Genomic DNA, 56757 nt, shown 5'->3' on the forward strand with positions numbered 1-56757 from the left:
GGGGAGAGGGGTGGCCCCGGGCGAGATAGTTGATGGAGATGCCGCTTCTGCAATCTCGGCCGCTTGTCGTGGAGAGATAGACGGAGAGACCGCGCCGTGTGGCACCCCTCTCCCTGACCCTCCCCCGCAAGGGGGGAGGGGACGGAGAGGCTGGCGCTCAGCGTTGAGACGTGATGCGCGCTCATGCCGCGCCTCCCATCCGCAGATCGCGCGCGTCGATGCCGAGCGGAAGGTGCGTCGCCGCGATGATCAGCCCGCCGCCGGCGAGATGGTCGCGCATCAGCCCGACGAACAGCGCCTGTCCGGCCGCATCGAGCGCCGATGTCGGCTCGTCCAGCAGCCACACCGGCCGCCGCACCGAGAGCAGGCGCGCGATCGACAGGCGGCGGCGCTGGCCGGCGGAGAGGTAGGCCGCCGGCAGATGCGCGGCGTGGTCGAGCGCCACCGCGGCAAGGCACTGGCCGGCATCCTTTGTCTCGCCGCCGAGGAATTCCCGCCAGAAGGACAGATTCTCCGCAACGCTCAGGGCCGGCTTCAGGGCGTCGCGATGGCCGAGATAGTGGGCCTGCTCCGGCAGGCTGAGCTCGGCGTCGCCGCCTTCGAGCGCGACCGAGCCCTCGGCGGGAACCAATAGCCCGGCGAGGACGCGCAGCAGCGAGGTCTTGCCGGCGCCGTTGGGGCCCGTAATGGCCAGCGCCTCGCCGGCTGCGGCCGACAGGTCGAGGCCGGAAAACACCTCGCGTCCGCCGCGCACGCATTTCAGATTTCGTCCCGAGAGCCGCATGGTTCGTCTTGTCACAGCCCTCTGAAATCTTTCGCTACCGCGTGAGAATTTTTGGGTCGCGCAACGCTGTCGCACGCTTGTCGGTGTGGCGGTGCTTCTAGAAAGGTTCTATAAGCCCGGAACTTGATGCAGCACACACAATCGGCGGCCGCAACCCACCCCAGGCCATCCCTTGGCCAGTGCCGATCGCCGGTGTTTAGTTACCCTTGCCGGGTATAACTGAGAATTGGGATTCCTCGCATGACCTCGCTCGACAGCTTCAAATGCCGCAAGACCCTGAAGGTCGGCGGCAAGTCCTACGTCTATTACAGCCTGCCCCAGGCAGAGAAGAACGGACTGAAGGGAATTTCGAAGCTGCCGTATTCGATGAAGGTTCTGCTGGAGAACCTGCTGCGCAACGAGGACGGCCGCACCGTCAAGAAGGAAGACATCGTTGCGGTGTCGAAGTGGCTGAAGAAGCGCCAGCTCGAGCACGAAATCGCATTCCGCCCGGCACGCGTGCTGATGCAGGATTTCACCGGCGTCCCGGCCGTGGTCGACCTCGCCGCGATGCGCAACGCGATGCAGAACCTCGGCGGCGATGCCGAGAAGATCAACCCGCTGGTGCCGGTCGATCTCGTCATCGACCACTCGGTGATCGTCAACTTCTTCGGCGACAACAAGGCGTTCGCGAAGAACGTCACCGAGGAATACAAGCAGAACCAGGAGCGCTACGAGTTCCTGAAGTGGGGCCAGAAGGCGTTCTCGAACTTCTCGGTGGTGCCGCCCGGCACCGGCATCTGCCACCAGGTCAATCTGGAATATCTCGCCCAGACGGTGTGGACCAAGAAGGAGAAGATGACGGTCGGCCGGAAGACCGGCACCTTCGAGGTCGCCTATCCCGACTCGCTGGTCGGCACCGACTCGCACACCACGATGGTCAACGGCCTCGCCGTGCTCGGCTGGGGCGTCGGCGGCATCGAGGCGGAGGCCTGCATGCTCGGCCAGCCGCTGTCGATGCTGCTGCCTGAGGTGGTCGGCTTCAAGCTCAAGGGCCAGCTCAAGGAAGGCGTCACCGCGACCGACCTCGTGCTGACGGTCACCCAGATGCTGCGCAAGCTCGGCGTCGTCGGCAAGTTCGTCGAGTTCTTCGGCCCGGGCCTCGACTATCTCTCGGTCGCGGACAAGGCGACCATCGGCAACATGGCGCCCGAATACGGCGCGACCTGCGGCTTCTTCCCGGTCGATGCAGCGACCATCGATTACCTGAAGACCTCGGGCCGCAAGGCCGATCGCGTCAAGCTGGTGCAGGCCTATGCCAAGGCGCAGGGCCTGTTCCGCACCGCCAAGTCGGCCGATCCGGTGTTCACCACCACGCTGACGCTCGACCTCGGCGACGTCGTGCCGTCGATGGCCGGACCGAAGCGCCCCGAAGGCCGCATCGCGCTGCCGGCGGTGTCGACCGGTTTCGCGACCGCGCTGGTTGGCGAATACAAGAAGCCCGAGGGCGAGCAGAAGCGTCATGCGGTCGAGGGCCGTGACTTCGATCTCGGCCATGGCGACGTCGTGATCGCGGCGATCACCTCCTGCACCAACACCTCCAATCCGAGCGTGCTGATCGGCGCCGGCCTCTTGGCGCGCAAGGCCGCCGCCAAGGGCCTCAAGGCCAAGCCGTGGGTGAAGACCTCGCTCGCGCCGGGCAGCCAGGTGGTGGCGGAGTATCTCGCCAATTCCGGCCTGCAGGCCGATCTCGACAAGGTCGGCTTCAACCTCGTCGGCTTCGGCTGCACCACTTGCATCGGCAATTCCGGCCCGCTGCCGGAAGATATCTCGAAGTCGATCAACGACAACGGCATCGTCGCCGCCGCCGTGCTGTCGGGCAACCGCAACTTCGAAGGCCGCGTCTCGCCGGACGTGCAGGCGAACTACCTCGCCTCGCCGCCGCTCGTCGTCGCGCATGCGCTCGCCGGCACCGTGACCAAGGATCTCGCGGTCGAGCCGCTCGGTATCGGCAAGGACGGCAAGCCGGTGTTCCTCAAGGACATCTGGCCGACCGCCAAGGAGATCAATGCCTTCATGAAGAAGTACGTCACCGCGACGATCTTCAAGAAGAAGTACGCCGACGTGTTCAAGGGCGATACCAACTGGCGCAAGATCAAGACCACGGAAAGCGAGACCTATCGCTGGAACATGAGCTCGACCTATGTGCAGAACCCGCCCTATTTCGAAGGCATGAAGAAGCAGCCGGATCCGGTCACCGACGTGGTCGATGCACGGATCCTCGCGATGTTCGGCGACAAGATCACCACCGACCACATCTCGCCGGCCGGTTCGATCAAGCTGACCTCGCCCGCCGGCAAGTTCCTCAGCGAGCACCAGGTGCGCCCCGCCGACTTCAACCAATACGGCACGCGGCGCGGCAACCATGAAGTGATGATGCGTGGCACCTTCGCCAACATCCGCATCAAGAACTTCATGCTGAAGGGCGCCGACGGCAATATTCCGGAAGGCGGTTTGACCAAGCACTGGCCCGACGGCGAGCAGATGTCGATCTACGACGCCGCGATGAAGTACCAGGCGGAAGGCGTGCCGCTGGTGGTGTTCGCCGGCGCCGAATACGGCAACGGCTCGTCGCGCGACTGGGCCGCGAAGGGCACCCGTCTGCTCGGCGTGCGCGCGGTGATCTGCCAGAGCTTCGAGCGCATCCATCGCTCCAACCTGGTCGGCATGGGTGTGCTTCCGCTCACCTTCCAGGACGGCACGTCGTGGTCCTCGCTCGGCCTCAAGGGCGACGAAAAGGTCACGATCCGCGGGTTGCAGGGCGATTTGAAGCCCCGCCAGACGCTGACGGCCGAAATCGTCTCCGCCGACGGCGGCAAGAAGGATGTGCCACTGCTCTGCCGCATCGATACGCTGGACGAGCTCGACTACTATCGCAACGGCGGCATCCTGCATTATGTGCTGCGCAAACTCGCGGCCTAACGCGGATTTGTGATCGGTGCCTCACCGCTTAGTGAGTAGCGACTAAAAAGAAGGCGGCCTATGAAAAGGCCGCTTTCTCGCGTTTTGGGGCACGCAAGTTCAGGGACAGACTTCATGCTCCGTACAATTACGGATGGAAATCATCACGACTGGTTCGCAGTATGACAGCGATGATGGCCTATAATTCTATCTCGCGATGGTCGAGCGCCCTTGGTATCTGCGCAATCGTCGCGATCATCCGCCCCGCCCACGCCGATCCGCGTGCCGTCGTCGAACTCTTCACCTCGCAGGGATGCTCGTCCTGTCCGCCCGCGGACAAGATCATCGGTGACCTCGCGAAGGACCCCAACGTCATCGCGCTGAGCATGCCGATCGACTATTGGGACTATCTCGGCTGGAAGGACACGCTGGCCGACTCCCGTTTCAGCGCGCGCCAGAAGGCCTATTCGCATGTGCGCGGCGATCGCGACGTCTACACGCCGCAGGCCGTGATCAACGGCTCCGCGCATGTGATCGGCAGCGACCGCGCCAGTATCGAGGACGCCATCAAGAGCACCGAAAGGAGCGGCAGCGTGATGTCGGTGCCGGTGACGATGACGCTGACCGGCAAGCAGATCAACGTGTCGGTGGCCGCGTCGAAGTCACCCGCAGTGTCGCGCGGCGAGGTCTGGATCTGCTCGATCTCGAAGTCGGTGCCGATCTCGATCGCGCGCGGCGAGAACCGCGGCCGCGAGATCACCTACCACAACGTGGTGCGCAATCTCCTCAAGGTCGGTGACTGGAACGGTTCGTCAGGGAGCTGGACCGTGCCGCTGGAGAACATCACGCGTGACGGTGTCGATGCTGCGGCGGTGTACGTCCAGGACGGCAACCGCGACAAGCCGGGCCCGATGCTCGGCGCTGCCTTCACCTCGCTTCACTAGAGCCTTGCTGCGGTACGGCGCGATGCGCCGGCTTCCGCCCGTGGCGCGCCGTTGGACCGCACGCATGTTGTGGTGCAGCCGCGCATGGCGACGAACCTGCATTCAGTGATTTGCCGAAAGGAAAGCGCCGGGGTTTTGCGCGCGTCCAGCTTGCGCAAGTCCCAAAAACAAAAAGGACCAACTTTCGTTGGCCCAGTGTTGGGATTTAACTCCCCTGCGAACAGGCCCGATCCCGACGGCCCCGGGGGGCTGGGGGCTGAGGAATCCGGAACCGAAAGGACCGGGCCAACGCAGGATTTCCTTTTCGCAGGACAGCGGGGCGGGCGATGGGCGGAAGTGGGGCAGCAATATGATTCCGCTAACGTTCCCGTGACTCTGCGGTTTTCCGGACAATCCGCCGCGCGCGGCCGTGGTTAAGGGCCGGTTGCATTGCGATTGGCCCCTTGCGGGCCCGCTCGCTTAGCGCGATCATGTCACTCTCGTGACGATCCCGAAGAGGGGCCTTCGGAACCCGATCGTCGCCGAGGTGACAGGAGGCGCTCGATGAGTTTGATCTCGGAGGACACCGATCCGAGCGGGAGTCGTGCCGCGGCGCGCACCGCCGCCGCGACCCCTCAGCCCAACCGCGTGACTTTCAATCGACTTGAACTCAACCGCATTCTCAATCTCTACGGCCGCATGGTCGCCGACGGCGAGTGGCGCGACTATGCGATCGACTTCCTGAAGGACCGTGCCGTGTTCTCGGTGTTCCGGCGCGCGTCGGAAGTGCCGATCTACCGGATCGAGAAGGACCCCCGGCTTGCGCGCAAGCAGGGCATGTACAGCGTGATTTCCGCGACCGGCCTGATCCTGCGCCGCGGCCATGAACTCGAACGCGTGCTGCTTGTGATCGACCGCAAGCTGTCGCTGGTGTAGGGATTTCTCGTAGCCCGGATGAGCGAAGCGACATCCGGGAGGGTCTCACCACCCGGGTACAACTTCCCCGGATATCGCTTCGCTCATCCGGGCTACAAATCCGCTAATCCGCCGGCGCAGTTGTGCGGCCCTCGCGCGGCCTCGCCATTATTTTTGCCTCGCGCAAACGAAAAGCTTGTAGCCCGGATGGAGCCAACGGGTCGCGCGAACGCGCGCCCGATGACAGGCTTCGCGAAATCCGGGACTGCCGAAGCCATGGATGAACTTGCCCCGGATTTCGCTGCGCTTCATCCGGGCTACGCCACTACGCCACATTTGCTCCGCGCAAAAGAAAAGCCCCGGCCGGATGGCCGGGGCTTGGACTCGATCGGCTTCGCTGGAGGCGCTTAGTCGCGCTGGCCGAGCAGCTGCAGGAGCAGCGTGAACAGGTTGATGAAGTTCAGGTAGAGCGACAGCGCACCAGTGATTGCCGCACGCTCTGCCATCACGCCACCCTGCGAGGCGTAGCCGTAGATGTAGTCGTTCTTCAGCCGCTGGGTGTCCCAGGCGGTGAGGCCCGCGAACACCAGCACGCCGACCACCGAGACGATGAACTGCAACGCCGAGCTCGCCAGGAACAGGTTGACCAGGCTTGCGATGATGATGCCGATCAGACCCATGAACAGGAACGAGCCCATGCCGCTCATGTCACGCTTGGTGGTGTAGCCGTAGAGGCTCAGCGCACCGAACGTCGCCGCGGTGATGAAGAACACGCGCACGATCGAGGTGTGCGTGTACACCAGGAAGATCGACGACAGCGACAGACCCATCAGCGCCGAGAACACCCAGAACAGGAGTTGGGCGGTCGCGGGCTGCAGGCGGTTGATGCCGGCCGAGATGACGAACACCATCGCCAGAGGGGCGAGGATGAACAGCCACTTCAGCGGGCTCACGAACATCGCGTAGCCGAACTGCGTCAGATAGGCGTTGCCGAACTTGGCGACGGCGGCCGACTGGTCGGTGGTCACCGCACCCATGTAGACGCCGAGCGCGGCGAGGCCGGTGATGGCCAGGCCGATGCTCATGTAGTTGTAGATGCGCAGCATGTAGGCGCGCAGACCGGCGTCGACGGCCGCAGCGTCAATGCGCCCGGCGGCCCGGCCGAAAGGAGAAGCGTAGTTGCGGTCTAGGTCCGACATGGTCGAATTCCCGTGGTTGGTCCCGGTGGAGCGCAAGGGATTTGCGGCGCCGGTCGTAAATCTATCTCAGATGGCTCGGTTTGCGGAACATTAATTCCGTGTCATTCAAACCGACTATCCGACCCGATTGGTATGTGGGAAATTAACACATCCGACGCAAGCTTCCACGCGCGGCCGAATGTCGCTCTACCCTAGCGTTACAGGCAAAAACGGCGCTCGCGCCGCTACATTTTGTCACAAATTCCGCAACACTGAGGCCGGCTTCTGGTTTAGCGCGAGCAGCGTCCCGGCGAGCCCCAGTCCGACCGTGACGACCAGCGCGGCGACCACGACCAGCGCGGCGCTGCCGGCCTGCCAGATAAAACTCAGCGTCATCAGCCGCGTCACGATCAGCCAGGCCGCGATCGAGCCGGCGATCACCCCGAACACGGCGGTTGCAAAACCGATCATCAGATACTCCAGCGCGTAGGCGCCGAGCAATCGCACCCGCGTGGCGCCGAGCGTCTTGAGAATCACGGCGTCATAGACGCGGTGGCGGTGTCCGGCGGCGAGCGCGCCGCCGAGCACCAGGATCGCCGAGATCAGCGTCACGGCGCTGGCGCCGCGGATGGCCAGCACCAGATTGCTGACGACGCTGCCGACCGTCTCCAGCGCCTCGCGGACCCGCACGCTGGTCACCATCGGGAACGCGTCGGCGACCTGCTTGATGATGCGCGCGTCGTCGGCGGAATCGGCGTGCGGTTCCGTCAGGGTCGCGACATGGCTGTGCGGCGCACCCTTGAAGGCATTCGGCGAGAACACCAGCACGAAGTTGATGCCGAGGCCCTGCCAGTCGATGTTGCGCAGGTTGGCGATCTTCGCCGGCACGTCGCGGCCGAGCACGTTGACGACGATCTCGTCGCCGATCTTCAGGGACAGGCCGTCGGCGATCTTCTTCTCCATCGAGACCAGCGGAGGCCCGCTGTAGTCCGGCCCCCACCATTCGCCCTCGACGATCTTCGAGCCCTTGGGAATTTCGCCGGTATAGGTCAGGCCGCGGTCGCTCTGCAGCACCCATTCCGAATCGACTGACGGCTTGAGCTGGTCGGCCTTGACGCCGCGCGCGGCCACGATGCGCCCGCGCAGCATCGGCACGTCCTCGACGGTCGAGCCGGCGGCAATCTTGGCCAGGAAGGCATTGAAGCGGTCGGCTTCGGTGGAGGGGATGTCGATGAAGAAGAACGACGGCGCCCGCTCCGGCAGGGCGGCCAGGAATTGCCGGCGCAGATTGCCGTCGATCTGGGTGATGGTGACGAGCACCGCGAGCCCGAGCCCCAGCGACAGCACCACCGACGGCGTCAGCGCGCCCGGCCGGTGGATGTTGGCGATCGCGAGCCGCAGCATGGTCATGCGGCTGCGCGGCAGCCGCCGCGCCACCGTCATCAGGAGCTCGGCGATTCCGCGCAGCAGCAGGAACACCGCGATCGACGAGGCGACGAACACGGCGGCGACCCGCTTGTCATAGGCAAGCCCGATCGCGACTCCGATCAGGAGCGCGATCACCACGGCCATCAGCGCCAGATAGCTCCAGCGCGGGCGATGCCACTCGCTCGTGACGGTCTCGCGGAACAGCGCGGCGACCGGCACGTCATGCACCCGGCCGAGCGGCCACAGCCCGAACGCCAGCGCGGTGAGCTGGCCGTAGATGAAGGACAGCGCCAGCTCGTCGGGATGCAGCGCGGGCATCACCGGCAGCGGCAGCAGCTTGCCGAACAGGCCGACGATGACGAAGGGCAGCGCGGCGCCGAGCACGAGCCCGATCACCGAGCCGATCCCGGCCAGCACCACCACCTGCGTGCAGTAGATCGTGAAGACGTCGCGGCCGGTGGCGCCGAGCGCCTTGAACGAAGCGATGACGTCGCGGCGCCGGTCGATATGGCTCTTCACCGCGTTGGCGACGCCGACACCGCCGACCAGCAGCGCCGCGAGGCCGACCAGGGTCAGGAACTGGGTGAAGCGGCTGATGGTGCGCTCGAGCTGCGGTGACGCATTGCTGCGGCTGCGGACCTCCCAGCCGGCCTCCGGCGCGGCGCTGCGTGCGCCGTCGATCAGCCCGGTGGTGGCGCGATCGTCGTTGGCGCCGTCAGGCAGTTTCACCCGGTAGATCCAGCGCACCAGGCTGCCCGGTTGTAGCAGGTCGGTGGCGTGCAGGCTGGCTTCGCTGATCAGGAAGCGCGGCCCGAGGCCGACGCCGCCGGCGAGCTTGTCGGGCTCGGCCACCACCGCGCTGCGGATCTGGTAGGTCGCACTGCCGATGGTGACGCGGTCGCCGAGCTTCAGGTCGAGCCGCGCCAGCAACGTCGAATCGGCGGCCGCGCCATAGGCGCCGTCGCGTTCGGCGAGCAGATCGGCGACCGGCATGTTCGGCTCGAGCGTCAGCTCGCCGAGCATCGGATATTTGTCGTCGACCGCCTTGAGCTCGACCAGGGCCAGCTTGCCGTCATTGCTGCGCGCCATCGCGCGGAGCGTGGCCGCGATCGAAACTTCGCCCCGCGTGCGCAGATAGGCGACCTCGTTGGGCTTGGCCTCGCGCGAGATCAGCGAGAACGCGGCGTCGCCGCCGAGCAGCGTGCGTCCTTCGCGCGAGAGGCCGTCGCCGAGGCTCGCGGCGACCGAGCCGACGCCGGCGATCGCCATCACGCCGAGCGCGATGCAGGCGATGAACACGTAGAAGCCGCGCAGGCCGCCGCGCAGTTCGCGCAGCGCATAACGGAAGGCAAGCGACGACGCGCGGCCCTGCAGCGCGACTTCGGACGCGATGCTCATGTGGTGGCAAAGCTCATGTAGTTGATTGTCCGTCGATGCGGCCGGAGCGCAGCCGCACGACGCGGTCGCAGCGCTGCGCGAGCGCGAGATCGTGCGTCACCAGCACCAGCGTCATGCCGCGCTCGGCGTGCTTGGTGAACAGCAGGTCGACGATCTGCTTGCCCGTCGTCTCGTCGAGATTCCCGGTCGGCTCGTCGGCAACGAGGATCGCGGGATCGGGCGCGAGCGCGCGCGCGATCGCGACGCGCTGCTGCTCGCCGCCGGAGAGTTGCGTCGGATAGTGATGCAGGCGCTCGCCGAGCCCGACCGATTGCAGCTCCTGCGCGGCGCGCGCGGCCGCATCGGGATTGCCGGCGAGTTCGAGCGGCACCGCGACATTCTCCAGCGCCGTCATGGTCGGGATCAGGTGGAACGACTGGAAGACGATGCCGACCTGGCGGCCGCGGAAGCGCGCCAGCGCATCTTCGTCGAGGGCATTGAACGAGGTGCCGTTGACGACCACTTCTCCACTGTCAGGACGTTCGAGCCCCGCCATTACCATCAGCAAGGTCGACTTGCCCGAGCCCGACGGGCCGATCAGGCCGATGGCCTCACCCGCCGCCACACGAAGGCTGATATCTTTGAGGATATGGACCCGTGCCGCGCCGGTGCCGAGCGAGAGATTGACGTTCCTGACGGCAATGGTGTCCGGCTCGACGTCGGTCAGTGAAGAGGATTCGATGAGACTGTCCATGGTTCGGTCATATGGCACTTCCGCGGCTGCGGTCGAGGGCCGGTTGAGAATCTTCGTGCACATACTCGTGTTGCTTATGGGCTTGATGACGGCGGCCAGCGCGCAGACGCCAGGACTGGAGAATGGCCCGGAGAAAGGCCTGGCGAAGCCGATCAAGATGGTGGTTCTGGGCGATTCCCTGAGCGCCGGGTACGGCCTCCCGGGTCCGGCGGCGTTCCCGATCCGGCTGCAAAAGGCGTTGGAAGCCAAGGGGATAAAGGTCGAGATGAGCAATGCCGGGGTGTCCGGCGACACCGCCTCAGGCGGCCGCGAGCGGCTCGACTGGTCGGTGCCTGATGGAACCGATGCCGTGATCGTCGAGCTCGGCGCCAACGATGCCTTGCGCGGCATCGATCCCGCCGTCACGCGTGCCGCGCTCTCCGACATCATCACAAAGTTGCAGGCGCGCAAGATCGCCGTGCTCTTGTGCGGCATGCTCGCGCCACCGAACTATGGCAGTGAGTATGCAGCGAAGTTCAACGCAATCTATCCGGATCTCTCGAAGTCCCTTGGCGTGCGGCTCTATCCGTTCTTCCTCGATGGCGTTGCTGCCGATGCCAAGCTCAACCAGGCTGACGGCATGCATCCGAAGGCGGAAGGTGTGGACATCATCGTGAAGAATATCCTGCCCACGGTGGAGGCATTTCTCGGCGCAATATCAGGGCAACGCAGCTGAAACGCAGGCAGCGAGCCGGGTTGTGTCCGTAGGTTTACGAGCTGTTAACGGGTCATGCTTCGCAGAGTCACATATCTCGGGTACAAATAGGCATCGGTGATTCGTCACCGGGCTGTTACAGGGTGCGGGCTCCCAAAACCCGCGCCAAGCATCGAGGATTAATGCGATGCCGCGTCTGTTCACTGGACTGGAAATTCCGGCCGAGATCGGCCAGACACTTTCCAATTTGCGTGGCGGCCTTCCCGGCGCACGCTGGATCGATCCCGAAAATTATCACGTCACTCTGCGCTTCATCGGCGACATCGATGGCCTCTGGGCCAACGAGATCGCGACGATGCTGTTTCGGGTGAACCGAAAACCGTTCGAGGTCAAATTGCAGGGCCTGTCGAGCTTCGGTGGACGCAAGCCGCGCGCGGTGGTTGCCGCCGTCGAGCCCAGCCGGCCGTTGATCGAACTGCAGGCCGAGCTCGAACGGATGATGCAGCGGATGGGGCTCGATCCCGAGGGCAGAAAATTCACGCCACATATCACGCTCGCGCGTTTGCATGACGCTTCGAGCCAGGACGTCGCGGATTATCTGTCCGTGCGCGGCTACTTCCCGAGCCGGAGCTTCATGGCGGACCGCTTCGTGCTGTTCTCGTCGCGCGCGTCGACGGGCGGCGGCCCCTATGTGGTCGAGGATTCCTACGCGCTCTGCGCGTGAGGTGCCCTGAGATCGCGGCTTGAGGCACCCGACGCGGCTCATGCGGCCGGCCGTGGTATGCAAGGCCTCGCGCTTGCATACCTGCCTGCATAGCCACTGGCACAATTCACGGCTTGCAATTTGCCGCGCACTCGGGCCGTAAGGTGGGCTCATGCTGTCCGCCTCGCCCAGTTCCTTTCTCGAGCTCTACAAATCCCTGGTCGCCTCCGGCGCGATCGAGGCCGATCCCGCGCAGGCCCGCGCCGCCGAGGCGTTCGGCGCGCTGGATGAGCGGCTCGCGAGCTACAAGCCGCAGCGCAAGCAAGGCCTGTTCGGGCGGCTGTTCGGCGGCGACAAGGACGACAAACCGCCGCGCGGGCTCTACGTCCACGGCGAGGTCGGTCGCGGCAAGACCATGCTGATGGATCTGTTCTTCCAGCAGAGCCCGGTCGAGCACAAGCGCCGCGCGCACTTCCACGAATTCATGGCCGAGGCGCATGAGCGCATCTACGGCTATCGCCAGCAGATCGCGCGCGGCGAGATCGCGGACGGCGACGTGATCGCGCTCACCGCACAGGCGATCTTCGACGAAGCCTGGCTGCTCTGCTTCGACGAATTTCACGTCACCGACATTGCCGATGCGATGATCCTCGGCCGGCTGTTCGCAAAGCTGTTCGATCTCGGCACCGTGGTGGTCGCGACCTCGAACGTTGCGCCTGACGATCTCTACAAGGGCGGTCTCAATCGCGCGCTGTTCCTGCCGTTCATCGCGCAGATCTCCGACCACATGGACGTGCTGCGGCTCGATGCGCGCACCGACTTCCGGCTGGAGAAACTCGTCGGCGTCAAGATGTGGCTGGTGCCCGCGGATGACGCGGCCGATGCCGCGCTCAACGCGGCCTGGCGCAAGATGACCGGCAATGCGCCGTGCAAGGCGCGCCTCATTCCGATCAAGGGACGCATCCTGAACGTGCCCTGCTCGGCGCACGGCGTCGCGCGCTTCAGCTTCATGGACATCTGCGAGAAGCCGCTGGCCGCGTCCGACTATCTCAGGCTCGCGCACGACTACCATACGATCCTGATCGACCACATTCCGGTGATGGACTACGCCGAGCGCAATGCCGCCAAGCGCTTCATCTCGCTGATCGACACGCTCTATGACAATGCCGTGAAGCTGATGGCCTCGGCCGAGGCCGATCCGGTGTCGCTGTACCTTGCGACCGACGGCGTCGAGGCGATGGAGTTCAAACGCACGTCCTCGCGCCTGATCGAGATGAGCTCGGAATCCTACCTGGCGCTGCCGCACGGGCGGAAGGACTCCTCGGCGAGCGGCGCGTCGACCGGCCTGGTCGAGACCTGAAATTCTGCCTCGAAATTTCGTCTTGAAATTTCGTCTTGCGCGCGGTCCGGTTCGGAGCAACTTTTCGTGTCTCCGGGGCGGACGTGCTGGCATGCCTGATCGAATTCCAGGCAGGGCCGGCAATCGGGCAGGCCGCGACTTGAATGGATCATTCGAAAGGGATAACCACCCTTGCAACCGACTTCCCTCCCTCCCGTACACAGTTCAAAGGACTGATTTCCCATGGCACGCGACAAGATTGCTCTGATTGGCTCCGGACAGATCGGCGGAACGCTGGCGCACCTCGTCGGCCTCAAGGAACTCGGAGACGTCGTGCTGTTCGATATTGCCGAGGGCGTGCCGCAGGGCAAAGCGCTCGACATCGCGCAGTCGTCGCCGGTCGACGGTTTCGATTCCAATCTGGTCGGCGCCAATTCCTATGAAGCGCTCGACGGCGCCAAGGTCTGCATCGTCACCGCCGGAGTGCCGCGCAAGCCCGGCATGAGCCGCGACGATCTCCTCTCCATCAACCTCAAGGTCATGGAGCAGGTCGGCGCCGGCATCAAGAAGTACGCGCCCGACGCTTTCGTCATCTGCATCACCAACCCGCTCGACGCCATGGTGTGGGCGCTGCAGAAGGCCTCGGGCCTGCCGCACAAGAAGGTGGTCGGCATGGCCGGCGTGCTCGACTCCGCGCGTTTCCGCTATTTCCTGGCCGACGAATTCAACGTCTCGGTCGAGGACGTCACCGCTTTCGTGCTCGGCGGCCATGGCGACACCATGGTGCCGCTGACCCGCTACTCGACTGTCGCCGGCATCCCGCTGCCCGACCTCGTCAAGATGGGCTGGACCTCGCAGACGCGCATCGATGAGATCGTCGATCGCACCCGCAACGGCGGCGCCGAGATCGTCAACCTGCTCAAGACCGGCTCCGCGTTCTACGCGCCGGCCGCGTCCGCGATCGCGATGGCCGAGAGCTATTTGAAGGACAAGAAGCGCGTGCTGCCCTGCGCCGCCTATCTCAACGGCGAGTACGGCGTGAAGGACATGTATGTCGGCGTGCCGGTCGTGGTCGGCGCCAAGGGTGTCGAGCGCATCGTCGAGATCGAACTGGCGGGCAAGGACCGCGAGGCTTTCGACAAGTCGGTCGGTGCCGTGCAGGGCCTGGTCGACGCCTGCAAGAAGATCGCGCCCGATCTGCTCGGCAAGTAATCTCGAATGGCAATGACCCGATAGGCGGTTTCAATCGTCTATCGGGTGCAAGGCGATGAAATTCCGGCGGATTTTTTAGTTGCGCGAGCTTTGGTATATGGTATGCCAGTCGCAAGGCTGACGTAAAAGGTCGCCGCACGAGGGTTTGGGAGCGTCTTTCCATGAATATCCACGAATACCAGGCCAAGGCTTTGCTGCACGAATTCGGCGTGCCGATCTCGCGCGGCGTGCCCGTGCTGAAGCCGGAAGAGGCCGACGCGGCGGCCAAGCAGCTGCCCGGCCCGATCTGGGTGGTGAAGAGCCAGATCCATGCCGGCGGCCGCGGCAAGGGCAAGTTCAAGGAAGCATCGGCCGGCGACAAGGGCGGCGTCCGCATCGCCAAGTCGGCCGCCGAGGTCGGCGAATTCGCCAAGCAGATGCTCGGCGCGACGCTGGTCACGGTGCAGACCGGTCCGCACGGCAAGCAGGTCAATCGCCTCTACATCGAGGAAGGCTCCGACATCGACAAGGAGTTCTACCTCTCGATCCTGGTCAATCGCGAGACCTCCGAAATCTCCTTCGTGGTGTCGACCGAAGGCGGCGTGAATATCGAAGAGGTCGCGCATTCGACCCCGGAAAAGATCGTCTCGTTCTCGGTCGATCCCGCGACCGGCATCATGCCGCATCACGGCCGCACGGTTGCCAAGGCGCTGAAGCTGACCGGCGATCTCGCCAAGCAGGCCGAGAAGCTGACCGGCCAGCTCTATGCCGCCTTCGCCGCCAAGGACATGGCGATGCTCGAGATCAATCCGCTCGTCGTCACCAAGCAGGGCCAGCTGCGCGTGCTCGACGCCAAGGTGTCGTTCGACAGCAACGCGCTCTATCGTCATCCGGACGTGGTCGCGCTGCGCGACGAGACCGAGGAAGACGCCAAGGAGATCGAGGCGTCGAAATACGACCTCAACTACGTCGCGCTCGACGGCACGATCGGCTGCATGGTCAACGGCGCCGGCCTCGCCATGGCGACCATGGACATCATCAAGCTGTACGGCATGGAGCCGGCGAACTTCCTCGACGTCGGCGGCGGCGCCAGCGTGGAGAAGGTCGCGGCCGCGTTCAAGATCATCACCGCCGATCCGAACGTGAAGGGCATTCTGGTCAACATCTTCGGCGGCATCATGAAGTGCGACGTGATCGCCGAGGGCGTGGTCGCCGCGGTGAAGCAGGTCGGCCTCAAGGTGCCGCTGGTGGTGCGCCTCGAAGGCACCAATGTCGAGCAGGGCAAGAAGATCATCCGCGAGAGCGGCCTCAACGTCCTGCCCGCCGACAACCTCGATGACGCTGCACAGAAGATCGTGAAAGCCGTCAAGGGAGGCTAACGATGGCCGATCATCTCGACGCTCCGACACCGCTGGACGAACACCGCAAGCTCGCGGCGTTTGCGGGCGAGTGGAGCGGCGAAGAGATGGTCTATCCATCGCGCTGGACCGCGGGCGGTCCGGCCACCTCGCACGTCGTTGCGCGCATCGCGCTCAACGGCTTCTACCTGATCCAGGACAGCGTGCAGACTCGCGACGGCAAGGAGAGCTTCGCCACCCACGGCGTGTTCACCTACGACCGCGACGATCGGGCCTACAAATTGTTCTGGCACGACTCGCTCGGCTACTACCCGCCGTCACCGGCGTCCGGTGGCTGGGCGGGCAAGTCGCTGATTCTGGTGCGCGGCTCGCTGCGCGGCAATGCCCGTCACGTCTACGAGGTCGTCGACGACGACACCTACAACATGAAAATCCAGTTCTCGCCTGACGCGGAAGGGTGGGCCGACGTGCTCACCGGCGTGTACCGGCGTGTTCACTGAAACCCTTCACTGATCGTCTCGCGAAAGCATCTCGAACCATGTCCATTCTGATCGACAAGAACACCAAGGTCATCTGCCAGGGCTTCACCGGCAAGAACGGCACGTTCCATTCGGAAGCGGCGATCGCTTACGGCACCAAGATGGTCGGCGGCGTGGCGCCCGGCAAAGGCGGCTCGACCCATCTCAACCTGCCGGTATTCGACACCGTCGCCGAAGCGCGCGAGAAGACCGGCGCCGACGCCAGCGTGGTCTATGTTCCGCCGCCGGGTGCGGCGGACGCGATCTGCGAGGCGATCGACGCGGAGATCCCGCTGATCGTCTGCATCACCGAGGGCATCCCGGTGCTCGACATGGTGCGCGTGAAGCGCTCGCTGTCGGGTTCGAAGTCGCGGCTGATCGGGCCGAACTGCCCCGGCGTGATGACCGCCGGCGAATGCAAGATCGGCATCATGCCGGCCAACATCTTCAAGCCCGGCTCGGTCGGCATCGTCTCCCGCTCCGGCACCCTGACCTATGAGGCGGTGTTCCAGACCACCCAGGAGGGCCTCGGCCAGACCACCGCGGTCGGCATCGGCGGCGACCCGGTCAAGGGCACCGAGTTCATCGACATGCTGGAGATGTTCCTGGCCGACGAGAAGACCAAGTCGATCGTGATGATCGGCGAAATCGGCGGCTCCGCCGAGGAAGACGCCGCCCAGTTCCTCAAGGACGAGGCCAAGCGCGGCCGCAAGAAACCGATGGTCGGCTTCATTGCCGGTGTCACCGCACCTCCCGGCCGCCGCATGGGCCATGCCGGCGCGATCATCTCGGGCGGCAAGGGCGACGCCGGTTCCAAGACCGCGGCGATGGAAGCCGCCGGCATCAGGGTGTCGCCGTCGCCGGCGCGCCTCGGGCACACGCTCGCGGAGATGCTGAAGTAACCGCCGTCCGGCGAAGTTCCCTTCCAGATTTGGCGTGTTTCGGGCGGGTTCCCTTGGGGAACCCGCTTTTTTATTGCGTTTTGTCGCCAAAATGCCGATCAATAAAAAATGAAAATAAATTCATTTATTAGTTCTTTTAGGCAGGAATATCTGTCCTAGATGGGGTAAAGGGTATCAATCCAGCCGGCGCACTTCCAGACCGGCATCAGCGCCGTCTCCTACGCGCGAACCGAAAAAATCACCAGGACTGCCCATGTCTCGCCAAGACGCGAACGCCGCTTTTGCACTCTCATCATTCCTGCAGGGCACCAACGCCGCCTACATCGACGACCTCTACGCCCGCTACGAGCAGGACCCGTCGTCGGTCGACGCCGAATGGCAGGATTTCTTCAAAAGCCTGAAGGACGCCCCGACCGACGTCCAGAAGAACGCCGAGGGCGCCTCGTGGGGCCGCGACAACTGGCCGGTGACGCCGCGCGATGAGCTGACCTCCGCGCTCGACGGCAACTGGGCCCAGGTCGAGAAGGCGGTCGGCACCAAGCTTGCGGCCAGGGCGCAGGCCAAGGGCGCCGAGCTGTCCGATGCCGACGTCCATCAGGCCACCCGCGATTCGGTTCGCGCGCTGATGCTGATCCGCGCCTACCGCATGCGCGGCCATTTCCACGCCAAGCTCGATCCGCTCGGCATCGAGGCGCCGCGCGACCGCGAGGAGCTCGATCCGCGCTCCTACGGCTTCACCGAGGCGGACTTCGATCGCAAGATCTTCCTCGACCACGTGCTCGGCCTCGAATACGGCACGCTGCGCGAGATCGTGCAGATCTGCGAACGCACCTACTGCCAGACGCTCGGCGTCGAGTTCATGCATATCTCCAACGCCGCGCAGAAGGCGTGGATCCAGGAGCGCATCGAGGGGCCGGACAAGGAGATCTCGTTCACGCCCGAGGGACGCCGCGCGATCCTCAACAAGCTGATCGAGGCGGACGGCTTCGAGAAGTTCTGCGACACCAAGTTCACCGGCACCAAACGGTTCGGCCTCGACGGCGGTGAATCGCTGATCCCGGCGCTCGAGCAGATCATCAAGCGCGGCGGCAATCTCGGCGTGAAGGAGATCGTGGTCGGCATGCCGCATCGCGGCCGCCTCAACGTGCTGACCCAGGTGATGGGCAAGTCGCACCGCGCGCTGTTCCATGAGTTCAAGGGCGGCTCCGCCAATCCCGACGATGTCGAGGGCTCCGGCGACGTCAAGTATCACCTCGGCGCCTCCTCGGACCGCGAGTTCGACGGCAACAACATCCATCTGTCGCTGACGGCAAATCCGTCGCATCTGGAAATCGTCGATCCGGTCGTGATGGGCAAGGTGCGCGCCAAGCAGGACCAGCACGGCGATCCGCCGGATATGCGCATCTCCGTCCTGCCGCTGCTGATGCATGGCGACGCGGCGTTCGCGGGCCAGGGCGTGGTGGCGGAATGCTTCAGCCTGTCGGATCTGAAGGGCTACCGCACCGGCGGCTCGCTGCACTTCATCGTCAACAACCAGATCGGCTTCACCACCTATCCGCGCTACTCGCGCTCGTCGCCCTATCCGTCCGACGTGGCGAAGATGATCGATGCGCCGATCTTCCACGTGAATGGCGACGATCCGGAGGCCGTGGTGTTCGCGGCCAAGGTCGCGATCGAATTCCGGCAGAAATTCCACAAGCCGGTCGTCATCGACATGTTCTGCTACCGGCGCCACGGCCACAACGAGGGCGACGAGCCGGCGTTCACCCAGCCGGTGATGTACAAGAAGATCGCTTCTCACCCGTCAACGCTGGAGATCTACGCCAAGCGGCTGGTCGCTGACGGCGTGTTGACCGAGGGCGAGGTCGAGAAGGCCAAGGCCGACTGGCGCGCGCGGCTCGACGCCGAGCTCGAAGCCGGCGCCGGCTACAAGCCGAACAAGGCCGACTGGCTCGACGGCAAGTGGGCGGGCTTCAAGATCGCCGACCAGGAAGAAGACGCCCGCCGCGGCGTCACCGGCGTCGACCTTACGGTGCTCAAGGACATCGGCCGCAAGATCACCAAGGTGCCGGACGGTTTCCGCGTCCACCGCACCATCCAGCGCTTCCTCGACAATCGCGCCAAGGCGATCGACAGCGGTGTCGGGATCGACTGGGCCACCGGTGAGGCGCTGGCGTTCTGCACGCTGCTGCAGGAAGGCCATCATGTGCGCCTGTCCGGGCAGGATTCCGAGCGCGGCACCTTCTCGCAGCGCCATTCGGTGCTGATCGACCAGGAGGACGAGAGCCGCTACACGCCGTTCAACCATCTCGGCGGCGAAGACACCGGCCACTACGAGGTCATCAACTCGCTGCTATCGGAAGAGGCGGTGCTCGGCTTCGAATACGGTTACTCGCTGGCCGAGCCGAACGCGCTGGCGCTCTGGGAAGCGCAGTTCGGCGACTTCGCCAACGGCGCGCAGGTGGTGTTCGACCAGTTCATCTCGTCGGGCGAACGCAAGTGGCTGCGCATGTCGGGCCTCGTCTGCCTGCTGCCGCACGGCTACGAAGGGCAGGGACCGGAGCATTCCTCCGCGCGCCTCGAACGTTACCTGCAGATGTGCGCCGAAGACAACATGCAGGTGGTCAATCCGACCACGCCGGCGAACTACTTCCACGTGCTGCGGCGCCAGCTGCATCGCGAAATCCGCAAGCCGCTGATCCTGATGACGCCGAAGTCGCTGCTGCGCCACAAGCGCGCCGTGTCGCAGCTCGAGGAACTCGGCAAGAACGCCACGTTCCACCGCATCCTGTACGATGACGCGCAGATGTTGCCGGACGAGAAGATCAAGCTGGTGCCGGACGACAAGATCCGCCGCGTCGTGCTGTGCTCCGGCAAGGTCTACTACGATCTCTATGAGGAGCGTGAGAAGCGCGACATCGACGACATCTATCTGATGCGCGTCGAGCAGCTCTATCCGGTGCCGCTGAAGGCGCTGGTGCAGGAGCTCGGCCGCTTCAAGAACGCCGAAGTGGTCTGGTGCCAGGAGGAGCCGCGCAATATGGGCTCCTGGCACTTCATCGAGCCCTATCTGGAATGGGTGCTCAACCAGATCCACGCACCCAACAAGCGTCCGCGCTATGCCGGCCGTCCGGCATCGGCGGCAACCGCGACTGGCTTGATGTCGAAACATCTGGCGCAGCTCAAGGCGCTGCTCGACGACGCACTGAACTAACGACCTTCATTGACCATGCCCCGCGAAAGCGGGGCATCCGGTATCCCGCGTCATCCAGCAGAAGTGCTGTCGTCACGGAGTACCGGATCGCTCGCTTTGGCGGGCGGTGGTGGACAGTTTCACGACCGCAAATTTTGCGACCGCAAGGTTATCGAGGAAAAGACCATGACTGAAATTCGCGTTCCAACGCTCGGCGAATCCGTGACCGAGGCCACGATCGGCCGCTGGTTCAAGAAGGCCGGTGAAGCCGTCGCGGTGGACGAGCCGTTGGTGGAGCTGGAGACCGACAAGGTCACGATCGAGGTGCCCGCGCCGGTCGCCGGCACGCTCGGCGAGATCATCGCCAACGATGGCGAGACCGTCGCCGTCGGCGCGCTGCTTGGCCAGATCAATGACGGCGCGGCCGCGGCCAAGCCCGCTGCCGCTGCTGCTGCTGCTCCTGCTCCCGCCAAGGCCGCCGCGCCAGCGCCCGCTGCTGCGCCGGCTGCTGCCGCCGCGCCGAAGGCGCCGCCGGCGGATGCGCCGCTGGCACCCTCGGTCCGCAAGCTGTCCGCCGAAAGCGGCATCGATGCGTCCACCGTTCCCGGTTCGGGCAAGGATGGCCGCGTGACCAAGGGCGACATGCTGGCCGCGATCGAGAAGGCCGCCTCGGCGCCGACCCCGGTCAACCAGCCGGCCGCCGCCGTGCAGGTTCGTGCGCCCTCGCCGGCGGACGATGCCGCGCGCGAGGAGCGCGTGAAGATGACGCGGCTGCGCCAGACCATCGCGCGCCGCCTCAAGGACGTGCAGAACACCGCCGCGATGCTGACCACCTTCAACGAGGTCGACATGACCGAGGTGATGAAGCTGCGGGCCCTCTACAAGGACACGTTCGAGAAGAAGCACGGCTCGAAGCTCGGCTTCATGGGCTTCTTCACCAAGGCGGTCGTGCAGGGGCTGAAGGACATTCCGGCGGTCAACGCCGAAATCGACGGCTCTGATCTGATCTACAAGAACTACTATCACATCGGCGTTGCGGTCGGCACCGACCGCGGCCTCGTGGTGCCTGTGGTGCGCGACTGCGACCACAAGTCGATCGCCGAGATCGAGAAGTCGATCGCCGACTACGGCCGCCGCGCCCGCGACGGCCAGCTCAAGATCGACGAGATGCAGGGCGGCACCTTCACCATCACCAATGGCGGCATCTACGGCTCGCTGATGTCGACGCCGATCCTGAATGCGCCGCAGTCCGGCATCCTCGGCATGCACAAGATCCAGGAGCGGCCGATGGTCGTCGGCGGCAAGATCGAGGTGCGCCCGATGATGTATCTGGCGCTGTCCTACGACCATCGCGTCATCGACGGCAAGGAAGCGGTCACCTTCCTGGTGCGCGTCAAGGAGAGCCTGGAGGATCCGGCCCGCTTGGTGCTGGACCTCTAAGGTCGTATCGCGCGTGGCGTCCGATCGGCTCGGGCGCCGCGATCTGTTGGGTGCTCACATTTGGGGATCAAAGTGACGGATAAGGTCGTTGTCATCACCGGCGGCAGCCGCGGCATCGGCCGCGCCACCGCGCTCGCTGCCGCCGCGCGCGGCTATCGCATCGTGGTCGGCTATGCATCCAACAAGACCGCGGCGGACGAGGTCGTCGCCGCGATCGAGGCCAAAAACGGCAAGGCGATCGCGGTGAAATGCGATGTCGGCAGCGAGCAGGACATCCTGGCGCTGTTCAAGGCGGCCGACGGCTTCGGCACGCTCGGCGCTCTCGTCAACAATGCCGGCATCGTCGGCAAGAGCGGCGTGCGCGTCGACGAGATGTCGGCCGAGCGTATCCAGCAGATGATGGCAGTGAACGTCACCGGCAGCATCCTGTGCGCGCGCGAGGCGGTGAAGCGCATGTCGACCAAGCACGGCGGCAAGGGCGGCGTCATCGTCAACCTCTCCTCGGTCGCGGCGAAGCTCGGCGCCCCCAACACCTATGTCGACTATGCCGCGTCCAAGGGCGCGATCGATTCCTTCACGATCGGCCTCGGCTATGAAGTCGCGAATGAGGGCATCCGCGTCGCCGGCATCCGGCCGGGACTGATCGACACCGACATCCACGCCGCGGGCGGCGAGCCCGATCGCGCGCACCGGCTTGCCCATATGGTGCCGATGAAGCGTGTCGGCACGGCCGATGAAATCGCCAACGCCATCGTCTGGCTGATCTCGGACGAGGCTTCCTATGTCACCAGCGCGATCCTCGACGTGTCGGGCGGTCGCTAGCACACGATCAAGAGCGGGCGGCGGTCCGCGGACACGATCGCGCCCGCGTAATTGTCACAGAGCTTAGCTACAGGACCTTCCATCATGGCTTCTTATGATCTCGTCGTCATCGGCACCGGCCCGGGCGGATATGTCTGCGCGATCCGCGCGGCGCAACTCGGCATGAAGGTCGCCGTCGTCGAGAAGGACGCGACGCTGGGCGGCACCTGCCTCAATGTCGGCTGCATGCCGTCGAAGGCGCTGCTGCACGCCTCCGAGATGTTCGAGGAAGCCGCGCACTCCTTCGCCAAGATGGGCGTCAGCGTCCCGGCGCCGAAGCTCGATCTGCCCGCGATGATGAACTTCAAGCAGCAGGGCATCGACGGCAACGTCAAGGGCGTCGAGTTCTTGATGAAGAAGAACAAGATCGACGTGCTCAAGGGGACCGGCAAGATCCTCGGTGCCGGCAAGGTCGAGGTCTCCGGGGACGGCAAGTCCGAGACCGTCGAGACCAGGAACATCGTGATCGCCACCGGCTCCGATATCGCCCGCCTGAAGGGCATCGACATCGACGAGAAGCGCATCGTGTCGTCGACCGGCGCGCTGTCGCTGGAGAAGGTGCCGGAGAAATTGTTGATCATCGGCGCGGGGGTGATCGGCCTCGAGCTTGGCTCGGTCTGGCGGCGTCTCGGTGCGGACGTCATGGTCGTGGAATTCCTCGACCGCATCCTGCCCGGCATGGATGGCGAGGTGGCAAAGCAATTTCAGCGCATGCTCGAGAAGCAGGGCTTCGTCTTCAAGCTCGGCGCCAAGGTCACCGCGGTCGATACCTCCGGCAAGACCCTGCAGGTCAAGGTCGAGCCGGCCGCCGGCGGCGCTGCGGAGACCATCGAAGCCGACGTCGTGCTCGTCTGCATCGGCCGGGTACCCTACACCGAGGGCCTCGGGTTGAAGGAGGCCGGCGTCGCGCTCGACAATCGCGGCCGCGTCGAGATCGACGCGCACTTCTCGACCAACGTGAAGGGTATCTACGCGATCGGCGACGTCGTGGCCGGGCCGATGCTCGCGCACAAGGCGGAAGACGAAGGCGTTGCCTGCGCGGAGATCATCGCGGGCCAGGCCGGCCATGTGAACTACGACGTCATTCCAGGTGTTGTGTATACCACGCCGGAAGTGTCGTCGGTCGGCAAGACCGAGGAAGAGCTCAAACAGGCCGGCGTCGCGTACACCGTCGGCAAATTCCCGTTCACGGCGAACGGCCGGTCCAAGGTCAATCAGACCACCGACGGCTTCGTGAAAATTCTCGCAGATGCGAAGACGGATCGGGTGCTTGGCGTCCACATCGTCGGCCGCGAAGCCGGCGAAATGATCCATGAAGCCTGCGTCCTGATGGAATTCGGCGGATCGGCCGAGGATCTGGCACGCACCTGCCACGCGCATCCGACCCGTTCGGAAGCGATCAAGGAAGCCGCGCTTGCGGTGGGCAAGCGCGCCATCCATATGTGATGATCGAACGTCCGGCGTCAGCCGGGTTGAGATCATAGCGATGCTGCGCCGCCTGCTTCAGCCGTTCTGGGTCCTGCTTGCGATCGTCTTCCTGGTCGAGGCCTGGCTATGGGACCACCTCGAGCCGATCGTGGCGCGGGTGGTCGCGTGGATTCCGCTCCGCGCGCTCAAGCAATGGTTTGCCGACCGGGTCGATTCGCTGTCGCCGGCGATGACGCTGATCGTCTTCGTCGTGCCGGTCATCCCGCTGTTTCCGCTCAAGCTGATCGGGCTCTGGCTGCTCGCGAACCAATACTGGTTCAGTGCGGTCTCGCTGATCCTGTTCGCCAAGTTCGTCGGTGTCGGCGTGACGGCCTTCCTGTTCGACGTGACGCGGCCGAAACTGCTGGAGATGCCCTGGTTCGAGGCGCTCTATAATTTCGTGATGGCACTGCGGGCCAAGGCCACGGCGCTGGTCGAGCCGATCAAGCGACGCATTCGCGAGATGATCAGCGGCGACGGCGAGGGCTGGGCGGCCCGCACGCTGCGCGTGATCGCGCGCTTCCGCAAAAGCGTGCATCAGACCAGCAAGCCTCTTTGATCAAGATCTTGAGCTCCGTCATCCTGAGGAGCGCGTAGCGCGTCTCGAAGGATGAACGGCCCGGCCGGTGGCCGTCGATCCTTCGAGACGCGCGCAAGGGCGCGCTCCTCAGGATGACGGTCACAAAGCGGAGTCTTGCCTCCTCAATGCAGATGCAGCAAGTGCGGCTGGAACAGGCCGAGCGCCGTCATCACGATGCCGGCGAGCGTCACCAGGCCGGACACCCAGGCGAGCGCGAGGATACCCGTGATGATGGTCGCCGATGCCAGCACGATGGCGATCTGGAAGGCGGCCGAGGCAAGCTCGAAATGATGATATTTCGCGGTGGCCTCGTCGCGCTCATGCTCGGCGTGCTTGGCGCGTTCGGAGAGCTGCTCTGAACCCTCGCCGGTTTCCGGCTCCGAGCGATAGCGCGCCGCGGTCTTCTGCCAGTCGTCGATCTGCTTCTGCAGCGCGGCCCTGGCCGCCTCGTCGGTGGTGGTCGCGAGGTTCAGCTTGCCCTGTTCGGCCGCGGTCTGCACCGCGGTTCGGCGGATGCTCTTGGCCTGGAAGAAGGCCCACAGGTTGGAGGCCTCGACATTCTTGCTGATCGATTCGGTCTGGGCGCCCTTGCCGAGCGTTTCCGACAGCGCCAGGCACAGGGCGATCACGGCGATCAGGAGCGCGATCTTCTTGTTCTCGCCCGAAGCATGCTCGGCATGCTCCGCGTGCTCCATACTTTCATGTGCGCTCATGATTCCCCTCCGGATGCGACCGCGCCACGATTGCCGAATGCGGCGCACAAGGCAAGGGTCGGGCGGTTTGGAGTAGCCGTCCGAAGATGAACGGCGCATGACGGCGGGCCAAAGCCCGCGCTTTATTTTGAATCCAGGCCCGGGTGCTTAGCCGCGCGGATGCGCGGAGCGATAGACTTCGAGCAGGCGCTCGCTGTCGATGCCGGTGTAGATCTGCGTGGTCGACAGCGATGCGTGGCCGAGCAATTCCTGGATCGCGCGCAGATCGCCGCCACGGCTGAGCAGATGCGTGGCGAAGGAGTGCCGCAGCGCATGCGGCGTTGCGCTGTCGGGCAGGCCGAGCGCGCCGCGCAGCCGTTCCATGGTGAGCTGGATGATGCGCGGGCTCAAGGGGCCGCCGCGCGCGCCGACGAACATCGGCCCCGCGGGGCTGAGCTGATGCGGGCAGATCGCGGCATAGTCCGCGATCAATTGCAGCACGTTCTGCAGCACCGGCACCATGCGGGTCTTGTTGCCCTTGCCGGTCACCACGAGCACGTCGCCTTCGCCGGGGTTCGGCACATCGCGGCGCTTCAGCCCCAGTGCCTCGGAGATGCGCAGGCCCGAACCATAGAGCAGCGCCATGACGGCGGCGTCACGCACCAGGATCCAGGTCTCGCGGGTCTCGTCCGCGCGCTCGTCGGCATCGGCAAAGCGCTTCGCTGCTTCCATGTGAATCGGCTTCGGCAGGCTCTTCGCCACCTTGGGCGCGCGGATCGCCGAGAGCGCGCCGACCTTGCCCTTGCCTTCGCGTTCCAGGAAGCGTCCGAACGAGCGCAGGCCCGCCAGCGCCCGCATCAGCGATCGCCCGCCGATCTCGTCGGTTCGGCGCACCGCCATGAAGGCGCGCACATCGCTTGCCTCGAGCGCGGAAAATGCCTTGAGTGTGACGCGAGCGCCCCAGTGCCCGGCCAGGAACGCCAGGCATTGGCGTACATCACGCGCATAGGCCTCGAGCGTCTTCGGCGACAGCCGCCGTTCCGCGCGCAGATGCGACAGCCAGCGCGTCATCTCCTGCGTGACCGATGCGTCGGCGCAGTCGAGCTCGAGCGGTGGGATGGGCTGATCGGTCCGGGCCATCTGTTAAGGGCTATTGGCGCTGCGATTCTCCTGATTATATCGCACTGCCTTCGTTTACCGATCGCTAAGACCGCAGGGCGGTGCTAGCCCGGTGCAACGTTCGGAATCCAAGGCTCTGACTTAATGGACCACACAACGCGCCCCGGCCCATCCTCTGCATCGACGACTCGTGTCGTCGACGTGCTGGTGCCTGTCGCGCTGAACCAGACCTATTCCTACCGCGTTCCGCGCGGCATGGAGCTTGTGCCGGGCGACGTGATCGGCGTTCCGCTCGGGCCGCGCGAGGTCGTTGCGGTGGTGTGGGCGGAAAACGCCAATCCGGATCCGCGGCTGCACAACCGGCTCAAGGACGTCAGCGAGAAGCTCGATGTTCCACCGCTGAAGCCGGAGCTGCGCCAGCTGGTCGACTGGGTCTCCAATTACACTTTGTCGGCGCGCGGCATGGTGCTGCGGATGACGCTGCGGATGGGCGACAATCTCGGGCCAGAGCGGACGCGGCTCGGCGTGCGGCTGGTCGGCGAGCCGCCGCGGCGCCTGACGCCGGCGCGCCGGCGGGTGATCGAGGTGCTGTCGGACCGGTTGCTGCACGGCAAGTCGGAGGCGGCGCGGGAGGCCGGCGTCAGTTCCGGCGTGATCGACGGCCTGGTCGACGAAGGCACCCTGACGGTCGAGGCGATGCCCCCGCCGGCACCGCCGCCCGTTCCGGATCCCTCCTACGCGCAGCCGGATTTTTCGCGCGAGCAGCGCAGCGCCGTCGACGTGATGCGGACGCTGGCTGCGAGCGGCAGCTTTCACGTCGCGCTGCTCGACGGCGTCACCGGTTCCGGCAAGACCGAAGTCTATTTCGAGGCGATCGCCGAGAATATCCGTCGCGGCAAGCAGACGCTGATCCTGATGCCGGAGATCGCGCTGACCGGCCAGTTCCTCGACCGTTTCGCGCAGCGCTTCGGGGTGCGGCCGCTGGAATGGCATTCGGAGCTGACGCCGCGCACGCGCGCGCGAAACTGGGCCGCGATCTCCGAGGGCAAGGCGCCGGTCGTGGTCGGCGCCCGCTCGGCGCTGTTCCTGCCCTATGCCGATCTCGGCCTCATCATCGTCGATGAGGAGCACGACCAGGCCTACAAGCAGGACGACGGCGCGCATTATCACGCGCGCGACATGGCGGTGGTCCGCGCCCATATCGCCAGGATCCCGATCGTGCTGGCCTCGGCCACGCCGTCGGTCGAGAGCGAGGTCAATGCGCGCAAGGGACGCTACCAGCGCGTCGCGCTGCCGTCGCGGTTCGGCGGCCAGCACATGCCGCATATCGAGGCGATCGACATGCGCCGCGCGCCGCCGCCGCGCGGCCGCTTCATTTCGCCGGTGCTGGCCGAGCAAATTCGCCATGCGATCGAGCGCCGCGAGCAGGCGCTGCTGTTCCTCAACCGCCGCGGCTATGCGCCACTGACGCTGTGCCGCGCCTGCGGCCACCGCTTCGCCTGCACGATCTGCGACGCCTGGCTGGTCGATCACCGGTTCCGGCAGCGGCTGGTCTGTCATCACTGCGGCTTCTCGATGCCGCGCCCGAATATCTGCCCGCATTGCGCGGCCGAGGAATCGCTGGTCGCGGTCGGTCCCGGCGTCGAGCGCCTGCAGGAAGAGGCCGCCCACATCTTCCCCGAGGCACGGACGATGGTGCTATCGAGCGATCTCATCACCTCGATCGAGACCATGCGAAGCGAGCTCAACGATATCGCCGAGGGCCGCGTCGACATCATCATCGGCACCCAGCTGGTGGCGAAGGGCCACAACTTCCCGCGGCTCAATCTGGTCGGCGTCATCGACGCCGATCTCGGCCTGAGCAATGGCGATCCGCGCGCCGCCGAGCGGACGTTCCAGCTGCTGAACCAGGTGGTCGGCCGCGCCGGCCGCGAGCAGGGCCGCGGCGTCGGCTTTCTGCAGACCCACCAGCCGGAGCATCCGGTGATCAAGGCCCTGATCGCCAATGACCGCGAGGCGTTCTATGCCAGCGAGATCGAGATTCGCGAGCGCACCGGCTATCCGCCGTTCGGCCGGCTGGCGAGCCTGATCGTCTCCGCCGGCGACCGTCCGACCGCGGAAGGTTTTGCCCGCAAGCTCGCCGCGGTGGCGCCGCTCGATGAGCGGATCCAGGTGCTCGGGCCCGCCGAGGCGCCGCTCGCCGTCATCAAGGGCCGCTACCGCTTCCGCCTGCTGGTGAAGTCGCTGCGCAATGTCGACCTGTCGCAATATCTGCGCGAATGGCTGGCGGCGGGTCCGAAGACCAAGGGCAATCTGAAGCTCGAGGTCGACGTCGATCCGCAGAGCTTCCTGTAGAGCATGATCCGGAAAAGTGTATCGCGGTTTTCCGACAAGATCATGCTCAAGACAAAGAAGTAGAGCGGGATGATGGATAGAAGAGGAGTCATCGCGCTCTACTGAGCCCGCAAAAGAAAAAGCCTGCCGTCATTTGCGACGGCAGGCCTTTTTGGCGCGAAGCAGGCCTCGCGGCCGTTACGCAACGCAACGCTTACTGAACGCGCTTACGAGACGACCTCAGCGGTGACGCGGCCGACGCCGGCACCGGTCAGGCCGATGGCGCGGGCTGCGCCAGTAGAGAGGTCGAGCACGCGGCCCCGGATGAACGGGCCACGATCGTTGATGGTGACGACGACGCTGCGGCCGCCATGGGTGACGCGGAGCTTGGTGCCGAACGGCAGCGAGCGGTGGGCCGCGGTCATGGCGTTCTGGTTGAAGCGCTGGCCGGAAGCGGTGCGGCTGCCCGACTCATTGCCGTAGAAGGAGGCCATCCCCGAGAACGAGTGACCGCCGGACGGCTGGATCGATGCATTGGCGTCGCGCCAGGACGAGCCTTCGGCGCGGGCGTGGTGATGATGGTGGTGGCGATGATGGTGGTGCCGGGACTTCGCGGACGCCTCGGTCACGCTGCCCCCGACCAGAATAGTTGCGGCTACAAAAGCAAGCGCCGTGCGCGAGCGGGTTACATTGCCCGCCGCCTTCTTGATATTCAGCATTGATAAGACCCTCAGACAGTATTGCCGCTAACACGGCAAGTGGAACCCCCGTCCCTTCGTTGACCAAGGCCGTTTGGTTTCCCAATGAGGCACGAATTGGGCAGTAAATCCGGATTATCTCGTGCTGAAATATCTTGTTACCGCCTTGGGGTAGTCGATCGAGGTTCCGTAATCTTGCTATTTAACCAATTTTTAACGAGCAATATACTTTCCAATACTGATTATCGAGGCGACGGTAAGTTTTCGGTAAGTAATCGCCAAATGAAACCGCAACCCGTTCGGGGTTCCCTGCGCGCTCGGCCATAGGCCTATGCAAATTTCGATGGAACAAAATCGCGGCGACGCGAATCGGGCCCGGCGCGCCGAATTTCCGCGCGCCAAATTTTCTCGATTCGGCCGCCGGCTGCGGTCGGCAAAAAGCGCATGCGACAAGGCGGCACTCACGATGCCGTCATGTTGCACCTGCGCGATTGCTATGTTAGCAAAGCCGCGATTTTAACGGTCCCGGCACGTCCTGTGCCGGTCGAAAATCGAAGTCCCGCTTGAATTCCAAGGGCTTGGATCGCTAGGCGCTGCTTTGGTGGCGACGGTTTTTCCCTTGCGAATTTGACAGCAAAAAAGAGCGAGCTCGTGGCTGCTGAAGATCCGTCCGTTTCGGGAGTGTCCGGTCGTTACGCAACGGCCCTGTTCGAGTTGGCGCGCGACGAGCAATCCGTCGATCAAGTCCGGGCCGACCTCGACAAGTTCGAGGCCTTGCTCAACGAGAGCGCCGATCTCAAGCGCCTCGTCCGCAGCCCGGTGTTCGCCGCCGACGCCCAGCTCAAGGCGCTGACCGCGGTGCTCGACAAGGCCGGCATCGCCGGCACGTCGGCCAAATTCCTCAAGGTGCTCACCGCCAATCGCCGGCTGTTCGCCGTTGCCGATGTGATCCGCGCCTATCGCGCGCTGGTGGCGAAGTTCAAGGGCGAGGCGACTGCGGAAGTCACCGTCGCCGAGCAGCTCAGTGACAAGAATCTCGACGCGCTGAAGGCCGCACTGAAATCAGTGACGGGCAAGGACGTCGCGCTCAACGTGAAGGTCGATCCCTCCATTATTGGTGGCCTGGTGGTCAAGCTCGGCAGCCGCATGGTGGATAGTTCGCTTCGCACCAAACTCAATTCGATCAAGAATGCGATGAAAGAGGCAGGCTGATGGACATCCGCGCCGCAGAAATTTCTGCGATCCTCAAGGACCAGATCAAGAATTTCGGCCAGGAAGCCGAGGTCACCGAAGTTGGCCAGGTGCTGTCGGTCGGTGACGGTATCGCCCGCGTCTACGGTCTCGACAACGTTCAGGCCGGTGAAATGGTCGAGTTCGAGAACGGCACGCGCGGCATGGCGCTCAACCTCGAAACCGACAACGTCGGTATCGTGATTTTCGGCGCCGACCGCGAGATCAAGGAAGGCCAGACCGTCAAGCGCACCCGCGCGATCGTGGACGCGCCGGTCGGCAAGGGCCTGCTCGGCCGCGTCGTCGACGCGCTCGGCAACCCGATCGACGGCAAGGGCCCGATCCAGGCCACCGAACGCAAGCGCGTCGACGTCAAGGCGCCCGGCATCATTCCGCGCAAGTCGGTGAACGAGCCGATGGCCACCGGCCTCAAGGCGATCGATGCGCTGATCCCGATCGGCCGCGGCCAGCGCGAGCTGATCATCGGCGACCGTCAGACCGGCAAGACCGCGATCGCACTCGACACCATCCTGAACCAGAAGCCGCTCAACGCTCAGCCGGACGAAAACCTCAAGCTGTATTGCGTCTACGTCGCGATCGGCCAGAAGCGCTCCACCGTGGCGCAGTTCGTCAAGGTGCTCGAAGAGCAGGGCGCGCTGGAATACTCGATCATCGTCGCGGCCACCGCGTCCGATCCGGCGCCGATGCAGTACATCGCGCCGTTCACCGCCTGTACCATGGGCGAATACTTCCGCGACAACGGCATGCACGCCGTGATCATCTATGACGACTTGTCGAAGCAGGCCGTCGCCTATCGCCAGATGTCGCTGCTGCTGCGCCGTCCGCCGGGCCGCGAAGCGTATCCGGGCGACGTGTTCTACCTGCATTCCCGCCTGCTCGAGCGCGCCGCCAAGCTCAACAAGGAGCATGGCTTGGGCTCGCTGACGGCGCTGCCGGTCATCGAAACCCAGGCCAACGACGTGTCGGCCTACATTCCGACCAACGTGATTTCGATCACCGACGGCCAGATCTTCCTGGAAACCGACCTGTTCTTCCAGGGCATCCGTCCCGCCGTGAACGTCGGTCTGTCGGTGTCGCGCGTCGGTTCGTCGGCGCAGACCAAGGCGACCAAGAAGGTCGCCGGCAAGATCAAGGGCGAGCTCGCGCAGTACCGCGAAATGGCGGCGTTCGCGCAGTTCGGTTCGGACCTTGACGCCTCGACCCAGCGCCTGCTCAACCGCGGCTCGCGCCTGACCGAGCTCCTGAAGCAGCCGCAATTCTCGCCGCTGAAGATGGAAGAGCAGGTCTGCGTGATCTGGGCCGGCACCAACGGCTATCTCGATCCGCTGCCGCTCAACAAGGTGAAGGCGTTCGAGGACGGTCTGCTGTCGCTGCTGCGCGGCAAGAACGCCGACATCCTCGATGCGATCCGCACCAGCCGCGATCTGTCCGACGACACCGCCGCCAAGCTCAAGACGGCCGTCGAGGGCTTCGCCAAGACGTTTGCATAACGAATGGGGCGTCGCCCGGCTCGCCGCCGGGCGTGACGAACGGAGGCTTGCGATCTGACCATTGTGGTCGGATCGCCGGGGTGAACGAAGAATGGCGTCACTAAAAGACATGCGGGTCCGCATCGCCTCGACCAAGGCGACGCAGAAGATCACCAAGGCCATGCAGATGGTCGCAGCCTCGAAGCTGCGCCGCGCGCAGAACGCCGCCGAAGCGGCGCGGCCCTATGCCACCAAGATGGATGCGGTGATTTCCAACATCGCCGCGGCAGCCAACGGCACGCCCGGCGCGCCGGCGCTGCTTGCCGGCACCGGCAACGATCAGGTGCACCTGCTTCTGGTCTGCACCGGCGAGCGCGGCCTGTCCGGCGCGTTCAATTCCGCCATTGTGCGCCTGGCGCGCGAACGGGCGAACGCGCTGCTCGCGCAGGGCAAGGAAGTCAAATTCTTCTGCGTCGGCCGCAAGGGCTACGAGCAGCTGCGGCGGACGTTCGAGAAGCGCATCGTCGAGCACCTCGACCTGCGTTCGGTGCGCCAGATCGGTTTCGTCAATGCCGAGGACATCGCCAACAAGGTGCTGGCTCGGTTCGAGGCCGGCGAGTTCGATGTCTGCACATTGTTCTACTCGCGCTTCCAGTCGGTGATCGCGCAGATCCCGACCGCGCAGCAGATCATCCCGCTAGAGGTGGCTGAGCCCGCGGCCAATGCGGCGCCCTCCACGTCCTACGAATACGAGCCTGAAGAGGACCAGATCCTCGGCAGCCTGCTGCCGCGCAACCTCGCGGTGCAGATCTTCCGCGCGCTGCTCGAGAACAACGCCTCGTTCTATGGCGCGCAGATGAGCGCGATGGACAGCGCGACCCGCAATGCCGGCGAGATGATTCGCAAGCAAACCCTGATTTACAACAGAACCCGTCAGGCCCAGATCACGAAGGAGCTGATCGAGATCATCTCCGGCGCTGAGGCGGTCTAAGGCAGATTTCGAAGGAGAACAGTCCATGGCTACAGCAGCCAATCAGATCGGTCGCGTTACCCAGGTCACGGGCGCCGTGGTCGACGTGCAGTTCGAAGGCCACCTTCCGGCGATTCTGAACGCGCTTGAGACCAAGAACGGCGGCAACCGCCTGGTGCTCGAAGTCGCGCAGCATCTCGGCGAATCGACCGTCCGCACCATCGCGATGGACATCACCGAGGGCCTCGTGCGCGGCCAGGAAGTGACCGACACCGGCGAACCGATCCGGGTGCCGGTCGGCGAAGGCACGCTGGGCCGCATCATCAACGTCATCGGCGAGCCGATCGATGAGGCCGGCCCAATCAAGTCCGACGGCCTGCGCGCCATCCATCAGGAAGCGCCGACCTATACCGACCAGTCGACCGAAGCCGAAATTCTCGTCACCGGCATCAAGGTCGTCGATCTTCTTGCTCCGTACGCGAAGGGCGGCAAGATCGGTCTGTTCGGCGGCGCCGGCGTCGGCAAGACCGTGCTGATTCAGGAGCTGATCAACAACGTCGCGAAGGCGCACGGCGGTTACTCCGTGTTCGCCGGCGTCGGCGAGCGCACCCGCGAGGGCAACGACCTCTATCACGAGTTCATCGAATCGAAGGTCAACGCCGATCCGCACAATCCGGATCCGAGCGTGAAGTCGAAGTGCGCACTGGTGTTCGGCCAGATGAACGAACCGCCGGGCGCCCGCGCCCGCGTCGGTCTGACCGGTCTGACGGTCGCCGAGCATTTCCGCGACCAGGGCCAGGACGTGCTGTTCTTCGTCGACAACATCTTCCGCTTCACCCAGGCGGGCTCGGAAGTGTCGGCGCTGCTCGGCCGTATTCCTTCGGCGGTGGGTTATCAGCCGACGCTCGCGACCGACATGGGCGCGCTGCAGGAGCGCATCACCACCACCCAGAAGGGCTCGATCACCTCGGTGCAGGCGATCTACGTGCCGGCCGACGACTTGACCGACCCGGCGCCCGCCACCTCGTTCGCGCACTTGGACGCCACCACGGTGCTGTCGCGCGCGATCTCGGAAAAGGGCATCTATCCGGCGGTGGATCCGCTCGACTCGACCTCGCGCATGCTGTCGGCGCTCGTCGTCGGTGACGAGCACTACAACACCGCGCGCATGGTCCAGCAGATCCTGCAACGTTACAAGTCGCTGCAGGACATCATCGCCATTCTCGGCATGGACGAACTGTCGGAAGAGGACAAGCTGACGGTGGCCCGCGCCCGCAAGGTCGAGCGCTTCCTGTCGCAGCCGTTCCACGTCGCCGAAGTCTTCACCGGCTCGCCGGGCAAGTTCGTCGACCTCGCCGACACCATCAAGGGCTTCCGCGATCTCTGCCAGGGCAAGTACGACCATCTGCCGGAAGCGGCGTTCTACATGGTCGGCACCATCGAAGAAGCCGTCGAGAAGGGCAAGAAGCTGGCGGCTGAAGCCGCCTAAGCTTTGGGATGTCGTCATCGCCGGACTTGATCCGGCGATCCATCGCACGCGAAGTATTTTGACTGATGGACCCGCGGGTTGAGCCCGCGGGTGAGCGCGCAAAGAACGGAAAGACCATGGCCACCTTCCACTTCGATCTCGTCTCTCCCGAAAAGCTCGCCTTCTCCGGCGAGGTCGATCAGGTTGACGTCCCCGGCGTGGAGGGTGATTTCGGTGTGCTCGCCGGACACGCTCCGGTCATCGCCACGGTTCGTCCGGGCATCCTGACAATCACGACCGCCGGCAAGCGCGAGAAGGTGATCGTGCTCGGCGGCCTCGCCGAAGTCTCGGACAAGGGCCTCACCGTGCTCGCCGACGTCGCGACCGCACTTGCGGACATCGATCGCGCGAAGTTCGCCGAGACGATCAACGAGATGCAGGAGAAGCTCGCCGAGAAGGAGGGCTCCGAGCTCGACCACGCGATCGAACGGCTCGACCACTTCAAGAGCATCCAGCAAGAGCTCAACACGACGGCTATGCACTAGGGCGCGGTTGCTGACCGGCGATCGCGCCTTTGCGTCGAGTGAGCCGACCCCCTTAGTGGAATAGCTCACACTTTTTTCGATCATCGCCTGCAAAGGCTTGAATAATTCAACGCTCGCCACGCCCTGGCGAGCGTTCGATGCTTATTGCGCGCGGCATCGTCTGGCGGCATTCTCCCCGGCATATCTGGGTTCCGGGACTGGTATTCATGAAGCGCAGGTCGCAGCGATCCTCGCGGCCGATATTGCAGGTCAGAGCCGATTGGTTGCCGACGATGAGGAAGAGACGCTGCGGCGGCTCGCCTCTTCTCGACAAGTCGGCATCTTCGCGGTCGGCCCGAACGAACGACCTGCAAATATGTGAAGCAGCTTACAGCAGTGATCGTGCACAAATGACAAGCTGCAGCGCGATGACGATTTGGCCCGACCGCGTCGCGATTTCATTCCTGACATAACGGACAAGCTGCCGTGCTGACTTTCTCTACCGATGCTCTCCGCCCGCAGGATCGTTTCGAGCACTGGTGCGAGGTGCGGGGCAAGAGCCTGTTCGGGGTCACGATCGAACTCGAGCGCGACAAGAGGGCCGATTTCCGCGGGCGCTTCTCCGCGACGCCGGTGGGCAGTGCGGTGCTGGCGCAAATGTCGGCCTCCTCCTACCGTGTCAGCCGGACCGCATCCGACATCGCGCGCGTTCCGAGCAGCAGCCTGCATCTCGCCTGGCAGGTGCGCGGCCCCGGCCACATGAATATCGGCCGCGATCGCGTCCAGTTCGTCCGCAACGGAGACCTGGTGTTCGGCCATTCCAATCTTCCGTTTGCCTCGACGCCCGAACGGACCGATGGCTTTGACTTCTTCAGCCTCAAGATCCCGGCCACCGACGAGCTCGTGCTCGGCGCGCGGATCGAGGACGCGCCGCCGGTCGCGCTGGCGCGCGATGCGAGCCTGACCCGGCTTGTCGGCGCTATGTTCCGCTCCATGACGCGAGATCTCGCGCAAGCCGGGCAGTGCGCTGGCGATGTTGCGCATATGGTGCGCCTGGCGCTGCTCGCGCGCGGCCGCCTGCGGCCACGCCAGGATGAAATCCGTGCCGCGCTGCATGCGGGCTACCTCCATGCCGCCCGCGAAATTCTGCTCCGCGACCTGCATCGCGCCTCGCTCACGCCGGCCGCGGTTGCCGCCGAGCTCGGCATCTCGCTGCGGCAATTGCATGCGCTGTTCGAGCCGACCGGCCTGTCATTTGCGCGAACGCTGACGGCGGCAAGGTTGAAGGCGGCGAGGCGTGCGCTCTACGCGGTACGGGAGCGCAGCATCGACGAGATCGCGTTCTCGTGCGGCTTCGACAGCATCGCGACCTTCTATCGCGTCTTCCGTTCGACCTACGGCATGACGCCGGGCGACGCGCGGCGCATTCCGCCGCAGGATCAGCCGGCGAATTCCGCGAACCGGGTCGCGACCGCGCGATAAACGTCGCGGCGGAACGGCACCACGAGATCGGCAACGCGATCGAGGCGCTCCCAGCGCCATCGATCGAATTCAGCAGGCTGGCCGTTGCGCGGCGTCAATGGATCGATCTCCTCGTCGCGTCCGGTGAAGCGCAACGCAAACCATTTCTGCCGCTGACCGCGGAATTTGGCCAACCGGTGCGATGCCGGCCCGTCATAGGCGGGGAATTCGTAGGTCATCCAGTCGGTCTCGCCGAGATAGTCGGCGTTGACCGCCCCGGTCTCCTCCCACAATTCGCGCATCACAGCCTGGCGCGGATCCTCGCCGGGGTCGATGCCGCCCTGCGGCATCTGCCATTCGAGGCCGGGCAACACGATCTCCGGACCATCGTCCTTGATCCGGTGGCCGATCAGCACGCGTCCGTCGGCATTGAACAGCGCGATGCCCACATTGGGGCGATAAGGCTTATCTGATGACATCTCGGTGGCTACGTCGCGCGTCTACCCGGCCGGTTACTTGGCCGCGAGACCGGCAAATTCCTTCACGACGCGCTCATAGACCGGACGCTTGAACGGCACAATCAGCTCCGGCAGATTCTTCATCGGCTCCCAGCGCCAGGTGATGAACTCGGCCTTGTGGCCGCCGCCCGGATTGGCGACGTTGATCTCGTTCTCATTGCCGGTGAAGCGCAACGCGAACCACTTTTGCCGCTGTCCGCGATAGCGGCCCTTCCAGGCGCGGCCCGCGACGGTGCGCGGGATATCGTAGATCAACCAGTCCGAGACCTCGCCGAGCTTCTCCACAGACTTGATGCTGGTCTCCTCATAGAGCTCGCGCCGCGCGGCCTGAAACGTATCCTCGCCGGGATCGACGCCGCCTTGCGGCATCTGCCAGACATGCGCGTCGTCGACATGCTCGATGCCGCCCGCTCGGCGTCCGATGAAGACCAGCCCCGCTGTATTCAGCAGCATTATGCCGACGCAGGTTCGATAGGGCAGGTCTTCATAACGTGCCATGCTGCCGCTACCTCGCACAGTTCCGGCGCCGCCCGACCCGGCCCCCCGGCAAGGTCTCGCGCAACACCAACGGATTGATCTTTAGCCCGATTTTGATTTCAGCATCGCCGTTGTCAATGGCACAAGCATAATGCCCTTGGAGTCGAGTGTCTTGAGCCAGGCGCCGAGCCGCTCGATCGAGACCGGCAACGCCGAGGCGACGCCCACCGCCGTGCCGCGTTCCTTCGCGATCGTTTCCAGCTTGACCAGCGCGCGGTCGATTTCCGCCGACGTCGGCACCGCGTCGATGGCGAAATCGGCCTTGGCGAACGGCAATGACTGGCCCGCGGAGAGGGTCTGCGCGACGCTACGCGGAGTGGAACCGTCGTCGAAATAGCTCAGGCCGCGCTTGGCCGCTTCGCGGACGATGGGCTGCATCACGGGATCGGCTGCAACGAATCGGCCTCCCATGAAATTGGCGATCCCGGCATAGCCTTGCAGGCGGCTCAGGTGCCAATAGAAGCGGTCGAGGTTCTGCTCGCTGCTCAGCGTGGTCAGCAGGGTTTGCGGCCCGGGATCGTTGTCGGGATAGTCGAACGGCTCCATCGGGATCTGCAGCAGGATCTCGTGGCGCTGGCCCCTCGCGCGTTCCGCAAGCTTGCCCGGATCGGAGCCATAGGGCGTGAAGGCCAGCGTCACCGCCGGCGGCAGCTTCATGATGGCGTCGGTGGTCTTGGCGGCGCCGACGCCGAGGCCGGCGACCACGATGGCGACCACCGGCATCCGGGCGGCCTTGGCGCGGTCAGCTTCGGCCGCGTAGACCGTAAACGGCTTCAGGCCGTCGGCGACCACCGGGATCATGCCATAGCGTGACTTTTCCAGCAGGCGCGGATCGATGCCGGTCATCGCGAGCGGCGGCGCGTCGCCATCGGCCTTGTCGGCCGGATCGCCGGCGCCGATCACCACGTCCTGGCGCTTGCCGCTGGAGCCGTCGATGATGGTGACGGTTCTGGCGTCACTGGCTGCGGCCGGCGCCTTGGCGGCGGATTTGGCCGCCGGTTCGGCCGCCGCCTGGGCAGCCGGAGCGTGCTTGTCGTCAGCGGCGGCGGGCGGGGGATTGCGGAGCGTGACACGGGCGATCGGTTCGCCGCCGAGCGGGTTGTCGTTGAACAGCGCGATGCCGACAAAGCCGACTAGCACGAGCCCGAGCAGCACGGCGAGCGCCTGCATCGCCGTGAATGGCAGGCGAAAACGGCGCGTCCTGCCCACGGTCGTCTGCCCAAGCGGCGTGCTCAGTTCGTCGGCCGCCTCTGCCATGACCCTCCCCGAATCAACAGCGCGAACGATAGCACGATGCGGTGCATTCCCGCGCGCCGGCCTCCCCGTCAAAGCACGGTTACGGGTGGACACACTGAAAGCAGAAAGGGCGGCCCGAGGGCCGCCCTGTTCGCCGAATCGATCGGATTAAATCAGTTCGCGGCCTTGTTGCCCGGCTTGTCGACCGCGGCCTTGTCGCGCGCAGCCTCCGGCGCCGCTGGCGCGCTGGAGGTCGACTTGATGCCGTGCAGCAGGTCGTCGGCCATCTTCAGCGCCTTGTCGTCCTTGGCGTCCGGCGGGACGTAGGACTGCGAGCCGGTCTTCTCGTCGCCGTCGTTCTTCAGGTGGCCGCGCAGCGAGGCTTCGCCCTTGGTGTCGGTGCGCGCCTTCAGCTCTTCCGGCACGTCCTGCAGCACCTCGATGTCGGGCACGATGCCCTTGGCCTGGATCGACTTGCCCGACGGCGTGTAGTAGCGCGCGGTGGTCAGGCGCAGCGCGCCATTGCCCGAGCCGAGCGGGATGATGGTCTGCACCGAGCCCTTGCCGAACGAACGGGTGCCGACCAGCGTCGCCCGCTTGTGGTCCTGCAGCGCGCCGGCGACGATTTCGGAGGCGGAGGCCGAGCCGCCGTTGATCAGCACGATCACCGGCTTGCCCTTGGTCAGGTCGCCCGGATGGGCGGCGCGGCGCTGGGTTTCCTCGGCATTGCGTCCGCGGGTCGAGACAATCTCGCCGCGCTCCAGGAAGGAGTCGGACACCGTGACCGCCTCTTCGAGCAGGCCGCCCGGGTTGTTGCGAAGATCGATGACGTAGCCCTTCAGCTTGTCGCCGATCTGGCCCTGCAGATTGGTGATCTCCTTCTTCAGGCCTTCGGTGGTCTGCTCATTGAAGGTGGTGATGCGGATATAGGCGATGTCATCGGCCTCGACGCGCGCACGCACCGAGCGGACGCGGATGTTGTCGCGCACCAGCGTGACGTCGATCGGATTGTCCTGGCCCTTGCGGATGATCTTGAGCTTGATCTTGGTGTTGACCGGACCACGCATCTTCTCGACGGCCTGGTTCAAGGTCAGGCCCTGCACGGCCTCGTCGTCGAGGGTCGTGATGATGTCGTTGGCCATGATGCCGGCCTTCGAGGCCGGGGTGTCGTCGATCGGCGAGACCACCTTGATCAGGCCGTCTTCCATCGTGACTTCGATGCCGAGGCCGCCGAACTCGCCGCGGGTCTGCACCTGCATATCGCGGAAGCTCTTGGCGTCCATGTAGCTCGAGTGCGGGTCGAGGCCGGACAGCATGCCGGAGATCGCGGATTCGACCAGCTTGCTGTCATCGGGCTTCTCGACATAGTCGCTGCGCACCCGCTCGAACACGTCGCCGAACAGATTGAGCTGGCGATAGGTGTCCGACGTCGCGGCGCGCGCGCTCGATCCCATCAGCACAGCGCGGGGCTGCGTGACGAAAAGCGTCAGGGCCGCGCCGGTGGCGGCGCTAAGGAGAATTACCGAAGTCTTGCGCATCATCCGCGAACCTTTTCGCCTTCATTTGCGGCCCACCATGGACCTGGATCGATTGGAGTGCCGTCTTTCCGGAACTCGACATAGAGCACTGGCTGGCTCGCATTGGTGGCGAGAATGGATGCAACCTGGGACGTCGACCCCATGGTCGCAACCGGCTCCCCCGTGAGTACAAACTGGCCGATGTTTACCGAAATACGCTCCATCCCGGCGATCAGGACATGATACCCGCCCCCGGCATTGAGGATCAAGAGTTGTCCATAGCTGCGGAAAGGACCAGCGTAAACAACCCAGCCGTCACACGGGGTTGTGACCTGCGCGCCCGGCTTGGCTGCCAAAGAAATGCCTTTTTGTACGCCCCCCGCGCCGTCGGAACCGCCAAATTCGCGAATCTTGGTGCCATTCACGGGATAGGAGAACAGGCCTTTGGCCGAGGCGAAAGCGACCGCCGGGCTCATGCGGGCCGGGTCCTTGAGCGCCCCCAGATTCGGCTTGCCGTTAACCGTCGCCGGCGCTCCCTGGAGGCTGGCCGTGGCGGCGGCCTTGGCCGCGCTCTTGAGATCCTGCTCCATCTTGGCGATCAGGCTCTGCAGATTGTCGGCCTGCTTCGACAGCGCGATGGCGCGGGCGCCTTCGGCCTCCATGTCCTTTTCGGCCGCGCTCTGCTGCCGCTGCCGTTCGTCGACCAGCGCCGCCAGGCGGGTCTGGTCTTCCCTCAGCTTGTCGCGGTCGGCCGCCAGCGCATCGCGTTCGGTCGAGATGGTCTTGCGCAGCGCCACCAGTTCGCCGAGATCGGCCGCAAGCTTCTCGGCGCGGACGCGCAACTCCGGCACCACGGCGCCGAGCAGCATCGCGGTGCGCAGCGATTGCAGCGCGTCCTCGGGCCGCACCAGCAGCGCCGGCGGCGTGCGCCGCCCGGCGCGCTGCAACGCGGCCAGCACCTCGATCACCTCGGAGCGGCGTGAATCGAGCGAGGCGCGGATTTCGCGCTCACGGCCGTCGAGCGGCTGCAGGCGCGCCTCGGCGTCCGCGATCCGGGTCTCGACGCCGCGCACCTGGCCGGCAATGTCGATCAGCTGCTGATTGAGCTTGCTGCGGTCCTGGCCGATCGCGGCGATATCGGCCTTCAGCTTCTCCTGCAGCTCGGTCGCCTTGCGCTGCTGCTCGCGCGCGGCCTCGAGTTCCTGCTCGCGCTGCTTGATCGCGTCGGGCGATGTCTCTGCTGTCGCGGCCTGCTGTGCGGGCGGCGCGGGCTGTTGTGCTGATGGTGTCGCTTGCGCATGCGCCGCGACCAGCGGACATGCGGCGAACATCGCGATCGACAGCGGCAGCGATGCCGGCAGCCAGCGGCGGCGCGCGGTGCCGACATGCGAAGCCGAATACGAAGCTGTGTCCCGCTTGTGCTGCATTCGCGTGAGTTCAGCGCTTTCGACTGTCCGTCACCGCGTCTTACGCGCGATGATAGGGGTGGCCGGCCAAAATGGTCGCGGCGCGATAAATCTGTTCCAAAAGCATGACGCGGACCATTTGATGCGGCCAGGTCGCGGAGCCGAATGCAATTCGCAACAAAGCCTTGCGCTGCAATTCAGGCGAAAGTCCGTCCGCGCCGCCGATCACGAAGACAGTATGTGCTGTTCCCTCGTCGCGCCAGCGGCCGAGCTGCCGGGCAAGGCTCGCACTGTCGATGCTCTTGCCGCGTTCGTCGAGGGCGACCAGCGCGTGCTTCTCGGGCAGCAGCGCCGAGATCGCCGCAGCTTCTTCGGCAATGCGCGCGGCGGTGTCGCGCGCGCGGCTTTCCGCGATCTCATGGATCTCGAGGCCACGAAACCCGAGCTTGCGGCCGATATCCTCGAAGCGCTCGCGGTAACGCTCGGCGAGCTCCCGTTCAGGGCCCTGTTTCAGACGGCCGATGCAGATCACGACGAGGCGCATCAACGCAGACTAGCTGCGCTGCAGCCGATTCGCATCGGCTTCGATACCCCTTAGACCGCCGCGACCGCCGGGTTCTGAGTCCACAACCGTTCGAGATTGTAGAACTCGCGCACCTCAGGCCTGAACACGTGCACGATCACGTCGCCGGAATCGATCAGCACCCAGTCGCAATTGGGCAAGCCCTCGACATGGATGTTCCTGATCCCGTTCTCCTTGAGGCTCTTCGTCACATTTTCCGCGATCGCGCCAACGTGCCGGTTAACGCGGCCCGTGGTGACGATCATGTAGTCGGAATATGCGGATTTGCCCCGAAGGTCGATGGTGACCGTCTCTTCCGCCTTCATGTCCTCGAGGCGGGAGAGGATCAGGCTCAGCGTCTTGTTGGCATCCGGTTTGTCGGCGTCCGGCTGCGCCTGCAAGGCCGCGGTTTTCGTCGATGTTTTACGCGCAGTCTTTGGAACCTTGGGTAAAACAGACTTTGACAATACAGATGTGGCCAGGGACCATTCCTTTCACTGTATCGCGGGTGCCGAATCCTCGGCCCCACGCACCATACTACGCATGTGGGGTTAATGGTTTCAATATTCCAGTAACCCTTTTGCGCTTCATCCCGTTCTCCAGCTCCCGTCCGGGTTCCGAAGTCCGGTCGAAGACAGATTGGATTTCATTCCTGTCAGGAACACCCAGGCCGGCGCCTGCTGGTCGGCCAGCCGTGTCGCCTGATTTTCGGGCATGCGATAGCGCGCGAGTGCCTGCGCCGCCGGTGCGGCAAGGGCGCGGAAGCTTTGCGGCGGACGATCGATCACGGCAATCGGCACATCGGACGCGATGCGCCGCCAATCTTTCCAGCGATGAAATTGCGCGAGATTGTCAGCGCCCATGATCCAGACGAAGTGCACGCCGGAGACACGGCGGCGCAAGTGGATGATCGTGTCCACAGTGTAGCTGACGCCAATGACAGCTTCGAGACAGCTGATGTCGATGCGCGGATCGTCGGCAACGCGGCGCGCGGCCTCGGCGCGCTCGGCAAGCGCATGCAGGCCATCATGGTTCTTCAGCGGATTGCCCGGCGTCAGCAGCCACCACACGCGGTCGAGCTGCAGGCGCTTGAGCGCAAACAGGCTGATGGCGCGATGCGCGGCGTGCGGCGGATTGAACGAGCCGCCAAGCAGCCCGATGCGCATGCCGTTGGTATAGAACGGAAGCGCCTGGGCTGCGGATAACGACACGCTCGATGCTTGCTGCAAGGGCTTACCGTGCGCGTGCGACAATGATCACGGCCGCGTCTGCCCGGTGCCGTGGACGCGGTACTTGAAGCTCGTCAGCTGCTCGGCGCCGACCGGCCCGCGGGCGTGGAATTTGCCGGTGGCAATTCCGATCTCCGCGCCGAAGCCGAACTCGCCGCCGTCGGCGAACTGGGTCGAGGCGTTGTGCAGCACGATCGCCGAATCGACCTCGTTGAGAAATCTTTGCGCGGCAGCGGCATCCTCGGTCACGATCGCATCGGTGTGATGCGAGCCGTGATTCTGAATATGCGCAATCGCTTCATCGAGACCGTCGACGATCTTCGCCGAGATGATCGCGTCCTCATATTCGGTGTCCCAGTCCTCGTCGGATGCGGGCTTCACCCTGGCATCGGCGCTTTGCACGACGTCGTCGCCGCGCACCTCGCAGCCTGCATCGATCAGCAGCTCGACCAGCGGCTTCAGCTTTGTCGCGGCAGCGTTGCGATCGACCAGCAGGGTCTCGACCGCGCCGCAGACGCCGGGACGGCGCATCTTGGCGTTCAGCACGACCGCCTTGGCCATATCGAGCCTGGCGCTGGCATCGACGTAAATGTGGTTGACGCCCTCGAGATGCGCGAACACCGGAACACGTGCCTCCGCCTCGACGCGTGCAACGAGACTCTTGCCGCCGCGCGGTACGATCACATCGATGCCGCCGTTCAATCCCGTCAGCATCAGGCCGACGGCCGCGCGGTCACGGGTCGGCACCAGGGTAATCGCGGCCTCGGGCAGGCCGGCTTCACGCAGGCCCTGCACCAGGCAGGCATGGATCGCGCGGCAGGAGCGGAAACTGTCCGAGCCGCCGCGCAGGATCACGGCGTTGCCGGACTTCAGGCAGAGCACGCCGGCGTCGGCGGCGACGTTGGGGCGGCTCTCGAAGATCACGCCGATGACGCCGAGCGGCACGCGGACGCGTTCGATGGTCATGCCGTTCGGCCGCTGCCAGCTTTCGGTGACGGCGCCGACCGGATCGATGATCTCGCGCACGGTCGCAACGCCATCGGCCATGCCGGCGACGCGCGCCTGGGTCAGCGTCAGGCGGTCGACGAAGGCAGAGCTCATGCCGGCGGCGCGCGCCTCGGCGACATCCTCGGCATTGGCGGCGAGGATGGCCGGCGCGTTGGCGCGGATCGCGCGCTCGATCGCGACGAGCGCCCGGTCCTTCTGCTCCGGCGGCGCCAGTGCCAGCACGCGCGCCGCGGCGCGCGCCTTGGCGGCGAGGTCGGTCATCAGGGCAGTAAGATCGGCGTTGCCGTCGATCGCCTTCAGGGGGGCGCTCATGAAACTACCAGCTTTGGACTAAGGCCATGTTCTAGCATGGCAATTGAAGGGTGGCGAGGCGCGGAACCGGCATGGCAGGTGGGCGGCAGGCCGCTCCGCTCGGCCAATGGCCTATCCAGTGGCTTATTTGGGTGGGATCGTACCGGCCGGGCCGATCACGAGGTCGTCGCGATGGATCATCTCGGACCGGCCGCTGATGCCCAGGATGGCCATCACGTCGGGCGAGGAGCGGCCCTTGATCTTCTCGGCGTTCTCGGCGTCGTAGGCGACGAGGCCGCGGCCGATCTCATGGGTGTCGGGGCCGCGCACCACCACGGCATCCCCGCGGGCGAACTGGCCGTCGACCCGGATCACGCCTGCGGGCAGCAGGCTCTTGCCGGCGCGCAGCGCCGCCACCGCGCCGGCATCGATGGTCAGCGTGCCCTTCGGCTCGAGCGATCCCGCGATCCAGCGTTTTCGCGCGGTGACGGGATTGGCGGGGGTCAGGAACCAGGTGCAGCGGCCGCCATCGGCGATCGCAGCAAGCGGATGCTCGATCTTGCCGGACGCGATCAGCATATGGGTGCCGGCCGTGGTCGCGATCTTCGCGGCCTCGATCTTGGTGGTCATGCCGCCGCGCGACAGCTCCGAGCCCGCCGAGCCCGCCATCCCCTCGATCTCCGAGGTGATGCTTTCGACGACCGGGATCAGCTTGGCGTCGGGATCGACCGCGGGCGGCGCGGTGTAGAGGCCGTCGATATCGGACAGCAGGATCAGCAGATCCGCGCTCGCCATGGTGGCGACGCGGGCGGCGAGGCGATCATTGTCGCCGTAGCGGATCTCGGTGGTCGCGACCGTGTCGTTCTCGTTGATCACGGGCACCGCGCCCCATTCGAGCAGCTTTGCGATCGTCGAGCGCGCGTTGAGATAGCGGCGGCGCTCCTCGGTGTCCTGCAGCGTCACCAGGATCTGCCCGGCGCCGATGCCGTGATGGCCGAGCACCTCCGACCAGATCCGCGCCAGCGCGATCTGGCCGACCGCTGCGGCAGCCTGGCTCTCCTCGAGCTTCAGCGGGCCGCGCGGCAGCTTCAGGCGGCTGCGGCCGAGCGCGATCGAGCCCGACGACACCACCATGACCTCGCAGCCCCGCTTGTGCAGCTTTGCGATGTCCTCGACCAGCGCGGCGAGCCAGGACGCGCGCACTTCGCCGGCCTGCGAGTCGACCAGCAGCGATGAGCCGACCTTGACGACGATGCGGCGAAAGTTCTTGAGCGCGGGGCGTTTCATGGATTTGGTCTGGCAGGAAGGTGGAAGCAATAGACGCCACAATGTGGCTTGGGAAGTCCAGGCGTTACGCGGCTTGTGCCGTTCAACCCTGCGGCACCGGCGTCGCCCACGGCTCCGCCTGGCCGCCCTTGGCCTTGTTGGACACCGGCGCTTCGCCGATCACCTCGACCAGCGCGCGCAGCGCATCCTGCACGCCTTCGCCGGTCGCGCCTGACAGCAACAGCGGGGTCTTCTTCGCCGCCCGCTTGAGGCGGTCCTTCTGCTTCTTCAGTTCGTCGGGCGCGACCGCGTCGATCTTGTTGAGCGCGACGATCTCGATCTTGTCTGCGAGATGGCCCTCATAGGCTTCGAGCTCGGTGCGCACCGTCTTGTAGGCCTTGCCGGCATGCTCGCAGGTCGCGTCGACCAGATGCAGCAGCACGCGGCAGCGCTCGACATGGCCGAGGAAGCGGTCGCCGAGGCCGGCGCCTTCATGCGCGCCTTCGATCAGGCCGGGGATGTCGGCGAGCACGAATTCGCGGCCGCCGAAATTCACCACGCCAAGCTGCGGATGCAGCGTGGTGAAGGGATAGTCGGCGATCTTCGGCCGTGCCGCGCTGACCACCGACAGGAAGGTCGATTTGCCGGCATTGGGCAGGCCGACCAGCCCGGCATCGGCGATCAGCTTCAGCCGCAGCCAGATCCAGCGCTCTTCGCCCGGCGCGCCGGGATTGGCGTTGCGCGGGGCGCGGTTGGTGGAAGATTTGAAATGCGCGTTGCCGAAGCCGCCATTGCCGCCCTTGGCCAGCACGAAGGTCTCGCCGAGCTCGGTGAAGTCGTGCAGCAGCGTCTCGCGGTCCTCGTCGAACACCTGGGTGCCGACCGGCACTTTCAGCACGATCGACTTGCCGTTGGCGCCATGGCGGTCCTTGCCCATGCCATTGGTGCCTTTTTGCGCCTTGAAGTGCTGCTGGTAGCGGTAGTCGATCAGCGTGTTCAGGCCGTCGACGGACTCGATGATGACGTCGCCGCCGCGGCCGCCATTGCCGCCCGAAGGACCGCCGAACTCGATGAACTTCTCGCGCCGGAACGCGACGCAGCCGTTGCCGCCGTCGCCTGAGCGAATATAGACCTTGGCTTCATCGAGGAATTTCATGATTTTCACTAGTTAGGGCAGGGTGGCCGCGGCGGCAACCCGGAAACGCCCTGACTTCAGCGAAAAGCCTTAATTTTCGGGCCTTTTTACGGCCCAAGCAGCTAAGCAGGCCGCCGCCGGACCAGGAATTTCTGCATCCCCTCCAGCACCAGCTCGCGGCGCTGGTTGTGAACCGTCGAGCGCAGCGTCACGACGCCGGTGGTCTTGCCCGGCGACAGCTCGATCACCTCCAGCGCGGGGTAGATGGTATCGCCGGCATAGACCGGTTTCAGGAACTTGCTCGATTGCTCGAGGAAGCCGATCAGCGACTCCTCCACGACATAGGGAAACAATCCGGCGCCGGGCGCGGTGTGCACCAGGGTCTGGAAGCCGTGGGCGAGCAAATCAGGCATGCCGCGCGTGCGGCAATATTCGACGTCGTAATGGATCGGATGGGTGTCGCCGCTGGCGGTCTGGAACGCCGCGAACACCGCCGAGGTCTGGGTCCGGCTCGGAATCACGAAGCGCTCGCCGAGCACGAAATCCTCGAACCAGCGCTGCGCGGGGACCATGCGATGCTGTGTGGGGTCGAAGTCGCTCATGCGGCGTTTCCTGCTCTTTTTGTTGCCGGGATGAGCTACCGGTATCGCAGCGACGCAGGTGCGGCAATCCGTTCAATTCGTCTCCGTTCAATTCGTCATGGGCGGGCTTGTCGCGGGCGTCCACGGCTCTTAAACCGGACGACCCGGGAATCCCTCCATGAGCCTGTTCGCAAAACTGTCCTCCTACGACGATCGATCGGCGCGGCTCGCCGGCATCGGCTTGATGCTGCTGTCGATCTTCATGTTCTCGTTCGGCGACGCGATGGGCAAATTCATCGTCGCCACCTATTCGGTCGGGCAGTTGCTGTGGCTGCGCGCCTGCGCGGCGCTGCTCGTGCTGCTGCCGATCGTGTGGCAGCGGCGCGCGGATTTCCTGCATCTGGAGCGGCCGTGGCTGCAATTGCTGCGCGTCACGCTGTCGACGGTGGAGGTTGCGGCGTTTTTCCTGGCGACCGTCTATCTGCCGCTCGCCGACGTCATCACCTATTATCTGGCCGGACCGATCTTCGTCACCGCGATGTCGGGCCTCGTGCTCGGCGAGCATATCGGCTGGCGTCGCTGGACGGCGATCCTGGTCGGCTTCTGCGGGGTGCTGATCGCGCTCCGGCCGTCGGCGCAGACGATCAGCTGGCCGGCGATGATCGCGCTTGGCGGCAGCCTGTCATTTGCGGTGCTGATGCTGATCACGCGCTCGCTGCGCGCGACGCCCGATATCGTGCTGGCGACGTCGCAATTCGGCGGCACGTTCATCCTGGGCCTCGTGCTCTCGCCGTTCGGCTGGGTGACGCCGTCAGCCGGCAGCCTCGTGCTGTTCTTCACGGCCGGCATCATCTCGGTCGCGGCGCTGCTTTGCGTCAATCGTTCGCTGAAGCTCGCGCCGGCGAGCGTGGTGGTGCCGTACCAGTATTCGATGATCGTCTGGGCGGTGATCTTCGGCTTCGTGGTGTTCGGCGACGTGCCGTCCTGGGCCACGATCATCGGCGCCGCCATTATCATCGCGGCCGGCCTCTACATCTTCGTCCGCGAGCAGCAGCTTGGACGCCCGGACTCCGCGATCAATCCGCCGGCGTGATTGTGTGGGATGAATGCGTCCACATACGGAGCTGTCGTCCCCGCATTCGCGGGGACGACGACCGTTGTTGTGGATCGAGCCTCAGCTCTCCCGCCGGATCGAGTTGTTCCAGCTCTTCAGCGACGCCCAGACGCCGCGCGACAGGCGGAAGCAGTCGACCGGGCTCGACGAGCCCAGCGCCTCGAAGCGGTGCAGCTCGACGCCGCCCCACTGGAAGCCGCACTTCTCGAGAATGTTGCGCGACGACGGATTGACGACGCGGGCGCCCGAGATCAGCTGGTCGAGATCGAATTCCTCGAAGAAGTAATCGATCACGGCGCGCGCGGCCTCGGTGCCGAAACCCTGGCCCCAATAGTCGACGCCGAGCCAGTAGCCGAGTTCGGCCGATGTCTCCTCGCGCCAGTCGATGCCGACCATGCCGATCGGCGTGTGATTGTTCTCGATCAGGAAAACGGTTTCGCGTCCGCCGGCGCCGAGCGCGCGCACGAAGTCGATGGCGTCGTCGTGGGTATAGGGATGCGGCAGGCGGCGGGTGTTCTCCGCGATGCGGCGGTCGTTGGCGAGGCGTGCGATTGCTTTTACGTCCGCGAGCGTCGGCTTGCGCAATGTCAGCCGTTCGGTCTCGAGGACGCATGCTCTTGCCTCGCGCAAGGTCGGCGTCGGGATGTCCTGCAACATGTCGAGCTCCTGTGATGCGAAAAATCGTTACGCAACGCTTGGAACGTCACGCGCGGTCGAAGTCGAACGCGCGCAACAAAAAGGGGAGGCCGGTCATCCCGCCTCCCCTTGGAGCCCTTTGCGACTCCGCCGGTTCAACAGGACCCGGCGGACTCATGTGTGTCCACCGTCTACTCGGCCGCCTCTGCCATCGGAATAACCGATACGAATGTGCGGCCGTTGGCTTTGGCACGGAACTCGACATGACCCTCGACCTTGGCGAAGAGAGTATGATCGGTGCCCATGCCGACATTAAGGCCAGGATGCCAGGTGGTGCCGCGCTGACGCGCGATGATGTTTCCGGGGGTCACGCGCTCGCCACCGAACGCCTTGATGCCAAGGCGCTTGCCTTTGGAATCACGCCCGTTGCGCGATGAACCGCCTGCTTTTTTGTGAGCCATGGCTCGTCTCCGACTTCGCTTTGATCTCTAGATCAATTCCTTGACGGAATCATTTCACGTTTTGTCACGCTTCACATCTGAAAGCGCGACGATCACTTCTTCTCAAGCCTTGGCCGCGGCCTTCTTGGCCGGAGCCTTCTTGGCGGCCGGCGCCTTTGCGGGCGCCTTCTTCTTGGCCGCCTTCGGCGCGGCGTCCTCGCCATCGGCGGGCGCTGCGACCTTTTCCTTCTTCGGCCGCGGGCCGACGGTCGGCTTGGCGTTATCGGCGAGGATCTCGGTGATGCGAAGCACCGTGAGCTCGTCGCGATAGCCGCGCTTGCGGCGTGAATTCTTGCGGCGACGCTTCTTGAACGCGATCACCTTGGCGCCGCGCTTGTGCTGCAGCACTTCGGCCGCAACGGTGGCGCCTGCCACGGTGGGCGTCCCCAGCACCGGCGTGTCACCGCCGAGCACCAGAACTTCGCCTAGCTGCACGATCGTGCCGACTTCGCCGGCGATCTTGCCAATCTCGAGTACATCATTCGGAACGACACGGTACTGCCGGCCGCCGGTTTTGATGACTGCGAACATCGTTTGATTCCTTCGTGTTCGGTTCCGGCCTCGGACGGATCGCCCGGGTCGGCTTTTTGTTCAGTCGCTATGGGTTATGTGTTTCGCGCGAAGGGAATGAATTCCCAAACTGGATCGCACAAAAACGATCGGCGCGAGAAATCCCCGCGCCGGATGGGCGGACTTATAGCCGCAAACCGCGGAGAGTCAAGGTAAAGCAGGGCAAAAACCGGCCAAAAATGAAGGGTTTGGCGTGATTTTGGCCCGGATTGACGGCTCAAGCATGCGCCCGAGCCGCGGTCCTGGCGTGGCGGCGGATGGTCTGGGGCGGCTGGCCCAGCACCCGCAGGAACGCCCGCCGCATCCGTTCGCGGTCGGCAAAGCCGGTCTCACCGGCAATTTCGTCCATCGAATGGCGGCCGTCGCCGATCAGTTCGCGCGCCGCCTCGACCCTAAGATGCTCGATTGCCTTGGCCGGCGACTGACCGGTCTCCGAACGGAAGGCGCGGCTGAACTGGCGCGGGCTGAGCCGTGCGACGGCGGCCAACTCCTCGACCGAGAGCTCGTTGCGCAGATGCGCCTTGGCGTAATTGAGCGCGTTCTGGATACGGTCGGATTTCGGGTCGAGCTCGAGCAGCGCCGAAAACTGCGACTGTCCGCCGGTGCGGCGGTGATAGACGACGAGCTTGCGCGCCACCGAACGGGCGACCTCGACGCCGAGGTCATGCTCGACCATCGCCAGCGCCAGATCGATTGTCGCGGTCATGCCGGCCGAGGTCCAGATCGGTCCGTCGACGATGTAGATGCGATCCTGCTCGACTTTCAGCTTGGGAAAGCGCGCCTGCAGCTCGGCGGCGTATTGCCAGTGCGTGGAGACGCGCCGGCCGTCGAGCAGGCCGGCTTCGGCGAGCGAGAAGGCGCCAACGCAGGGCGCGGCGATGCGCTGTGACGCCGTCATGGCGCGGCGAACATAGTCGGTCAGCTTCGGTGACGCCGGATGCAGCTCGGTGCCGGCGCCGACGAACAGCGTGTCGAAGCTGCGCTCGCTGAACGCTTCGGTCTCGACATTGAAGCCCGCGGATGACCGCACCGGGCCGCCATTCTCGGACAGCAGTGTGACCCGGTAGAAGTTTTCACCGGCCACCAGATTGGCGATCTCGAAGGCGGTGATGGCGGTGAAGCCCATCACCTGGAAGCCCGGGAAGACGACGAAGCCGATCTCCTGCATGGAACTCTCCAACGGCAATCTGTGTCCTAAAAAGGTGTATATATGACATTTGAGACATGCAAGAGGGCCTGTAGAACCTGAGCAACGGCCAAGTCCGGCCGTTCAGGTCAAACAGGAGACCAACATGACCAAGTCAGCCAAAGGAACGGCGCTCGTTACCGGTGCGTCGTCCGGAATCGGTGCCCTCTACGCGGACCGGCTCGCACGGCGTGGCTACGATCTGATCCTTGTCGCACGCAACCGCGAGCGCCTCGATGGGCTTGCCAGGCGTCTGTCGGCGGAGACAGGCCGATCGATCGAGATCGTTGCCGCCGACCTCGCCAAGCGCGGCGACGTATCGCGGATCGAATCCATTCTGCGCAGCAACACCGGCATCAGCGTGCTGGTGAACAATGCGGGCGTCGGTGCGACCGCGCCGCTGCTCGCATCCGATGTCGACAAGATGAGCGACTTGATCGCGCTCAATGTCGACGCGCTGATGCGCCTGACCTATGCGGCGGTGCCGGCATTCGTGGCGCGCGGCGGCGGCACCGTCGTCAACATCGCCTCGGTGGTCGGCGTCGCGCCGGAGATGCTCAACGGCGTCTACGGCGGCAGCAAGGCTTTCGTCCTCGCATTGACGCAGTCGCTGCAGCACGAGCTGAAGGACAAGAACATCCGGGTCCAGGCGGTGCTGCCGGGCGCCACGGCGACCGAGTTCTGGGACGTGGCCGGCACGCCGGTCGAGCATCTGCCCGGCGAGATCGTGATGAGGGCCGAGGACATGGTCGACGCCGCGCTCGCCGGTCTCGACCAGGGCGAAGTCATCACCGTGCCGTCGCTGCCGGAGGCAGCCGATTGGCAGGCCTATGAAACGGCCCGCCAGAAGCTGATGCCGAACCTGTCGCGCAGTGCGCCTGCGGCGCGTTACGGGGTGAAAGCCGCCTGAGGCACGCGAAATTGCGTCCCGCGCCGGCCAGACGGCGCAGCGCGGGACGCAACCATTTGAGTTCCCCGTCGTTAGAGCATGATCCGGAAAAGTGTGTAGCGGTTTTCCGAAAAGATCATGCTCCAACAATAGCGTTGGGAACCTCAAGCGGGCAGGCACGGGCGAATGGCTGAAGACGCTGGACTGACCACGGGCATCGCGCACCACGGTGCCGCGCGGCTGCCGTCTGTCGACATCGACAGCTTCAACATCGAGCTGAAGGACGACGAGGGCTTTCTCGGCGATCGCGCCTCCAAGGGCGCCTTTCGCAAGATCCTCGACCGCTGGCGCAAGCCGCTGCGCAAGTCGGACGAGGATCCGTTCGGCGACGAGCCGTCGGACAAGATCAGCAAGAAGAAGCTCGACGAGCTGCTGGTCGGCGACGACACCGAGGCCTCGGCGGTCGTGCACAGCGCGATCGAGGAGTTTGCCCAGGAGCTCGCCTATGTGACGCGGCGCTTCCTCAACACCAAGGCCTGGGCCAAGACCGAGCGCATCGTGGTTGGCGGCGGCTTCCGCGACTCCAGGCTCGGTGAGCTCGCCATCGCGCGCACCGAGATCATCCTGAAGTCGGAGGATTTCAAGGTCGATTTGCTGCCGATCCGCTTTCACCCCGATGATGCCGGGCTGATCGGCACGCTGCACCTCGCGCCATCGTGGATCTTCGAGGCCCATGACGGCGTCCTCGCCGTCGATATCGGCGGCACCAACATTCGCTGCGGCGTTGTCGAGACGCGCTGGAAGAAGGCGCCCGATCTCTCCAAGGCCGCAGTCTGGAAATCGGAGCTGTGGCGCCACGCCGACGACGAGCCGACGCGCGAAGGCGCCGTGAAGCGGCTGGTGAAGATGCTGAAGGAGTTGATTGCCGCCGCCGAGAAGGAGAATCTCAAGCTCGCGCCGTTCATCGGGATCGCCTGTCCCGGCGTCATCAATGAGGACGGATCGATCGAAAAAGGTGCGCAGAACCTGCCCGGCAATTGGGAGAGCAGCAAATTCAACTTGCCGGCGAGCCTGGTCGAGGCGATCCCGCAGATCGGCGATCATGACACCGCGATCGTGATGCATAATGACGGCGTGGTGCAGGGGCTGGCCGAGGTCCCGTTCATGCAGGATGTCGCGCGCTGGGGCGTGCTGACGATCGGAACCGGGCTTGGCAATGCGCGCTACACCAATCGCAAGAAAGACAACGGCAAGGACGAGAAGAAGGCCGAGAAAAAAGACAAGGACGACGAGAACGAAAAGAGCGAGAAAAAGGCCAAGAAAGCCAAGAAGGCCGATGCCTGAGCCGCGCGGGCTCGGCGATCGCGCGCGCTCCATCCGGGCTGCCGTCTGCCTTCTCCTTCCCCCTGAAAGGGGGAAGGTCGGGATGGGGGTCAGCCGCAGGCGATGCTGTTTGCGGAGAGAGCAGATCCCCACCCGCTTGGCTCTGGCGAGCAAAGCGACCTCCCCTTTTCAAGGGGAGGTAAGCATGCGTAGCCTGGATGCAGCGAACCGAAATCCGGGGCACCTCCATCCGCAGATCCAGCGGCCCCGGATTACGCGCGGTAAGGTTGATCGGTTAGGTTAAGATCGGGTTCGCGTTGCCGTTTCGACGTCGCTCGCTACCGTGGCCCGTGTCGCTCCCGCCGACCGGCGAAGCCGCACTTCCCGGCCAGCAATATTAAGAAGCGGCACGGGACCGCCAGTTTTTGTCGCGTCCTGGCGGTCCCACCCACTTCTACTTCCAATTGATCCGCTCGAAGAAGCCGGCGATCTCGGCGGCCGCGCGGTCGGGGTCCTCGCGATGCGGGAAATGCCCGACATCGGGAAACATCTCGAGGTCCAGATCGGAGAAGGTCTCGCCCAGCCGGTCGGTCCAGGCATAGGGAAACAGCGGGTCGTGCTCGGCCCAGCGGATGCAGGTCGGCACCGCGATCGGCGGCAGCGCCGAGGCTTCGCCCTGCATCATCTTCACGCGCCCCGCATGTGACGCGCGATAATGCGCAAAGCCGCCGGCGAGGTTGCCGGGCTTGAAGAAATTGTCGGCGAAATCCCCGATGACGTCGTCGAACGCGGTCTTGCGGTGCGACCAGTTGTGCAGGAAATGACCGATATAGGTGCGGCAGCTGTCTCTGTTGGCGCCGACCAGCGCCGGCGCCATCTCCATCTGGTGGAACGACTGGTACCAGATGTGGTTCAGCCGGTCGGGCGCGGCCATCCTCGGCCCGATGCCGGGATAGACGAAATCGAAGAAAAACAATCCGGCGATGCGGTCGGGCGCCTTGCGGGCGAGGGGCTGCATCACGGCGCCACCGACGTCGTGGCCGACCACGCCGGCCTTGTCGACGCCGAGCGCGTCCAGCAGCGCCAGCATGTCGTCGGTATGCTGATCGGGGCCATAGGCGCCGTGCGGCTTGTCGCTGTCGCCGAAGCCGCGCAGGTCGGGGGCGATCAGGGTGTAGCGGCCTGTGAGGCGCGCCATCACCGGCTTCCAGGTCAGCCAGAACTCCGGCCAGCCGTGCAACAGCAGCAGCGGCCTCCCAGTGCCGGTCCGCGCGACGTGGAATGCCGCACCATTGGCTCGAATCGTCACATGCTCCATGGCCCGCTCCTGCTGCGGCTGGTTCGCTTGTGCGCCGATCGAACCAGAACCGTTCCGCTAGCGCTTTGTTTCCGCGCGCTTTCTCCCGCCGCCCCCGTGCTTTGACGGGGCGAGGCGGCAGTGATGGAAATATTATTGCAGCGCCTTGTCTGTCCCGCCATCCTCGCCTAGAACACGCCCCGACCGCGGGTGGCGCAAATCACCCGGGCCACTGGAGAGGTGGCAGAGTGGTTGAATGCACCGCACTCGAAATGCGGCATAGGTGCAAGCCTATCGGGGGTTCGAATCCCTCCCTCTCCGCCACCCTGCGCCCTGCCGGGCTTCGGGTGGCAAGCCACCCTTTCAGACCAGGGCGAAGGGTGTCTCCCGAAGCTTCGGAGAAGCGTAGGGCCAATGCCCCCTGACATTCCAACGATCTCGACCGCTCGCCTGACGCTTCGTGTACAGGTTGCCCATGACTCCCGGCCTACCGGGCATTCCTGGCTTCGTCCCGGTCCGCCGGCATGGGCGGTCCGTTCCGGGTGTTGGACGCGCTGGAGCCGGCTCAACCCGAGATAACCGCTACCCGGCCTCTGGACAGTAATGTAACCCGCCCTTCGCGGCCGTCCCTCGAGGGGGCGCCCTCGATGCCGAACGTTGTGGCAAGTCCTCTAACACCAGCAGGCGTCACGACGAGCGCACGGCTATCCCTGACATGCTCGACCCAATCGTGCTCGAGAGCGTGATGAAGGATGGCAGCGCCGAGCGCCCCGGCCAGATGCGGCCGGCGCTCGCTCCAGTCGAGACAGGGGCGACAGAACACCCGGCGCTTGGAGGCGAGGCGAAGATCGACGCCTAACTCATCGAAGAATGACCGACCGGCATGGGTGAGTTGTCCGCCATCCTCGTCGAGCAGAATAAACGACTGCTGGACAAGCCGGTCGGCGATCGCGACGGCGATGCGGCCGGCCATGTGGTCATAGCACGTCCGCGCGTGTCGGAGCGTCTCTCCGCCGCGCCAGAGATTGCGCTGCCGGGCGGGGCCGTCCTGCGCCACCACCATGAGACCTTCCAGCACGCGTGCGACGTGCGGAGAGGCCAAGCGAAAATATCGTCGTCGGCCTTGCTTTGCGAGCGCAAGCAATCCGGCGTCGCTGAGTTTCGCAAGATGGCCACTCGCTGTCTGCGGCGCCACGCCGGACACATAGGCGAGCTCCGAGGCGGTCAACGTTCGGCCATCCATCAGCGCACTGAGCATGTTGGCACGCGCCGGATCGCCGATGAGTGCCGCGACCTGGGCGATCTTGGGTCCCGTATCCATGTCTTGTTCTACGCCGACGGGGACACAGTGCCAAGCACGAATACTTCGGCCAAGATCGTAGTGTTTCTGCAAGACCGGTTCAATCGCGGGACATAGGTTGTCTG

51 protein-coding genes and 1 tRNA gene are annotated in these 56757 nt (G+C 64.9%); 27 read left to right on the plus strand and 25 right to left on the minus strand.

Annotated features, from left to right (window positions below):
• Positions 1-181 precede the first annotated feature (181 nt).
• Positions 182-784 (minus strand): heme ABC exporter ATP-binding protein CcmA, encoded by a 603-nt coding sequence (gene ccmA, locus AC1VNY_RS24270; RefSeq protein ID WP_482407071.1) that lies wholly within the window; start codon positions 782-784, stop codon positions 182-184.
• 240 nt (positions 785-1024) lie between these two features.
• On the opposite strand from ccmA, the gene acnA reads away from it, so the two are divergent.
• The 3 genes from acnA (at position 1025) to AC1VNY_RS24285 (ending at position 5583) form a co-directional block, all read left to right on the plus strand.
• Positions 1025-3745 (plus strand): aconitate hydratase AcnA, encoded by a 2721-nt coding sequence (gene acnA / locus AC1VNY_RS24275; protein ID WP_482407072.1) that lies wholly within the window; start codon positions 1025-1027, stop codon positions 3743-3745.
• 161 nt (positions 3746-3906) lie between these two features.
• The gene (locus tag AC1VNY_RS24280) at positions 3907-4668 is read left to right on the plus strand and encodes a DUF1223 domain-containing protein (RefSeq protein WP_461192322.1); all 762 of its coding nucleotides are present in this window, start codon (positions 3907-3909) and stop codon (positions 4666-4668) included.
• Between the two features lie 543 nt (positions 4669-5211).
• Positions 5212-5583: a DUF2794 domain-containing protein gene (locus AC1VNY_RS24285; protein ID WP_438076025.1), complete on the plus strand. Its 372-nt coding sequence runs from the start codon at positions 5212-5214 to the stop codon at positions 5581-5583.
• 386 nt (positions 5584-5969) lie between these two features.
• Here AC1VNY_RS24285 and AC1VNY_RS24290 read toward each other — a convergent pair whose 3' ends face one another.
• The 3 genes from AC1VNY_RS24290 to AC1VNY_RS24300 form a co-directional block, all read right to left on the minus strand.
• Positions 5970-6761: a Bax inhibitor-1/YccA family protein gene (locus AC1VNY_RS24290; RefSeq protein ID WP_021078796.1), complete on the minus strand. Its 792-nt coding sequence runs from the start codon at positions 6759-6761 to the stop codon at positions 5970-5972.
• Between the two features lie 234 nt (positions 6762-6995).
• Positions 6996-9566 carry an ABC transporter permease gene (locus tag AC1VNY_RS24295; protein ID WP_482407073.1) on the minus strand — a complete coding sequence of 857 codons (2571 nt, stop codon included), beginning with the start codon at positions 9564-9566 and terminating at the stop codon, positions 6996-6998.
• Between the two features lie 13 nt (positions 9567-9579).
• A complete protein-coding gene (locus tag AC1VNY_RS24300; protein ID WP_028336302.1) occupies positions 9580-10299 on the minus strand; it encodes an ABC transporter ATP-binding protein in 720 nt (239 codons plus the stop codon).
• Positions 10300-10354: 55 nt separating this feature from the next.
• On the opposite strand from AC1VNY_RS24300, the gene AC1VNY_RS24305 reads away from it, so the two are divergent.
• The 12 genes from AC1VNY_RS24305 to AC1VNY_RS24360 all read left to right on the plus strand — a co-directional run bounded on the left by AC1VNY_RS24305 (position 10355) and on the right by AC1VNY_RS24360 (position 24524).
• A complete protein-coding gene (locus AC1VNY_RS24305; protein ID WP_482407115.1) occupies positions 10355-11014 on the plus strand; it encodes an arylesterase in 660 nt (219 codons plus the stop codon).
• Positions 11015-11180: 166 nt separating this feature from the next.
• Positions 11181-11717 (plus strand): RNA 2',3'-cyclic phosphodiesterase, encoded by a 537-nt coding sequence (gene thpR / locus AC1VNY_RS24310; protein ID WP_411779131.1) that lies wholly within the window; start codon positions 11181-11183, stop codon positions 11715-11717.
• A gap of 151 nt (positions 11718-11868) precedes the next feature.
• On the plus strand, positions 11869-13056 hold the full coding sequence (gene zapE / locus AC1VNY_RS24315; protein ID WP_482407074.1) for a cell division protein ZapE: 1188 nt from the start codon (positions 11869-11871) through the stop codon (positions 13054-13056).
• A gap of 222 nt (positions 13057-13278) precedes the next feature.
• Positions 13279-14247, plus strand: coding sequence for a malate dehydrogenase (gene mdh / locus AC1VNY_RS24320; RefSeq protein WP_038384693.1), 969 nt, complete (start codon positions 13279-13281; stop codon positions 14245-14247).
• A 161-nt stretch (positions 14248-14408) separates the two neighbouring features.
• Positions 14409-15605: an ADP-forming succinate--CoA ligase subunit beta gene (sucC, locus tag AC1VNY_RS24325; protein WP_028340816.1), complete on the plus strand. Its 1197-nt coding sequence runs from the start codon at positions 14409-14411 to the stop codon at positions 15603-15605.
• 2 nt (positions 15606-15607) lie between these two features.
• Positions 15608-16084 (plus strand): DUF1579 family protein, encoded by a 477-nt coding sequence (locus AC1VNY_RS24330; protein WP_028340815.1) that lies wholly within the window; start codon positions 15608-15610, stop codon positions 16082-16084.
• Between the two features lie 38 nt (positions 16085-16122).
• A complete protein-coding gene (sucD, locus tag AC1VNY_RS24335) occupies positions 16123-17004 on the plus strand; it encodes a succinate--CoA ligase subunit alpha (protein ID WP_028340814.1) in 882 nt (293 codons plus the stop codon).
• Between the two features lie 253 nt (positions 17005-17257).
• Complete coding sequence (locus AC1VNY_RS24340; RefSeq protein ID WP_482407075.1) at positions 17258-20218, plus strand: 2-oxoglutarate dehydrogenase E1 component; 2961 nt, start codon at positions 17258-17260, stop codon at positions 20216-20218.
• Between the two features lie 165 nt (positions 20219-20383).
• Positions 20384-21637, plus strand: coding sequence for a 2-oxoglutarate dehydrogenase complex dihydrolipoyllysine-residue succinyltransferase (gene odhB, locus AC1VNY_RS24345; protein ID WP_482407076.1), 1254 nt, complete (start codon positions 20384-20386; stop codon positions 21635-21637).
• A gap of 72 nt (positions 21638-21709) precedes the next feature.
• Positions 21710-22459 (plus strand): SDR family oxidoreductase, encoded by a 750-nt coding sequence (locus tag AC1VNY_RS24350; protein WP_038384688.1) that lies wholly within the window; start codon positions 21710-21712, stop codon positions 22457-22459.
• A gap of 84 nt (positions 22460-22543) precedes the next feature.
• Positions 22544-23944 carry a dihydrolipoyl dehydrogenase gene (lpdA, locus tag AC1VNY_RS24355; protein ID WP_482407077.1) on the plus strand — a complete coding sequence of 467 codons (1401 nt, stop codon included), beginning with the start codon at positions 22544-22546 and terminating at the stop codon, positions 23942-23944.
• Between the two features lie 40 nt (positions 23945-23984).
• Positions 23985-24524, plus strand: a complete 540-nt coding sequence (locus AC1VNY_RS24360; protein ID WP_482407078.1) for a hypothetical protein — start codon at positions 23985-23987, stop codon at positions 24522-24524.
• A 143-nt stretch (positions 24525-24667) separates the two neighbouring features.
• Here the strand turns inward: AC1VNY_RS24360 and AC1VNY_RS24365 are convergent, their stop codons facing one another.
• Complete coding sequence (locus AC1VNY_RS24365) at positions 24668-25258, minus strand: DUF4337 domain-containing protein (RefSeq protein ID WP_026192099.1); 591 nt, start codon at positions 25256-25258, stop codon at positions 24668-24670.
• 147 nt (positions 25259-25405) lie between these two features.
• Complete coding sequence (locus AC1VNY_RS24370) at positions 25406-26377, minus strand: tyrosine recombinase XerC (protein ID WP_482407079.1); 972 nt, start codon at positions 26375-26377, stop codon at positions 25406-25408.
• A gap of 123 nt (positions 26378-26500) precedes the next feature.
• Between AC1VNY_RS24370 and AC1VNY_RS24375 the strand changes: the two genes are divergently transcribed.
• Positions 26501-28711 carry a primosomal protein N' gene (locus AC1VNY_RS24375; protein ID WP_482407080.1) on the plus strand — a complete coding sequence of 737 codons (2211 nt, stop codon included), beginning with the start codon at positions 26501-26503 and terminating at the stop codon, positions 28709-28711.
• A gap of 206 nt (positions 28712-28917) precedes the next feature.
• On the opposite strand, the gene AC1VNY_RS24380 is transcribed toward AC1VNY_RS24375, so the two are convergent.
• Positions 28918-29409, minus strand: coding sequence for a septal ring lytic transglycosylase RlpA family protein (locus AC1VNY_RS24380; RefSeq protein WP_016843825.1), 492 nt, complete (start codon positions 29407-29409; stop codon positions 28918-28920).
• Between the two features lie 630 nt (positions 29410-30039).
• On the opposite strand from AC1VNY_RS24380, the gene AC1VNY_RS24385 reads away from it, so the two are divergent.
• The 7 genes from AC1VNY_RS24385 to AC1VNY_RS24415 all read left to right on the plus strand — a co-directional run bounded on the left by AC1VNY_RS24385 (position 30040) and on the right by AC1VNY_RS24415 (position 36552).
• The gene (locus tag AC1VNY_RS24385; protein WP_028340805.1) at positions 30040-30600 is read left to right on the plus strand and encodes a F0F1 ATP synthase subunit delta; all 561 of its coding nucleotides are present in this window, start codon (positions 30040-30042) and stop codon (positions 30598-30600) included.
• Complete coding sequence (atpA, locus tag AC1VNY_RS24390; RefSeq protein WP_028340804.1) at positions 30600-32129, plus strand: F0F1 ATP synthase subunit alpha; 1530 nt, start codon at positions 30600-30602, stop codon at positions 32127-32129. The genes AC1VNY_RS24385 and atpA overlap by 1 nt, the downstream gene beginning before the upstream one ends.
• Before the next feature lie 91 nt (positions 32130-32220).
• Positions 32221-33099, plus strand: coding sequence for a F0F1 ATP synthase subunit gamma (locus AC1VNY_RS24395; protein ID WP_253588518.1), 879 nt, complete (start codon positions 32221-32223; stop codon positions 33097-33099).
• A 25-nt stretch (positions 33100-33124) separates the two neighbouring features.
• Positions 33125-34567, plus strand: a complete 1443-nt coding sequence (atpD, locus tag AC1VNY_RS24400; RefSeq protein WP_016843821.1) for a F0F1 ATP synthase subunit beta — start codon at positions 33125-33127, stop codon at positions 34565-34567.
• Positions 34568-34683: 116 nt separating this feature from the next.
• The gene (locus AC1VNY_RS24405) at positions 34684-35091 is read left to right on the plus strand and encodes a F0F1 ATP synthase subunit epsilon (protein WP_028336321.1); all 408 of its coding nucleotides are present in this window, start codon (positions 34684-34686) and stop codon (positions 35089-35091) included.
• Between the two features lie 97 nt (positions 35092-35188).
• Positions 35189-35452: a hypothetical protein gene (locus tag AC1VNY_RS24410; RefSeq protein WP_482407116.1), complete on the plus strand. Its 264-nt coding sequence runs from the start codon at positions 35189-35191 to the stop codon at positions 35450-35452.
• Positions 35453-35556: 104 nt separating this feature from the next.
• Complete coding sequence (locus AC1VNY_RS24415; RefSeq protein WP_482407081.1) at positions 35557-36552, plus strand: helix-turn-helix domain-containing protein; 996 nt, start codon at positions 35557-35559, stop codon at positions 36550-36552.
• Here the strand turns inward: AC1VNY_RS24415 and AC1VNY_RS24420 are convergent.
• The 12 genes from AC1VNY_RS24420 to AC1VNY_RS24475 form a co-directional block, all read right to left on the minus strand.
• Positions 36510-37010, minus strand: a complete 501-nt coding sequence (locus AC1VNY_RS24420) for an RNA pyrophosphohydrolase (RefSeq protein WP_482407082.1) — start codon at positions 37008-37010, stop codon at positions 36510-36512. The genes AC1VNY_RS24415 and AC1VNY_RS24420 overlap by 43 nt on opposite strands.
• A 33-nt stretch (positions 37011-37043) precedes the next feature.
• Complete coding sequence (locus AC1VNY_RS24425) at positions 37044-37547, minus strand: RNA pyrophosphohydrolase (protein WP_076864732.1); 504 nt, start codon at positions 37545-37547, stop codon at positions 37044-37046.
• Between the two features lie 81 nt (positions 37548-37628).
• Entirely contained in the window at positions 37629-38843 is a 1215-nt protein-coding gene (locus AC1VNY_RS24430; RefSeq protein ID WP_482407083.1) for a divergent polysaccharide deacetylase family protein, read from the minus strand.
• 152 nt (positions 38844-38995) lie between these two features.
• Positions 38996-40363, minus strand: a complete 1368-nt coding sequence (locus AC1VNY_RS24435; RefSeq protein ID WP_018269401.1) for a S41 family peptidase — start codon at positions 40361-40363, stop codon at positions 38996-38998.
• Positions 40360-41766, minus strand: a complete 1407-nt coding sequence (locus AC1VNY_RS24440; RefSeq protein ID WP_482407084.1) for a murein hydrolase activator EnvC family protein — start codon at positions 41764-41766, stop codon at positions 40360-40362. Before AC1VNY_RS24440 ends, AC1VNY_RS24435 begins: the two co-directional genes overlap by 4 nt.
• Before the next feature lie 40 nt (positions 41767-41806).
• Positions 41807-42289, minus strand: a complete 483-nt coding sequence (gene rlmH, locus AC1VNY_RS24445; RefSeq protein ID WP_482407085.1) for a 23S rRNA (pseudouridine(1915)-N(3))-methyltransferase RlmH — start codon at positions 42287-42289, stop codon at positions 41807-41809.
• A gap of 50 nt (positions 42290-42339) precedes the next feature.
• Positions 42340-42708, minus strand: a complete 369-nt coding sequence (gene rsfS / locus AC1VNY_RS24450) for a ribosome silencing factor (RefSeq protein ID WP_028340796.1) — start codon at positions 42706-42708, stop codon at positions 42340-42342.
• 186 nt (positions 42709-42894) lie between these two features.
• On the minus strand, positions 42895-43518 hold the full coding sequence (locus tag AC1VNY_RS24455; protein WP_028340795.1) for a nicotinate-nucleotide adenylyltransferase: 624 nt from the start codon (positions 43516-43518) through the stop codon (positions 42895-42897).
• A 45-nt stretch (positions 43519-43563) separates the two neighbouring features.
• Positions 43564-44856, minus strand: coding sequence for a glutamate-5-semialdehyde dehydrogenase (locus AC1VNY_RS24460; protein ID WP_482407086.1), 1293 nt, complete (start codon positions 44854-44856; stop codon positions 43564-43566).
• Positions 44857-44979: 123 nt separating this feature from the next.
• On the minus strand, positions 44980-46122 hold the full coding sequence (gene proB / locus AC1VNY_RS24465; RefSeq protein ID WP_038384669.1) for a glutamate 5-kinase: 1143 nt from the start codon (positions 46120-46122) through the stop codon (positions 44980-44982).
• A gap of 82 nt (positions 46123-46204) precedes the next feature.
• Positions 46205-47257 carry a GTPase ObgE gene (gene obgE, locus AC1VNY_RS24470; RefSeq protein WP_456778457.1) on the minus strand — a complete coding sequence of 351 codons (1053 nt, stop codon included), beginning with the start codon at positions 47255-47257 and terminating at the stop codon, positions 46205-46207.
• Between the two features lie 101 nt (positions 47258-47358).
• Positions 47359-47838, minus strand: a complete 480-nt coding sequence (locus AC1VNY_RS24475) for a MaoC family dehydratase (RefSeq protein ID WP_069277297.1) — start codon at positions 47836-47838, stop codon at positions 47359-47361.
• Positions 47839-47995: 157 nt separating this feature from the next.
• On the opposite strand from AC1VNY_RS24475, the gene AC1VNY_RS24480 reads away from it, so the two are divergent.
• Positions 47996-48910: a DMT family transporter gene (locus tag AC1VNY_RS24480; protein WP_461192309.1), complete on the plus strand. Its 915-nt coding sequence runs from the start codon at positions 47996-47998 to the stop codon at positions 48908-48910.
• Between the two features lie 81 nt (positions 48911-48991).
• On the opposite strand, the gene AC1VNY_RS24485 is transcribed toward AC1VNY_RS24480, so the two are convergent.
• The 4 genes from AC1VNY_RS24485 to AC1VNY_RS24500 all read right to left on the minus strand — a co-directional run bounded on the left by AC1VNY_RS24485 (position 48992) and on the right by AC1VNY_RS24500 (position 51805).
• Entirely contained in the window at positions 48992-49588 is a 597-nt protein-coding gene (locus tag AC1VNY_RS24485) for a GNAT family N-acetyltransferase (RefSeq protein ID WP_028340789.1), read from the minus strand.
• A 170-nt stretch (positions 49589-49758) separates the two neighbouring features.
• Positions 49759-50028 (minus strand): 50S ribosomal protein L27, encoded by a 270-nt coding sequence (rpmA, locus tag AC1VNY_RS24490; protein WP_482407087.1) that lies wholly within the window; start codon positions 50026-50028, stop codon positions 49759-49761.
• A 102-nt stretch (positions 50029-50130) separates the two neighbouring features.
• Complete coding sequence (gene rplU, locus AC1VNY_RS24495; protein ID WP_038384664.1) at positions 50131-50598, minus strand: 50S ribosomal protein L21; 468 nt, start codon at positions 50596-50598, stop codon at positions 50131-50133.
• A gap of 256 nt (positions 50599-50854) precedes the next feature.
• Positions 50855-51805: a GlxA family transcriptional regulator gene (locus AC1VNY_RS24500; protein WP_482407088.1), complete on the minus strand. Its 951-nt coding sequence runs from the start codon at positions 51803-51805 to the stop codon at positions 50855-50857.
• Positions 51806-51929: 124 nt separating this feature from the next.
• On the opposite strand from AC1VNY_RS24500, the gene AC1VNY_RS24505 reads away from it, so the two are divergent.
• Positions 51930-52733, plus strand: a complete 804-nt coding sequence (locus AC1VNY_RS24505; protein WP_482407089.1) for an SDR family NAD(P)-dependent oxidoreductase — start codon at positions 51930-51932, stop codon at positions 52731-52733.
• Between the two features lie 165 nt (positions 52734-52898).
• On the plus strand, positions 52899-54056 hold the full coding sequence (locus tag AC1VNY_RS24510; protein WP_482407090.1) for an ROK family protein: 1158 nt from the start codon (positions 52899-52901) through the stop codon (positions 54054-54056).
• A gap of 433 nt (positions 54057-54489) precedes the next feature.
• On the opposite strand, the gene AC1VNY_RS24515 is transcribed toward AC1VNY_RS24510, so the two are convergent.
• Positions 54490-55353 (minus strand): alpha/beta fold hydrolase, encoded by an 864-nt coding sequence (locus AC1VNY_RS24515; RefSeq protein WP_482407091.1) that lies wholly within the window; start codon positions 55351-55353, stop codon positions 54490-54492.
• 213 nt (positions 55354-55566) lie between these two features.
• On the opposite strand from AC1VNY_RS24515, the gene AC1VNY_RS24520 reads away from it, so the two are divergent.
• Positions 55567-55656 (plus strand) — tRNA-Ser (locus tag AC1VNY_RS24520).
• A gap of 241 nt (positions 55657-55897) precedes the next feature.
• Here the strand turns inward: AC1VNY_RS24520 and AC1VNY_RS24525 are convergent.
• On the minus strand, positions 55898-56653 hold the full coding sequence (locus AC1VNY_RS24525; protein WP_482407092.1) for an ArsR/SmtB family transcription factor: 756 nt from the start codon (positions 56651-56653) through the stop codon (positions 55898-55900).
• Positions 56654-56757 lie beyond the last annotated feature (104 nt).

Source organism: Bradyrhizobium ferriligni, from assembly GCF_056837965.1.

Excerpts from the sequence above, each read along its gene's own strand:
- ccmA (WP_482407071.1), bottom strand. The coding sequence starts at position 784 with ATGCGGCTCTCGGGACGAAATCTGAAATGCGTGCGCGGCGGACGCGAG.
- acnA (WP_482407072.1), top strand. The coding sequence starts at position 1,025 with ATGACCTCGCTCGACAGCTTCAAATGCCGCAAGACCCTGAAGGTCGGC.
- AC1VNY_RS24280 (WP_461192322.1), top strand. The coding sequence starts at position 3,907 with ATGACAGCGATGATGGCCTATAATTCTATCTCGCGATGGTCGAGCGCC.
- AC1VNY_RS24285 (WP_438076025.1), top strand. The coding sequence starts at position 5,212 with ATGAGTTTGATCTCGGAGGACACCGATCCGAGCGGGAGTCGTGCCGCG.
- AC1VNY_RS24290 (WP_021078796.1), bottom strand. The coding sequence starts at position 6,761 with ATGTCGGACCTAGACCGCAACTACGCTTCTCCTTTCGGCCGGGCCGCC.
- AC1VNY_RS24295 (WP_482407073.1), bottom strand. The coding sequence starts at position 9,566 with ATGAGCATCGCGTCCGAAGTCGCGCTGCAGGGCCGCGCGTCGTCGCTT.
- AC1VNY_RS24300 (WP_028336302.1), bottom strand. The coding sequence starts at position 10,299 with ATGGACAGTCTCATCGAATCCTCTTCACTGACCGACGTCGAGCCGGAC.
- thpR (WP_411779131.1), top strand. The coding sequence starts at position 11,181 with ATGCCGCGTCTGTTCACTGGACTGGAAATTCCGGCCGAGATCGGCCAG.
- zapE (WP_482407074.1), top strand. The coding sequence starts at position 11,869 with ATGCTGTCCGCCTCGCCCAGTTCCTTTCTCGAGCTCTACAAATCCCTG.
- mdh (WP_038384693.1), top strand. The coding sequence starts at position 13,279 with ATGGCACGCGACAAGATTGCTCTGATTGGCTCCGGACAGATCGGCGGA.
- sucC (WP_028340816.1), top strand. The coding sequence starts at position 14,409 with ATGAATATCCACGAATACCAGGCCAAGGCTTTGCTGCACGAATTCGGC.
- AC1VNY_RS24330 (WP_028340815.1), top strand. The coding sequence starts at position 15,608 with ATGGCCGATCATCTCGACGCTCCGACACCGCTGGACGAACACCGCAAG.
- sucD (WP_028340814.1), top strand. The coding sequence starts at position 16,123 with ATGTCCATTCTGATCGACAAGAACACCAAGGTCATCTGCCAGGGCTTC.
- AC1VNY_RS24340 (WP_482407075.1), top strand. The coding sequence starts at position 17,258 with ATGTCTCGCCAAGACGCGAACGCCGCTTTTGCACTCTCATCATTCCTG.
- odhB (WP_482407076.1), top strand. The coding sequence starts at position 20,384 with ATGACTGAAATTCGCGTTCCAACGCTCGGCGAATCCGTGACCGAGGCC.
- lpdA (WP_482407077.1), top strand. The coding sequence starts at position 22,544 with ATGGCTTCTTATGATCTCGTCGTCATCGGCACCGGCCCGGGCGGATAT.
- AC1VNY_RS24360 (WP_482407078.1), top strand. The coding sequence starts at position 23,985 with ATGCTGCGCCGCCTGCTTCAGCCGTTCTGGGTCCTGCTTGCGATCGTC.
- AC1VNY_RS24365 (WP_026192099.1), bottom strand. The coding sequence starts at position 25,258 with ATGAGCGCACATGAAAGTATGGAGCACGCGGAGCATGCCGAGCATGCT.
- AC1VNY_RS24370 (WP_482407079.1), bottom strand. The coding sequence starts at position 26,377 with ATGGCCCGGACCGATCAGCCCATCCCACCGCTCGAGCTCGACTGCGCC.
- AC1VNY_RS24375 (WP_482407080.1), top strand. The coding sequence starts at position 26,501 with ATGGACCACACAACGCGCCCCGGCCCATCCTCTGCATCGACGACTCGT.
- AC1VNY_RS24380 (WP_016843825.1), bottom strand. The coding sequence starts at position 29,409 with ATGCTGAATATCAAGAAGGCGGCGGGCAATGTAACCCGCTCGCGCACG.
- atpA (WP_028340804.1), top strand. The coding sequence starts at position 30,600 with ATGGACATCCGCGCCGCAGAAATTTCTGCGATCCTCAAGGACCAGATC.
- AC1VNY_RS24395 (WP_253588518.1), top strand. The coding sequence starts at position 32,221 with ATGGCGTCACTAAAAGACATGCGGGTCCGCATCGCCTCGACCAAGGCG.
- atpD (WP_016843821.1), top strand. The coding sequence starts at position 33,125 with ATGGCTACAGCAGCCAATCAGATCGGTCGCGTTACCCAGGTCACGGGC.
- AC1VNY_RS24405 (WP_028336321.1), top strand. The coding sequence starts at position 34,684 with ATGGCCACCTTCCACTTCGATCTCGTCTCTCCCGAAAAGCTCGCCTTC.
- AC1VNY_RS24420 (WP_482407082.1), bottom strand. The coding sequence starts at position 37,010 with ATGTCATCAGATAAGCCTTATCGCCCCAATGTGGGCATCGCGCTGTTC.
- AC1VNY_RS24425 (WP_076864732.1), bottom strand. The coding sequence starts at position 37,547 with ATGGCACGTTATGAAGACCTGCCCTATCGAACCTGCGTCGGCATAATG.
- AC1VNY_RS24430 (WP_482407083.1), bottom strand. The coding sequence starts at position 38,843 with ATGGCAGAGGCGGCCGACGAACTGAGCACGCCGCTTGGGCAGACGACC.
- AC1VNY_RS24435 (WP_018269401.1), bottom strand. The coding sequence starts at position 40,363 with ATGATGCGCAAGACTTCGGTAATTCTCCTTAGCGCCGCCACCGGCGCG.
- AC1VNY_RS24440 (WP_482407084.1), bottom strand. The coding sequence starts at position 41,766 with ATGCAGCACAAGCGGGACACAGCTTCGTATTCGGCTTCGCATGTCGGC.
- rlmH (WP_482407085.1), bottom strand. The coding sequence starts at position 42,289 with ATGCGCCTCGTCGTGATCTGCATCGGCCGTCTGAAACAGGGCCCTGAA.
- AC1VNY_RS24460 (WP_482407086.1), bottom strand. The coding sequence starts at position 44,856 with ATGAGCGCCCCCCTGAAGGCGATCGACGGCAACGCCGATCTTACTGCC.
- proB (WP_038384669.1), bottom strand. The coding sequence starts at position 46,122 with ATGAAACGCCCCGCGCTCAAGAACTTTCGCCGCATCGTCGTCAAGGTC.
- obgE (WP_456778457.1), bottom strand. The coding sequence starts at position 47,257 with ATGAAATTCCTCGATGAAGCCAAGGTCTATATTCGCTCAGGCGACGGC.
- AC1VNY_RS24475 (WP_069277297.1), bottom strand. The coding sequence starts at position 47,838 with ATGAGCGACTTCGACCCCACACAGCATCGCATGGTCCCCGCGCAGCGC.
- AC1VNY_RS24480 (WP_461192309.1), top strand. The coding sequence starts at position 47,996 with ATGAGCCTGTTCGCAAAACTGTCCTCCTACGACGATCGATCGGCGCGG.
- AC1VNY_RS24485 (WP_028340789.1), bottom strand. The coding sequence starts at position 49,588 with ATGTTGCAGGACATCCCGACGCCGACCTTGCGCGAGGCAAGAGCATGC.
- rpmA (WP_482407087.1), bottom strand. The coding sequence starts at position 50,028 with ATGGCTCACAAAAAAGCAGGCGGTTCATCGCGCAACGGGCGTGATTCC.
- rplU (WP_038384664.1), bottom strand. The coding sequence starts at position 50,598 with ATGTTCGCAGTCATCAAAACCGGCGGCCGGCAGTACCGTGTCGTTCCG.
- AC1VNY_RS24500 (WP_482407088.1), bottom strand. The coding sequence starts at position 51,805 with ATGCAGGAGATCGGCTTCGTCGTCTTCCCGGGCTTCCAGGTGATGGGC.
- AC1VNY_RS24505 (WP_482407089.1), top strand. The coding sequence starts at position 51,930 with ATGACCAAGTCAGCCAAAGGAACGGCGCTCGTTACCGGTGCGTCGTCC.
- AC1VNY_RS24510 (WP_482407090.1), top strand. The coding sequence starts at position 52,899 with ATGGCTGAAGACGCTGGACTGACCACGGGCATCGCGCACCACGGTGCC.
- AC1VNY_RS24515 (WP_482407091.1), bottom strand. The coding sequence starts at position 55,353 with ATGGAGCATGTGACGATTCGAGCCAATGGTGCGGCATTCCACGTCGCG.
- AC1VNY_RS24525 (WP_482407092.1), bottom strand. The coding sequence starts at position 56,653 with ATGGATACGGGACCCAAGATCGCCCAGGTCGCGGCACTCATCGGCGAT.